The sequence below is a fragment of the Pseudomonas sp. NFACC37-1 genome (assembly GCF_900101575.1).
Lineage (GTDB): Bacteria > Pseudomonadota > Gammaproteobacteria > Pseudomonadales > Pseudomonadaceae > Aquipseudomonas > Aquipseudomonas fluorescens_AA.
In genome coordinates, this window is record NZ_FMUZ01000034.1 from 1 (window position 1) to 55,154 (window position 55,154).

Annotated in this window: 56 protein-coding genes and 2 pseudogenes; 23 read left to right on the top strand and 35 right to left on the bottom strand. The window is 61.8% G+C overall.

Going from position 1 to position 55,154, the window contains the following annotated elements; genetic code table 11:
• Positions 1–138: 138 nt before the first annotated feature.
• Positions 139–522, bottom strand: coding sequence for a DUF6124 family protein (locus BLP82_RS24795; protein ID WP_092174331.1), 384 nt, complete (start codon positions 520–522; stop codon positions 139–141).
• Positions 523–1,057: 535 nt separating this feature from the next.
• On the opposite strand from BLP82_RS24795, the gene BLP82_RS24800 reads away from it, so the two are divergent.
• Entirely contained in the window at positions 1,058–1,441 is a 384-nt protein-coding gene (locus tag BLP82_RS24800) for a helicase (RefSeq protein WP_092174336.1), read from the top strand.
• 185 nt (positions 1,442–1,626) lie between these two features.
• On the opposite strand, the gene BLP82_RS24805 is transcribed toward BLP82_RS24800, so the two are convergent.
• The 6 genes from BLP82_RS24805 to exbB all read right to left on the bottom strand — a co-directional run bounded on the left by BLP82_RS24805 (position 1,627) and on the right by exbB (position 8,600).
• Positions 1,627–3,027, bottom strand: coding sequence for an aminoacyl-tRNA deacylase and HDOD domain-containing protein (locus tag BLP82_RS24805; RefSeq protein ID WP_092174340.1), 1,401 nt, complete (start codon positions 3,025–3,027; stop codon positions 1,627–1,629).
• Between the two features lie 79 nt (positions 3,028–3,106).
• A complete protein-coding gene (gene recG / locus BLP82_RS24810) occupies positions 3,107–5,182 on the bottom strand; it encodes an ATP-dependent DNA helicase RecG (protein ID WP_060740038.1) in 2,076 nt (691 codons plus the stop codon).
• Positions 5,183–5,191: 9 nt separating this feature from the next.
• On the bottom strand, positions 5,192–6,112 hold the full coding sequence (locus BLP82_RS24815; RefSeq protein WP_053126577.1) for a hydrogen peroxide-inducible genes activator: 921 nt from the start codon (positions 6,110–6,112) through the stop codon (positions 5,192–5,194).
• 326 nt (positions 6,113–6,438) lie between these two features.
• Positions 6,439–7,197 carry an energy transducer TonB gene (locus tag BLP82_RS24820; RefSeq protein ID WP_092174344.1) on the bottom strand — a complete coding sequence of 253 codons (759 nt, stop codon included), beginning with the start codon at positions 7,195–7,197 and terminating at the stop codon, positions 6,439–6,441.
• Positions 7,194–7,622 carry a TonB system transport protein ExbD gene (exbD, locus tag BLP82_RS24825; RefSeq protein WP_060740040.1) on the bottom strand — a complete coding sequence of 143 codons (429 nt, stop codon included), beginning with the start codon at positions 7,620–7,622 and terminating at the stop codon, positions 7,194–7,196. The genes BLP82_RS24820 and exbD overlap by 4 nt, the downstream gene beginning before the upstream one ends.
• A 6-nt stretch (positions 7,623–7,628) precedes the next feature.
• On the bottom strand, positions 7,629–8,600 hold the full coding sequence (gene exbB / locus BLP82_RS24830) for a tonB-system energizer ExbB (RefSeq protein ID WP_092174491.1): 972 nt from the start codon (positions 8,598–8,600) through the stop codon (positions 7,629–7,631).
• Positions 8,601–8,787: 187 nt separating this feature from the next.
• Between exbB and BLP82_RS24835 the strand changes: the two genes are divergently transcribed.
• Complete coding sequence (locus BLP82_RS24835) at positions 8,788–9,645, top strand: SDR family oxidoreductase (protein WP_092174347.1); 858 nt, start codon at positions 8,788–8,790, stop codon at positions 9,643–9,645.
• A gap of 142 nt (positions 9,646–9,787) precedes the next feature.
• Here BLP82_RS24835 and argJ read toward each other — a convergent pair whose 3' ends face one another.
• Genes argJ through BLP82_RS24870 form a run of 7 tightly spaced genes read right to left on the bottom strand, consistent with a single transcriptional unit; the run spans position 9,788 to position 17,080 of the window.
• Positions 9,788–10,945 (bottom strand): bifunctional glutamate N-acetyltransferase/amino-acid acetyltransferase ArgJ, encoded by a 1,158-nt coding sequence (argJ, locus tag BLP82_RS24840; RefSeq protein ID WP_092174352.1) that lies wholly within the window; start codon positions 10,943–10,945, stop codon positions 9,788–9,790.
• Positions 10,942–12,399, bottom strand: a complete 1,458-nt coding sequence (locus BLP82_RS24845; protein WP_092174355.1) for a class I adenylate-forming enzyme family protein — start codon at positions 12,397–12,399, stop codon at positions 10,942–10,944. The genes argJ and BLP82_RS24845 overlap by 4 nt, the downstream gene beginning before the upstream one ends.
• 19 nt (positions 12,400–12,418) lie before the next feature.
• Entirely contained in the window at positions 12,419–13,246 is an 828-nt protein-coding gene (locus BLP82_RS24850; RefSeq protein ID WP_092174358.1) for a GNAT family N-acetyltransferase, read from the bottom strand.
• A gap of 15 nt (positions 13,247–13,261) precedes the next feature.
• Complete coding sequence (locus BLP82_RS24855; RefSeq protein ID WP_170842378.1) at positions 13,262–14,005, bottom strand: NRDE family protein; 744 nt, start codon at positions 14,003–14,005, stop codon at positions 13,262–13,264.
• Positions 14,006–14,007: 2 nt separating this feature from the next.
• On the bottom strand, positions 14,008–14,871 hold the full coding sequence (locus BLP82_RS24860; protein ID WP_092174365.1) for a TauD/TfdA dioxygenase family protein: 864 nt from the start codon (positions 14,869–14,871) through the stop codon (positions 14,008–14,010).
• 11 nt (positions 14,872–14,882) lie between these two features.
• The gene (locus BLP82_RS24865; RefSeq protein WP_092174369.1) at positions 14,883–16,271 is read right to left on the bottom strand and encodes an asparagine synthase C-terminal domain-containing protein; all 1,389 of its coding nucleotides are present in this window, start codon (positions 16,269–16,271) and stop codon (positions 14,883–14,885) included.
• Positions 16,268–17,080: an enoyl-CoA hydratase/isomerase family protein gene (locus tag BLP82_RS24870; protein WP_092174372.1), complete on the bottom strand. Its 813-nt coding sequence runs from the start codon at positions 17,078–17,080 to the stop codon at positions 16,268–16,270. The genes BLP82_RS24865 and BLP82_RS24870 overlap by 4 nt, the downstream gene beginning before the upstream one ends.
• Before the next feature lie 220 nt (positions 17,081–17,300).
• Between BLP82_RS24870 and gntB the strand changes: the two genes are divergently transcribed.
• The 3 genes from gntB to BLP82_RS24885 all read left to right on the top strand — a co-directional run bounded on the left by gntB (position 17,301) and on the right by BLP82_RS24885 (position 20,024).
• Positions 17,301–18,275, top strand: coding sequence for a guanitoxin biosynthesis L-arginine gamma (S) hydroxylase (gntB, locus tag BLP82_RS24875; protein WP_092174375.1), 975 nt, complete (start codon positions 17,301–17,303; stop codon positions 18,273–18,275).
• Complete coding sequence (locus tag BLP82_RS24880) at positions 18,265–19,164, top strand: DMT family transporter (RefSeq protein WP_092174378.1); 900 nt, start codon at positions 18,265–18,267, stop codon at positions 19,162–19,164. The genes gntB and BLP82_RS24880 overlap by 11 nt, the downstream gene beginning before the upstream one ends.
• Positions 19,165–19,307: 143 nt before the next feature.
• On the top strand, positions 19,308–20,024 hold the full coding sequence (locus tag BLP82_RS24885; protein WP_170842379.1) for a LuxR family transcriptional regulator: 717 nt from the start codon (positions 19,308–19,310) through the stop codon (positions 20,022–20,024).
• 3 nt (positions 20,025–20,027) lie between these two features.
• Here the strand turns inward: BLP82_RS24885 and BLP82_RS24890 are convergent, their stop codons facing one another.
• Entirely contained in the window at positions 20,028–20,258 is a 231-nt protein-coding gene (locus tag BLP82_RS24890; RefSeq protein ID WP_092174384.1) for a hypothetical protein, read from the bottom strand.
• Positions 20,259–20,394: 136 nt separating this feature from the next.
• Between BLP82_RS24890 and BLP82_RS24895 the strand changes: the two genes are divergently transcribed.
• Positions 20,395–21,003 carry an acyl-homoserine-lactone synthase gene (locus tag BLP82_RS24895; protein WP_092174389.1) on the top strand — a complete coding sequence of 203 codons (609 nt, stop codon included), beginning with the start codon at positions 20,395–20,397 and terminating at the stop codon, positions 21,001–21,003.
• On the opposite strand, the gene BLP82_RS30885 is transcribed toward BLP82_RS24895, so the two are convergent.
• Positions 21,000–21,638 (bottom strand): Nmad2 family putative nucleotide modification protein, encoded by a 639-nt coding sequence (locus BLP82_RS30885; RefSeq protein ID WP_139197937.1) that lies wholly within the window; start codon positions 21,636–21,638, stop codon positions 21,000–21,002. The genes BLP82_RS24895 and BLP82_RS30885 overlap by 4 nt on opposite strands.
• An 81-nt stretch (positions 21,639–21,719) precedes the next feature.
• On the bottom strand, positions 21,720–22,853 hold the full coding sequence (locus BLP82_RS24905) for a hypothetical protein (protein WP_092174397.1): 1,134 nt from the start codon (positions 22,851–22,853) through the stop codon (positions 21,720–21,722).
• Between the two features lie 155 nt (positions 22,854–23,008).
• Here BLP82_RS24905 and BLP82_RS32180 point away from each other — a divergent pair.
• Positions 23,009–23,143: pseudogene (locus tag BLP82_RS32180) on the top strand (hypothetical protein); the annotation flags it as partial.
• Between the two features lie 102 nt (positions 23,144–23,245).
• Here BLP82_RS32180 and BLP82_RS24910 read toward each other — a convergent pair.
• From BLP82_RS24910 to BLP82_RS24935, 6 genes are all read right to left on the bottom strand, one after another.
• Positions 23,246–23,986: a hypothetical protein gene (locus tag BLP82_RS24910; RefSeq protein WP_092174400.1), complete on the bottom strand. Its 741-nt coding sequence runs from the start codon at positions 23,984–23,986 to the stop codon at positions 23,246–23,248.
• Positions 23,987–24,041: 55 nt separating this feature from the next.
• Positions 24,042–24,422 (bottom strand): RidA family protein, encoded by a 381-nt coding sequence (locus tag BLP82_RS24915; RefSeq protein WP_003229509.1) that lies wholly within the window; start codon positions 24,420–24,422, stop codon positions 24,042–24,044.
• 36 nt (positions 24,423–24,458) lie between these two features.
• A complete protein-coding gene (spoT, locus tag BLP82_RS24920) occupies positions 24,459–26,564 on the bottom strand; it encodes a bifunctional GTP diphosphokinase/guanosine-3',5'-bis pyrophosphate 3'-pyrophosphohydrolase (protein WP_053126562.1) in 2,106 nt (701 codons plus the stop codon).
• Positions 26,565–26,624: 60 nt separating this feature from the next.
• Positions 26,625–26,888 (bottom strand): DNA-directed RNA polymerase subunit omega, encoded by a 264-nt coding sequence (gene rpoZ / locus BLP82_RS24925; RefSeq protein WP_003177259.1) that lies wholly within the window; start codon positions 26,886–26,888, stop codon positions 26,625–26,627.
• A gap of 167 nt (positions 26,889–27,055) precedes the next feature.
• Positions 27,056–27,676, bottom strand: a complete 621-nt coding sequence (gmk, locus tag BLP82_RS24930) for a guanylate kinase (protein ID WP_092174404.1) — start codon at positions 27,674–27,676, stop codon at positions 27,056–27,058.
• A gap of 10 nt (positions 27,677–27,686) precedes the next feature.
• Entirely contained in the window at positions 27,687–28,550 is an 864-nt protein-coding gene (locus BLP82_RS24935; RefSeq protein WP_092174407.1) for a YicC/YloC family endoribonuclease, read from the bottom strand.
• A gap of 275 nt (positions 28,551–28,825) precedes the next feature.
• Between BLP82_RS24935 and rph the strand changes: the two genes are divergently transcribed.
• From rph to gltS, 3 genes are all read left to right on the top strand, one after another.
• Positions 28,826–29,548, top strand: a complete 723-nt coding sequence (rph, locus tag BLP82_RS24940) for a ribonuclease PH (protein WP_060740056.1) — start codon at positions 28,826–28,828, stop codon at positions 29,546–29,548.
• Positions 29,549–29,582: 34 nt separating this feature from the next.
• Positions 29,583–29,951, top strand: coding sequence for a DUF4870 domain-containing protein (locus BLP82_RS24945; protein ID WP_060740057.1), 369 nt, complete (start codon positions 29,583–29,585; stop codon positions 29,949–29,951).
• Between the two features lie 362 nt (positions 29,952–30,313).
• The gene (gene gltS, locus BLP82_RS24950) at positions 30,314–31,522 is read left to right on the top strand and encodes a sodium/glutamate symporter (protein WP_092174411.1); all 1,209 of its coding nucleotides are present in this window, start codon (positions 30,314–30,316) and stop codon (positions 31,520–31,522) included.
• Positions 31,523–31,617: 95 nt separating this feature from the next.
• Here the strand turns inward: gltS and BLP82_RS24955 are convergent, their stop codons facing one another.
• Positions 31,618–32,397 carry an exodeoxyribonuclease III gene (locus BLP82_RS24955; RefSeq protein ID WP_013694557.1) on the bottom strand — a complete coding sequence of 260 codons (780 nt, stop codon included), beginning with the start codon at positions 32,395–32,397 and terminating at the stop codon, positions 31,618–31,620.
• An 82-nt stretch (positions 32,398–32,479) separates the two neighbouring features.
• Here BLP82_RS24955 and pyrE point away from each other — a divergent pair, with 82 nt between their 5' ends.
• Positions 32,480–33,124: an orotate phosphoribosyltransferase gene (gene pyrE, locus BLP82_RS24960; protein WP_060740059.1), complete on the top strand. Its 645-nt coding sequence runs from the start codon at positions 32,480–32,482 to the stop codon at positions 33,122–33,124.
• 191 nt (positions 33,125–33,315) lie between these two features.
• Here pyrE and argB read toward each other — a convergent pair whose 3' ends face one another.
• The 4 genes and pseudogenes from argB to coaBC form a co-directional block, all read right to left on the bottom strand.
• A complete protein-coding gene (gene argB / locus BLP82_RS24965; RefSeq protein ID WP_025216133.1) occupies positions 33,316–34,221 on the bottom strand; it encodes an acetylglutamate kinase in 906 nt (301 codons plus the stop codon).
• A 27-nt stretch (positions 34,222–34,248) separates the two neighbouring features.
• A pseudogene (locus tag BLP82_RS24970) lies at positions 34,249–35,652 on the bottom strand (phosphomannomutase/phosphoglucomutase); the annotation flags it as partial.
• Between the two features lie 252 nt (positions 35,653–35,904).
• Positions 35,905–36,360, bottom strand: coding sequence for a dUTP diphosphatase (dut, locus tag BLP82_RS24975; protein WP_053126549.1), 456 nt, complete (start codon positions 36,358–36,360; stop codon positions 35,905–35,907).
• Between the two features lie 5 nt (positions 36,361–36,365).
• Entirely contained in the window at positions 36,366–37,574 is a 1,209-nt protein-coding gene (gene coaBC / locus BLP82_RS24980; RefSeq protein WP_092174419.1) for a bifunctional phosphopantothenoylcysteine decarboxylase/phosphopantothenate--cysteine ligase CoaBC, read from the bottom strand.
• 144 nt (positions 37,575–37,718) lie between these two features.
• Here coaBC and radC point away from each other — a divergent pair, with 144 nt between their 5' ends.
• Positions 37,719–38,393: a RadC family protein gene (gene radC / locus BLP82_RS24985; protein WP_092174422.1), complete on the top strand. Its 675-nt coding sequence runs from the start codon at positions 37,719–37,721 to the stop codon at positions 38,391–38,393.
• 98 nt (positions 38,394–38,491) lie between these two features.
• On the opposite strand, the gene BLP82_RS24990 is transcribed toward radC, so the two are convergent.
• Positions 38,492–40,081, bottom strand: a complete 1,590-nt coding sequence (locus BLP82_RS24990; protein ID WP_092174426.1) for an ABC transporter substrate-binding protein — start codon at positions 40,079–40,081, stop codon at positions 38,492–38,494.
• 436 nt (positions 40,082–40,517) lie between these two features.
• On the opposite strand from BLP82_RS24990, the gene rpmB reads away from it, so the two are divergent.
• Positions 40,518–40,751 carry a 50S ribosomal protein L28 gene (gene rpmB, locus BLP82_RS24995; protein WP_003177273.1) on the top strand — a complete coding sequence of 78 codons (234 nt, stop codon included), beginning with the start codon at positions 40,518–40,520 and terminating at the stop codon, positions 40,749–40,751.
• 11 nt (positions 40,752–40,762) lie between these two features.
• Positions 40,763–40,918, top strand: coding sequence for a 50S ribosomal protein L33 (gene rpmG / locus BLP82_RS25000; RefSeq protein WP_003177274.1), 156 nt, complete (start codon positions 40,763–40,765; stop codon positions 40,916–40,918).
• Positions 40,919–40,993: 75 nt separating this feature from the next.
• Here rpmG and BLP82_RS25005 read toward each other — a convergent pair whose 3' ends face one another.
• Both BLP82_RS25005 and BLP82_RS25010 read right to left on the bottom strand, forming a co-directional pair.
• On the bottom strand, positions 40,994–41,239 hold the full coding sequence (locus BLP82_RS25005) for an I78 family peptidase inhibitor (RefSeq protein ID WP_256574226.1): 246 nt from the start codon (positions 41,237–41,239) through the stop codon (positions 40,994–40,996).
• A gap of 156 nt (positions 41,240–41,395) precedes the next feature.
• Positions 41,396–41,767, bottom strand: a complete 372-nt coding sequence (locus BLP82_RS25010) for a cupin domain-containing protein (RefSeq protein WP_092174431.1) — start codon at positions 41,765–41,767, stop codon at positions 41,396–41,398.
• Between the two features lie 234 nt (positions 41,768–42,001).
• Between BLP82_RS25010 and BLP82_RS25015 the strand changes: the two genes are divergently transcribed.
• Together BLP82_RS25015 and BLP82_RS25020 are read left to right on the top strand one after the other, a co-directional pair.
• Positions 42,002–43,495: an aldehyde dehydrogenase gene (locus BLP82_RS25015; protein WP_092174435.1), complete on the top strand. Its 1,494-nt coding sequence runs from the start codon at positions 42,002–42,004 to the stop codon at positions 43,493–43,495.
• 187 nt (positions 43,496–43,682) lie between these two features.
• On the top strand, positions 43,683–44,825 hold the full coding sequence (locus BLP82_RS25020; protein ID WP_092174439.1) for an MFS transporter: 1,143 nt from the start codon (positions 43,683–43,685) through the stop codon (positions 44,823–44,825).
• A gap of 37 nt (positions 44,826–44,862) precedes the next feature.
• Here BLP82_RS25020 and BLP82_RS25025 read toward each other — a convergent pair whose 3' ends face one another.
• The gene (locus tag BLP82_RS25025) at positions 44,863–46,428 is read right to left on the bottom strand and encodes a phospholipase D family protein (protein WP_092174444.1); all 1,566 of its coding nucleotides are present in this window, start codon (positions 46,426–46,428) and stop codon (positions 44,863–44,865) included.
• A gap of 61 nt (positions 46,429–46,489) precedes the next feature.
• The gene (locus BLP82_RS25030; protein ID WP_092174448.1) at positions 46,490–47,923 is read right to left on the bottom strand and encodes an aminotransferase-like domain-containing protein; all 1,434 of its coding nucleotides are present in this window, start codon (positions 47,921–47,923) and stop codon (positions 46,490–46,492) included.
• Positions 47,924–48,102: 179 nt separating this feature from the next.
• Here BLP82_RS25030 and BLP82_RS25035 point away from each other — a divergent pair, with 179 nt between their 5' ends.
• Positions 48,103–48,348: a DUF1127 domain-containing protein gene (locus BLP82_RS25035; RefSeq protein ID WP_092174453.1), complete on the top strand. Its 246-nt coding sequence runs from the start codon at positions 48,103–48,105 to the stop codon at positions 48,346–48,348.
• Between the two features lie 109 nt (positions 48,349–48,457).
• On the opposite strand, the gene BLP82_RS25040 is transcribed toward BLP82_RS25035, so the two are convergent.
• Positions 48,458–49,771, bottom strand: a complete 1,314-nt coding sequence (locus BLP82_RS25040; protein ID WP_092174456.1) for an NAD(P)/FAD-dependent oxidoreductase — start codon at positions 49,769–49,771, stop codon at positions 48,458–48,460.
• Between the two features lie 145 nt (positions 49,772–49,916).
• Here BLP82_RS25040 and BLP82_RS25045 point away from each other — a divergent pair, with 145 nt between their 5' ends.
• Positions 49,917–50,270, top strand: coding sequence for a YkgJ family cysteine cluster protein (locus tag BLP82_RS25045; RefSeq protein ID WP_072406062.1), 354 nt, complete (start codon positions 49,917–49,919; stop codon positions 50,268–50,270).
• A gap of 39 nt (positions 50,271–50,309) precedes the next feature.
• Here the strand turns inward: BLP82_RS25045 and BLP82_RS25050 are convergent, their stop codons facing one another.
• Positions 50,310–50,798, bottom strand: a complete 489-nt coding sequence (locus BLP82_RS25050; RefSeq protein WP_003206849.1) for an Lrp/AsnC ligand binding domain-containing protein — start codon at positions 50,796–50,798, stop codon at positions 50,310–50,312.
• Between the two features lie 156 nt (positions 50,799–50,954).
• On the opposite strand from BLP82_RS25050, the gene dadA reads away from it, so the two are divergent.
• The 5 genes from dadA (at position 50,955) to BLP82_RS25075 (ending at position 55,026) form a co-directional block, all read left to right on the top strand.
• Positions 50,955–52,259 (top strand): D-amino acid dehydrogenase, encoded by a 1,305-nt coding sequence (gene dadA / locus BLP82_RS25055; RefSeq protein ID WP_092174499.1) that lies wholly within the window; start codon positions 50,955–50,957, stop codon positions 52,257–52,259.
• Positions 52,231–52,584, top strand: coding sequence for a RidA family protein (locus tag BLP82_RS25060; protein WP_092174459.1), 354 nt, complete (start codon positions 52,231–52,233; stop codon positions 52,582–52,584). The genes dadA and BLP82_RS25060 overlap by 29 nt, the downstream gene beginning before the upstream one ends.
• Positions 52,585–52,678: 94 nt before the next feature.
• Positions 52,679–53,752 (top strand): alanine racemase, encoded by a 1,074-nt coding sequence (alr, locus tag BLP82_RS25065; RefSeq protein WP_092174463.1) that lies wholly within the window; start codon positions 52,679–52,681, stop codon positions 53,750–53,752.
• A 128-nt stretch (positions 53,753–53,880) separates the two neighbouring features.
• Positions 53,881–54,429, top strand: coding sequence for a cupin domain-containing protein (locus tag BLP82_RS25070; protein WP_003206841.1), 549 nt, complete (start codon positions 53,881–53,883; stop codon positions 54,427–54,429).
• Positions 54,430–54,612: 183 nt separating this feature from the next.
• A complete protein-coding gene (locus BLP82_RS25075) occupies positions 54,613–55,026 on the top strand; it encodes a c-type cytochrome (RefSeq protein ID WP_092174467.1) in 414 nt (137 codons plus the stop codon).
• Positions 55,027–55,154: the final 128 nt, after the last annotated feature.

The window sequence follows — 55,154 nt, forward strand, 5'->3', positions numbered from 1 at the left end:
ACCCGATCCAATTGTGGGAGCGGGCTTGCCCGCGAAGGCGGCCTAGTAGCCGGCCTATCTCCTGCGGTTGTACCCGATCCAATTGTGGGAGCGAGCTTGCTCGCGATGGCGTCGGCTCAGCCTGCATCAATGCACGCGTTACCCCTTGGCATCAGGCGCCGCCATCTCCTTGGTTTCCAGATGATCCAACGCCCGCTCGACTAACAACTGCACCCCATCGGCCATGCGGCTGATTGCCAGGGCGATGCAGCGGCGTGAGTCATCCACGTCGTCAGCCAGGTCGGCGGCGATGGTGCTGATGGACAGCAGGTCTTCGGAGGCGTTGGCGAGCAGGGTTTCGGTGTCGATGTGAGGAGCAACGATGAAGAGCTGGCTTTTATCGATTTCAGGTGGGTCAGAGGGCTTGGGGTTGAGGTAGTAATCGAGGGCGCGGGTGGCGGCGTCTTCGAGCTTTTTTTCTTCTTGCGCTTCGACGCGGGATTTGTGGCCGTTTTGTGGCGGATTTGGAGTGACCTTGAACATAAATGCATTACCCGATATGTAATTGAATGAAGGCTGACACCTTTCGTTGCACCGAAAGAGGTGGCAGCTACGCGCGGGTGTGCAAGACCGGGCATATCGGACCCCGGCAGACCTCGAGAGTCTCCCGCACGCAGCCGCCATAAACACACCAATACGAGCATGAGCCGTTTGGCGTAGCAGTTGCGCGCCGATATGTACCGGACTTGCACGTCCGTGTCACCGTTTTTTGCGATGACGAACAAAGGTTAGCGGTGCCCCAGAGCCCTGCCTAGTTCACGAACAGCCCGGCGTGTTGAAGGAAATGTCCGAGGGTTGGGCAGGGGAAAGGGATCAAAAAATCGCAGCCTTCGGCGGCTCCTACAGAAACCGATGTAGGAGCTGCCGAAGGCTGCGATCTTTTGATTTTTAGTTTTGTGACTTGGTAGTCATCTTTCGCGAAAACCAGCTTATCTTCCGACAAAGCGATCCGATGATGGCGTTATGCCGAAGAATCGCTAAACTGCCAGCATTGATCTTTTCTCACGAGGCTGTGCCCATGAAATTTCGTTTTCTGCTGTGGATGCTGGGGTTGTTGATGGGCAAGGCCAGCCGGACCAATCCGGCGTTCCAGCAGCAGTTGGGCGACAAGGAGCTGGTGTTCCAGCTGCAGACCCTGGACGGCAAGGTCGCCCGGCATTTCACCGTGAAAAACCAGCGCATCACCAGCCAGTCCGGCGTTTATCCGACCCCGGCCTTCGCCATCGCCTTCAAGGACGCCGCCTATGGCTTCGCCACGATGCAGGCCAGGAACAAGCAACTGGCATTCATGATGGGGATTCAGGACAAGTCGATCCAGATCAAGGGCAACCCGGCGCTGGTGATCTGGTTTCAGGGGCTGACCAAGTACTTGAAGCCGAGGAAGGCGAAAGCGAAGATCTGAGGCGCTGCGGATACTTGTGGCGAGGGGATTTATCCCCGCTGGACTGCGCAGCAGGCCCAAAAAGGTTGACTGTGTTTAGCCTGCATGACTGGGGAGGTTGGTTTTAGGGCCGCTTCGCAGCCCAGCGGGGATAAATCCCCTCGCCACAAGAGCTTCACTCACTTGCACAAGGCAGGTGAATCTATTCAGCCATGGCTGAACTGCGAAGCCAGTTCGCGCAGTAGCGCTTCGGCTTCAAGCACTTTACTGACCACGTCATTGACCTTGTCCCGAGACAGCCCTATGCGCTCGAGCAGAGCATCGGGAATCTCCTCGTCCGGACCGGAGCCGATCCCTCGCGAGCGCAGCAGGCGCACGGCCAGGCACACCAGGTTCGGGTAGGCGGCGTATTCGCCGTCGTAGTGCGGGTCGTGCTGGAAGCGCAGGGCGGTGGCCAGTTCGTCGGGCATGTCCCAGTAGCGCATCAGCCATGAGCCGATCTGTTCGCGACTGATTCCCAGCAGGTGCTGTTCCACGTAGCTGTGGCACAGGTGCGGGTTGACCTCCAGGTGTCGGCAGATCAGCGAGAAGTGCGGTGGGAACACGTGGGCCAGCAGCAGGTAACCGAAGTTGTGCAGCAGGCCGGACAGGTAGGTCAGGCCACCCTCGGGACGCTGGGCGCGCGGCATGGCGCGGGTCAGGCCTTCGATGACGGCGGCGGTGTAGATCGACTGGTGCCAGTACGGCGTGGTGTGTTGCGGGTGGTCTTTGGGCAAGCTCAGGGTCTTGCCCAGGGCCAGGCCCAGTGCCAGGTTGATCACCAGGTCGAAGCCCAGTACCCGCACGATGGCGTCTTCCACTGAACGAATCTTGCCCGGCGACGCGTAGTAGGGCGAGGCGGCCCAGCTCACCACTTGCGCGGCCAGGGCCGGGTCGGTTTCCACCACGCCGGTGATGTCGTCGATGGTGGCGTCGGGGTCGACCCGCAGCTTGATGATTTTCTGGGCGGTTTCGGCCAGGGGCGGAATCTCGATGGTTTCTTCCAGCCGTTGCTGGATACGCCGGGCGGTGAACGCCTGCACAGCCTGGGTGATTTCCGCGCGGTCGTCGTGGGGGCGGTCCAGGTTGGGGGTGATGTTGCTCACGGCTTCGCCGAACGTCGCGGCGCTGGCCTTGGTGAGCATGGTCTTGAACGCTTCGCTGGTCACTTCCAGCAGCAGCCCCGGCTCGCCGGAGTTGATCAGCAGCTTCGGTTCGCGCAGCAGGCTTTCTTCATACAGGCACGGTGAGCTGGTCAGCGCCGGCAGGCCGGGCAGCAGGCTCAGGCTGTGTTTGCCGAGCATGCGCTCCAGGCGTTCGGTCGGCACTGCCGTGAGCTTGCGCCCGGTGAGTTCGGCCAGGCGGTTGAGGTCCAGCAGCTGGCTTTGCGGAAACAGCACCATGAGCGCGCCAACGGCGTCGTGCAGCAACACCGCCTGCACTTTGCGGGCAGGGTTCAGGCCGGGTCGTTCGAGTACTTCGTCATAGCCGATGCCCAATTTCTCGAGCAACAGCCGAATAACAGACGGAGCGTGCGGGGCTTCGGGGACGAGGGCAGCTTCTGTCATGGTCTGTATCCGTTTTCCTACAAGTTGGTCAGTATAACCAGCTTGTCCTGCACGCGGGTCTGGAAAACTGAGCGCGTGCTCACACTTGGCCGTATTGCTGCCCATGACGCAGCCAGCGATCCAGCAGCGGGCTGACGTGGTCGGGCCAGCGTTCCAGCAGGGCCTGGGCGGCGTCGCGTACGGCGGGGAGCAGATCGGCGTCGCGCATCAGGTCGGCTACCTTGAATTGAAGCAGACCTGTCTGGCGTGTGCCGAGCATTTCACCGGGGCCGCGCAACTCGAGGTCTTTTTCGGCGATGACGAAACCGTCGTTGGTTTCGCGCATGATCCCCAGCCGCTGGCGGCCGATCTGCGACAGCGGCGGGTGATAGAGCAAGACGCAATGGCTGGCGGCGCTGCCCCGGCCCACCCGGCCGCGCAGCTGGTGCAATTGCGCCAGGCCCAGGCGCTCGGGGTTTTCGATGATCATCAGGCTGGCATTGGGCACGTCGACGCCCACCTCGATCACGGTGGTGGCGACCAGCAGTTGCAGGGCGCCGGCCTTGAATTCAGCCATCACCGCGGCTTTCTCGGCGGGCTTCATGCGGCCGTGGATCAACCCGACCTTCAACTCGCCGAGGGCGGCGGTGAGGTCCTCGAAGGTGGTTTCGGCCGCCTGGCAGGTCAGTTCTTCCGACTCTTCGATCAGCGTACACACCCAATAGGCCTGCCGGCCCTCGGCACAGGCGCTGCGCACGCGCTCGATCACTTCCACTCGTCGGGTATCGGTGACCAACACGGTATTGACCGGCGTGCGGCCGGGAGGCAGTTCGTCGAGGATCGAGGTGTCGAGGTCGGCGTAGGCGCTCATCGCCAGGGTCCGCGGGATCGGCGTGGCGGTCATGATCAGTTGATGAGGGCACATCCGCCCACCGACGCCTTTCTGCCGCAGGGCCAGGCGCTGTTGCACGCCGAAGCGATGCTGTTCGTCGATGATCACCAGGGCCAGGTTCTTGAACTGCACTTCGTCCTGGAACAGCGCATGGGTGCCGACCACCATCGGTGCGCCCTCGGCGATCTGCGCCAGGGCGGCGGCGCGGTTCTTGCCCTTGAGCTTGCCGGCCAGCCAGGCGACTTCGATGCCCAGCGGTTCGAGCCAGCGCTGGAAGGTGATGAAGTGTTGTTCGGCGAGAATCTCGGTGGGCGCCATCAGCGCCACCTGATAACCCGCCTCCAAGGCCTGCAGCGCGGCGAGGGCGGCGACCACGGTCTTGCCGGCGCCGACATCGCCCTGGATCAGCCGCAGCATTGGCTCGGGCTGGCTCAGGTCGTAGGCGATTTCGTTGCCGACTCGTTGCTGGGCGCCTGTGGGGGTGAAGCCGAGGTTGGCCAGGTAGCGGGCCGGCAGGTCCCTGGCCTTGGGCATGGCCGGCGCGCGCAGGGAGCGCAGGCTTTCGCGCAGGCGTTGCTGGGACAGTTGATGGGTCAGCAGCTCTTCGAACGCCAGGCGATGTTGGGCCCAGTGATGGCCGAGGGCGAGTTCGTCCACGTCGGCGTCGGCGGGTGGATGATGCAAGTAGCGGATCGCGTCGGCCAGCGGCGCCAAGTGGTAATCCCGGGCCAGTTCCGTGGGCAGCCAGTCGGGCAGGCTGCTGGGACCGAGCAACGTCAGGGTTTGCTGGCAGAGCTGGCGCAGGCGTTGCTGGGTCAGGCCTTCGGTGAGCGGATAGACCGGAGTCAGGGTTTCATCCACGGGCGGCGGTTCGTCGCCGGTGATGCTGCGGTATTCCGGGTGGTAGATCTCCAGCCCCGACGCCCCGGGCCGCGCCTCACCGTAGCAGCGCACGCGGGTGCCCCGCTTGAGGCCTTCCTTTTGCGCGTTGCTGAAGTGATAGAAGCGCAGGCTGAGCCCGCCGGTGCCATCCTGCAGGCGCACCACCAGGCTGCGGCGGCGGCCCATGACCACGTCGGCGCCGCTGACGGTGCCTTCGATCACCGCATCCTGCCCCGGACGCAGATGGCCGATGGGCACCACGCGGGTGCGGTCCTGGTAACGCAACGGCAGGTGAAACAGCAGGTCCTGGAGGTTTTCCAGGCCGACCTTGGCCAATTTCTCGGCCATGGCTTCACCGACACCCTTGAGTGTCGTGACCGGCACTTTCGACAGCTCAGTCATGACCGCGGCTTACTTGCCAGCGGGCGGCTTGGCCACGGAGCACAGGCGGATCGAGTCGGCGAGGATTTCGATGGCCTTGGGCCGCGGGAAACTGGCGCGCCAGGCGATGGCGACGGTACGGAACGGCACGGGCGGTGTCAGCGGGCGGACTTCGATCACGCCGGGGGAGTAATGATGGCTGTCCACTGCCGACAGCGGCAGGATCGAGATGCCCAGGCCGGATGCGACCATGTGGCGAATGGTTTCCAGGGAGCTGGATTCCACCGTGGTGTGCTTGGCCCCTTCGCTGCCCTTGGTCAGGGTCGGGCACGCTTCGAGCACCTGGTCGCGGAAGCAATGGCCTTCGCCGAGCAGCAGCAGGCTCTTGTCGTTGAGCAGGGCCGCGTCGATGGTTTTTTTCTGGGTCCAGGGGTGCTCTGCCGGCATCAGGACGTAGAAAGGCTCGTCGTAGAGCGGCAGGGTCAGGACGTCGGCTTCGTTGAACGGCAGGGCGATGATGATCGCGTCCAGCTCGCCGTTGCGCAGCTTGTCGCGCAGCACGTGGGTGAAGTTTTCTTCGATGTACAACGGCATCTGCGGGGCGACCCGGTGCAGTTGTGGAATCAGGTGGGGGAACAGGTATGGGCCGACGGTGTAGATCGCGCCGACTTTCAGCGGGGCGGTCAGTTGGTTCTTGCCGGCCTGGGCCAGTTCGCGAATGCCTTGGGCCTGCTCCAGGACTTTCTGTGCCTGGGCGACGATGCCTTCACCCACCGGGGTCAGGCGCACGGCGCTTTTGCTGCGCTCGAAAATCAGCACACCGAGTTCGTCTTCAAGTTTTTTCACGCCCACCGACAGCGTCGGCTGGCTGACGTGGCAACGCTCGGCCGCATGGCCGAAATGCTGCTCTTGGGCGAGGGTCACGATGTAGCGTAATTCTGTGAGGGTCATGGCGAGCGTCCGTGAAGTTGCGAGCCAAGCATACCGGCTGCAATCGATAGACGCACGTTATCAGACTGGGGGCGCGGTGTGACACTGTCGAATGTCTGTGTGGCGAGGGGATTTATCTGTGGTGAGGGGATTTATCCCCGCTGGGCTGCGCAGCAGCCCTCAAAAACAGTACTGTCGTCGGGAAGTCAGGAAGATGAGGTCATCTATTTTTAGGGGCGCTACGCGCCCCAGCGGGGATAAATCCCCTCGCCACAGATAAATCCCCTACCCGGATAAATCACCACAAAAATAAGAAGCCCCTGTTACAGGGGCTTGCAAATTTGCGATCAGCGCCGGCGCTTGTCGATGGAGTACACAAACGGTGCCGTCAGTTCGATGGTGCCGTTGGTCAGCAACTCCGCCGGTGGCTTGGGCAGCGGTTGGGCGCGGCGGATCATTTCCAGTGTGGCCCGGTCCAGCAACTCCGTGCCGGAACTGCCCACCAATTCGAATGACAGCACGTTGCCGTCGGCATCCACCACGAAACGCAAGCGGTTGGTGCCTTCCTTGTTCATTTGCTGAGCCCTGGGCGGGTACTTCTTGTACTTGCCCAAGTGCGCCAGCAGCGTGCCCTGCCAATTGGCCTTGGCGGCCATTTGCGCCGGTGACGGGCCGGGCGCCGGTTGCGCGGACTTCTCGGTCGGTGCCTGGGTCGGCTGAGTGTCGCTCGGTTTCTGCTCCGACGGCTGTTCCTTCGGCGGCTCCGGCTTTTTCTCGACCACGGGCTTGGGTTTGGGCGGTTGAGGCTTGGGCTTGGGCTTGACCGGCTTGGGCACGGCGATTTCCGGCTTCGGCGCTTCGGCAAGCTTGGGCAGCGGCAGCTCTTCGACCGGCTCGGGCGGTTGCGGCGGTGTGACGATTTTTGGCGGTGCCGGCGGTGGCGGGGCAGGCACTGGCGCCAGTTCGACCATCATCGCCTGGGGCGGCAATTCGATGGGCGCGCGCGAGGTCCAGTTCAGTGCCAGGGCGATGGCGAGCGCATGCACGCCCAATACCACCACCAGGCTACCGCTGTAACGCGTCAGCTTTTGGCGCGTCGTGATCATTTCTTGGGCGCCGTCTCGAGTCCGACCAGGCCGACCTTCAGGTAGCCGGCGCTTCGCAGCGCGTCCATCACGCTCATCAGGTCGCCGTAGTCCACGCCTTTATCGGCCTGGAAGAAGATCGTCGTGTCTTTCTTGCCCTGGGTCTTGGCGTCGAGGGTCGCGCCGAGGGTGTCGGCCTTGACCTCGTCTTCACCCAGGAACAGGCGTTGGTCGGCCTTGACGCTGAGGAACACCGGTTTTTCCGGCCGCGGCGAAGGCTTTGCCGTCGACGCCGGCAGGTCGACCTTGATGTCCACGGTGGCCAGCGGGGCGGCCACCATGAAGATGATCAACAGCACCAGCATCACGTCGATGAACGGCGTGACGTTGATTTCGTGGTTCTCGGCCAGATCGTCGTCTGCGCCTTCTTTCAAATGCAGGCCCATGGCCGATTACCCCACTTTCACCATGTGCGGTTGCGAGCTGCGCTCGGACGGCAGGTGATCGAGGTCACGGCTGACCAGCAGCAGGACTTGCGCCGAAGCGTCGGAGACCTGGGCCTTGTAGCCGGCAATGGAGCGGGCGAAGACGTTGTAGATCACCACGGCTGGAATGGCCGCGACCAGGCCCAGGGCCGTTGCCAGCAGGGCTTCGGCGATGCCTGGGGCGACGACGGCGAGGTTGGTGGTCTGGGTCTTGGCGATGCCGATGAAGCTGTTCATGATGCCCCACACGGTGCCGAACAGGCCGACGAAGGGGGCGGTGGAACCGATGGTGGCGAGCACGCCGGTGCCGCTGCTCATGTTGCGACCGCAGGCGGCAACCAGGCGCTCCAGGCGGAAACTCACGCGTTCCTTGATGCCTTCTTTCTCGCGGCTGTTGGCCGACAGCCGCATCTCTTCGAGCGCGTCGTGCACCAGCAGGTTGGCGAGGGTGCCTTCCTTCGCGGCGGTGGTGCTGGCTTCCTTGAGGGTGGCGGCTTTTTTCAGGGCGGCGATTTCACCGCGCAAGCGACGCTTGGCACCCAGCAGTTCGAAGCCTTTGGCAATCCAGATGGTCCAGGTGATGATCGAGGCGATGGCCAGGCCGATCATCACGATTTTCACGATAATGTCGGCGTTCTTGTACATGCCCCATGGCGACAGGTCGTGGGCCATGCCCAGGGTATTGTCGGCTTCGAGCATTTCAGGTGCCTGGGCCTCGACGGCTTGGGCTGGATCGGTGGCGACCGGCGTCGCAACGGGAGCGGCCGGGTCAGCAGGCGCCTGGGCCGCTGCAGGTGCGGCGGCCGGCGTCGTGGCGGGCGTCTGCGCATCCGCGAGCGCGGCGACAGGTGCCAGCAGCAGGCTGAACAGCAAGGCGGCTACCGTGCCCCAGGCACGAGGTCGGTTGGTTGGCGAAGCGGGGGATAGAGAGCGTTTCATGCTGGCCGGACCTGAGAAAAAAAGAAGGTTGATGTTCTTCCAGGCCTCGTGGGCCGAGAACAAAAGTGGCGGGCATTATTGCAAGTAATTCTTGTTAACAAAAGTAATACAGTTACTTTTTTTGTCCCATGGCTAGCCGCTCGTCCCCCTCGGAGGCTAGTCTGCGGCTTTGCCAGAGGAGTTCTTGATGTCCGCGCCTTCTGTTTTGATCGCCGGCTGCGGTGATATCGGCGGCCGCCTGGCCCGCCAGTTATTGGCCGAACATTGGCAGGTCCATGGCCTGCGGCGTACGGTTTCGAGCCTGCCGGCCGGCGTCATCGGGGTGGCGGGGGATCTGTTCAGCGAGCAATGCCCGGCCGATTGGCCCACCGGTTCGCTGGATTACCTGGTGTACAGCGCCGCGGCCACCGACCATGACGAAGCGGGCTATCGCACGGCGTATGTCGAAGGCTTGCAGCATGTGTTGGGCTGGCTGGAGCAGCACGGGCAGCGGCCCAAGCGTCTGCTGTTTGTGTCCAGCAGCAGTGTGTATGGGCAGCAAGCGGGGGAATGGGTGGATGAAACCTCGCCCACCGTGGCCGGGGGGTATTCCGGCCGGCTGATGCTCGAAGCCGAGCAAGTGGCCTTGGACAGTGGTATCCCCGCCAGCCGCGTGCGCCTGACCGGCATCTATGGCCCGGGCCGCGAATGGCTGCTGAACCAGGTGCGCCAGGGCTACAGCGTGGTGGAAGATCCGCCCCTGTACGCCAACCGCATCCATGCCGACGACGCGGCGGGCCTGCTGGCCTTTCTGCTGGAAGCCGATCGCCAGGGCAAGCCCCTGGAAGACTGCTACATCGGCGTCGACGACACTCCCGCCGCGCTGGCCGACGTGGTGGGCTGGCTGCGCAACTACATGGGTGTCACCCAATGGGCCGAAAACGCCAGCGTCCGCCGCGCCGGTAGCAAGCGCTGCAGCAACGCCCGGGCCAAGGCCCTGGGCTGGTCGCCGCGTTATCCGAGTTTTCGCGAGGGGTATGCGGCGATTCTGGAAGGGCGCTGCTGACACGGCATCAACGATGCCTTTGGGGCCTAGGCTCGCTCGTTGGCCGTGAGCCGCTATTGCTGTGGCCCGCGCAGGCGCCGTGGTGCCCATCGAATGCACGGGCACCATGGATCCACCCTCGAACTCCAGCCCACGCCTGCACTCAGGTCGTGTAGTCGGCGTTGATGCGGATGTAACCCTCCGAAAGATCGCACCCATAGACGGTGAACTGTCCTTGGGCGATGTTCAGGTCTACCGAGATCAGCACTTCCTTGCCCTGCAGGTAACCCTTGACCGCCAGTAGCCCGGCCTCGTCCAACTGGTGCGGATACGCCTCGGTCTCACCGAAAACGATGCGTACCTTGTCCGGGTCGATGTCCTGCTCTGCCTCGCACTTGCCGATTGCCATGGCTACGCGCCCCCAGTTCGGGTCTGCGCCATGGACAGCGGTCTTGACCAGCGGCGAGTTGACGATGGCCTTGGCCACACGCTTGGCCTGCGCATCATCACGCGCCCCCGTGACGTGCACCTCCAGCGCCTTGCTCGCGCCTTCGCCGTCCGAGGCGATCATGCGCACCAGCCCAAGGGCGATGTCATAAAGCGCTTGCTCGAATTCGACCATGTCCACTTCGCCCGCCAGTCCGTTGGCGAGGATCGCCGCGGAGTCGCTGGTGGAGGTATCGGTATCGATGCTCAAGGCATTGAAGGTCTTGTCGATCACCCGACGAAACAGCGCATCCAGCACATCGGGGGCGATGCGGGCATCGGTAAAGAAGAACGTCAGCAGGGTCGCCATGTTCGGCTCGATCATTCCCACGCCCTTGGCGATGCCCACCAGGCTTGCGTTGCCGACCTGGCGTGCTGCGTACTTGGTGTGGGTGTCGGTGGTCATGATCGCCGCCGCGCAGCGTTGGAAGTCGGCGGGTTGCAGGGGCGGTACGTTGCCCAGGAAGGTGCGGATCTTCTCCATCGGATACTGGCGACCGATCACGCCGGTCGAGGCGATCACCAGCGCCTGCGGGTCGACGTCCACAGCCCGGGCCAGCCCCGCGCGAACTTCCTGGGCATTGGCCAAGCCTTCGGGGCCTGTGGCGACGTTGGCGTTGCGCGCGATCACCACCACGCCTTGTGCGGTATCACGCTGGGCGACCTCGCGGGACAGCGTCACACTCGGGCCGGCGAAGCGCGATTGAGTGAACACGGCACTGATGCTGGCCGGCACGTCGGAGATGACGGCCATGAAATCGTCGCGGCTGTCCTTGATGCCCAGGTTGGCGATGATGCTACGAAAGCCTTTTGGCTGAATGTGCGTGGCGCTCATGTCAGGTCCTTCAGATGAATGATTGATTCCATGCCTGTGTGCCTTGTGCCGAGCAGCATGCGCAAGCGCATGCGGTCCGGCTTGCCGGTCGGCGTCAACGGTATCCTTTCGATCGCCGCGATGCCAGCGGCAACGCCCAGTCGCTCCAGCAGCATGACAAGCGTCGAGCGCTTTTGAGCAGCGATGACGGGACTGGCTTGCAGCACCACGTGGGCGCGACGGCGATCCTGTTCGTCGACCAGCACGACCACCCGTTCGAGTACCAGCGACTGTGCAAGACGTCCTTCCAGGGCGGGCGTGAACTGTGTCCCCTGTGCGGTCAGCAGGGCGTCGTTCGTTCGTCCCAAGGGCATCAGGCTGCCATCGTCCAGTCTGCGGGCGACATCCCCGGTGGGATAGGTGTCGTCCTCGACCGGGTTGGCCGGGAGGGGGAAGTAACCGGAGCCCCGATGCGCGGAGCGAGCGACGATTTCGCCGACCTCCGGCTGCGCGGGGTCGAGTACCGCCAGTGTCACCTCGACATCCCCCACCGCACGCATGCCGCAGTTGACCTGTGGGCCGGGGGCGAAATTGGCCAGGATCATGCCGAACTCGGTGGAACCATAGATTCGCTTGATGTGTATGCCCAGACCGCGCTCGGCTTCCAGCACCACCTGATCGTCCAGGTAGGCGCCGCCGCAGAACGGCCGGGTCAGCGCCGGCAACCGGGTGCCGAGCCGTTGCGCGGCTTGCGCCAGCGCCAGGTATTGCGAGGGCAACGCGCTCATCACGCTGATGCGCTTCTCGTCGAGGGTGCGCAGGGTGTCCTCGATTCGGGACGCTTCGCCCAGGTAAAGCGTGGCGCCCGTCAGCAAGGCAGGAAACACATGGAGGTCGACGGCATGGCCGCCATCGAGGGTGTGGATGTTCAGGTAGCGCGCGCTGTCATCGAGGCCGGCGCACTCGACCCAGTGCAGGATCTCCCGAAACAGGCGGTCCTGGCGCCATAGGGCGAGTTTCGGCGTACCCGTGCTGCCGGAGGTTTCCTGCATGCGCATCAGCCCGGTTCGCTCCTGCCAGGCGGGAGCTTCCTGGTTGACGGGGATCGAGGTGTGCAGGGCGAAGCCGGGTACATCGATGCCGTCGGGTACGATGCCCCGTTCATTGACCAGAACGGTGGCACCGACCTGGGCCAGGCGCATCGCCCGGTGCTCGGCACTGCTGGCCAGATTGATCGGGCAATGGACCAGGCCCAGGCTGGCCATGGCGAACAAGAGCGCCACATAGCCGGTGCTGTTGCCAAGTTGGGTCGCCACCACATCGCCTTCTCGCAGGCCCGCAGCCTGCAAGCGGGCGCGCAACAGGTCGATGGCTTGCAGCAGGTCGCCGTAGGTGCTGGACGTGCCGTGGCTGTCGATGACTGCCGGATGGTCTCGATGATGCGCAACCATGCTGAGGAACTGGCGCTGGAACATTCGTTGGTTTCCTTGGTGATCAGCCGAAATACAGCTTCAAATGTTCGCCCACTGTGCGAAAGCCGATCTCACCCAGGCGATGACGCAACGGGCCGCCGCTGCAGGTAAACGTCAGCGGCTTGCGCTGGCGGCGGTGGATGCTGGCACAGACGTCACTCAGCAGCCTGTCCGAAACGCCACGCAGCCGGTGACGGGCCTCGACGAAGATGAAGCCCAGTTGCTCGTGCTGTTCGTCCTGGCTGGTCAGGGCCGTGCAGCCGCCGAGCTGGCCGTCCACCTCGATCACATGCAGCGCCTGGCGCTGGGTGAGCTGGCGGACGGTATGCGTGGCCTGTTCGCTACTGGACACGAGCTTTACGCCGGAGTCTTTCTCCATCTGGATCCGGTAGCCAACCAGGGTGGCTTCGTCCTCAGGCCCGGCCAGGCGGGTGCTGAGTGCCGGCGTCGATTCGACCGGGAAAGGGGCGAACTGCTTGAGCAGCACTTCGTCGCGCCGCCCGATCAGCGGCAGCCAGGCGGGCGGCCAGTGTTCCAGCAAGCGCTCCAGGACGGCCTTGGGACCGATCGCCATCTGCGGGCTGACATGCCCTGCGGCAACGTGTGCCAGCAACGCTGCGTCCGGCTCGCCGGCAACGAGGATGACCGGCACGGCGAACGGCGGCAGGCTGGGCAACAGGGCGACGGCACCGAGCAGGTGGCCGCCCTCCTGACGCACATAGACTTGCAGTCCCTCGGCGCGATTGCTCAGTGCGCCGGCGAGGAACAACTGGGCGTCGGCATCGTTCGACTGGCCGATAAAAGCCAGCAACTGGGGGTATTGATCCGGCGCGAGGGGGTGGATGTTCAAGGCAGCATTCTCGTTCTAATGGGATAAAGGGGACGGCAAGTTGCGCCAACTGGTCGGGTCCAGTGGCGAGGCGCTGAAGTCCAGTCGCGACTGTTGTTTGCCCAGCGCCAGGCAAGCGGCCGATTGAGAGGCCCAGGGACCGCCTTCAACGTCGCGCCGCCACATCAGCGCATCGTCGGCGCTGCTGTACTGGCCGCCATCGGCCAATAGGTGCAGCCAGCGACCCCAGGCTTGCGCTGGGGACGCCGTCGCGAGGGGCCGAGGCAGCGGGCTGGCGGCGAAACGGGGCAGGTGCCGTGCCAGGCGTGGGTGATCCGCGCCGATGCCGCGGTAGCACAGGCCGTGGATACCCTTGCCCAGATGCACCGAGCGCAGGATCCGGGTGTCCCATTGATGGAGCACCAGGCCGTTGGCATCGGCCAGTCCCAGGATGAAGCCGTTGTACTGGCTCAGGCTGTCGGCGTCCCAGCGGTGCGCGGGTGCTTGCAATGCGATGAGCGGCAGCTCGCCACGGCTGCGGGTTTTACCGGCGACGTGCTCTGGGCGGTTGACCAGAAAACTCGCGCGGTGCTGGTGAACGTCAAGCGCCAGCCAGGTGCCGCCGGATTGCAGGTCCAGGCCGCCGATCACCTGTGGATGCTGCTCGGGCCAATGCGCGGCCGGGGCTTGCCATGGGCGTGCGACCGACTCGTCCCGCACCGTGGCCAGCAACACCGGCCACTGGGGTGAAAGGCCGAGCGCGGCAATGATCGTGCACACGCTCAGGCGCTCTCCAGCGCCGCGCCGGGTGCCGAGGCGATGGCCTCGAACGTCACCTGGCCGCGTAGCAGCTTGCGGCAGGTATTGGGCAACAGCCCGCGCCGGCCGTGCAGGGTGCGCTGGTTATCGATGATCAACAGGTCACCCTTGTGCCAGCGATGGCAGTACAGGTACGGGTCGGCTGTCAGGTGCCGTTCCAGTTCCGCGAACCAGGCAGCCGATGCGTCCTCGCTCAGCCCGGGCACGCGGACATCCCAACTGGCCTTGACCTGGCTGTCGAAAGGCAACGCGAGGTTGAGCGAGCGGACACGGCCGTAGTCGCGGAACGTGGATATCGGATACCAGCCCTCGGGCACCGTGGCGAAGTAGCCTCGCTCAAAGGCCAGGTATTCGAGCCGGCCGTCCAGCAGCGGTTGGCGCAACGATTCGGGCATGTCCTTCCAGGCCGCGAGCTGGTCGCACACGACGGTTGCGCCATCTTCGTCGATGTTCGCAACGTCGGCGGCATACAGGATGATGAGGTCGACCTGGGTGCCGAGCAGGATGCCGTCCGTATGCAGCGGCAGGCTGCCACGGCCGGTAATGACCTTTTCCTTATCGTGGGTGCCGTCGAGCTTGAGGATGTCGGCGAAGCCGTAGCCAACGTTGGCGCTGCCCTCGTCGTAGGACACCTTGTCCCCCAGGCTTTCGACGAACTGCCGAAAGCTGTCTTCGTCGAAGTGGACGTTGCGCAGCAGGGTCACGCCATGGTCGAGCACCGCCTGGCGAACGGCCGCCAGCGGTGTTTCGTCCGGCAGATGGACGCCCAGGCCAGAGGCGGTCAGGGTCTGGCCGCGCAGGTCGCGCAAAGAAACGGATGAGTTCATGGGCGGTTCCTTCAGCAGCGGTGAGCGAGTGAGTGCAGGGCGCGGTCGAGTACGTCTTCGGCACACAGCGGCGCCAATGGCGCTCGTACGGCCTGGTCCAGCTGGGTCGCCAGTATCTGGCGGTACAGCGCCGGCGCGCTGGCGGACTGGTGGGTGGTGACGTCGATCAACTGCGACAGCGCCGTGCCCAACCCATTGCCGTGGTGGATGGCGGTCTTCTTGCGCCAGGCGACCTCGGCAGGCAGCCATTGTTCGGCGGCAAGGCGCAGGTGGCCCTTTTCGCGGCCGCGGGTGGTCTTGACCGACGGACACGTGTCCAGCGCGCTACGCAGCACGGGCAGGTCCCAGTAGGGATGAACCAGTTCGCTGCCGCAGGCTTGGGCCGCGATGCCTGTGAGTTCGCTGGAGTAACGGGTCTTGTCGACCTCGACCGCGATGCTGTTGCGGATATCTTCAGCCAGGCCGTCACCCGTGGCCATGCCGGAGTTGATCAGATCCGAGCCATAACCGGTGAAAATCGTCCGGCCTTCTTCCAGCTGCCGACAGAACGCGGTGATTGCCACGCCGATCTCTACGGCCTGGGGCTGCGGATGGCCAAAGGCGCGGATGGTCTGGGGCAGCGCGTGCAGGATCGATTGCGGGTCGAGTTCGACACGGTTCAGTGGGCGTCCGAGTGCGTCGGCCAGTTGCTGGGCGTCATCGAACTCGTTGCCCCAGGGGGTACCGATGCTGAAGGCTTCGAAGTCCGGGCACTGCGCGGCGAGCAGGGCGGCGACCAGCCCGGAGTCGACACCACCGGAAACCAGTGCGGCGACCTTGCCGGGCCGCTGCAGATGGCCGGCGATACTTTCCTGCAACGCCCTGATCTGCGTCTGTCCGGCGAACAGGGCGTCGCCGTAGCGGTCGCTTTGCAGGGCCAGGGTGTCTTGCATTGCGTCACGCCTGACGCGCACCTGGTTGCCCTGCAACACAACCTCAAGGCGGCTGCTGTGCAACAACCGGCCGATGCCATGGATGCTCGAGCGATCGTCCAGGTGCACGCCCGCCTGTTCGCGCACGCCCAACTGGCAATCGGTCAGGCTCATCCAGGCGCTGGCAGCGATCAGCAGGTCGGTTGACAGAACGAAGTTGCCTTGATGGTCGGCGCTCCAGTACAGCGCGCAGGTGTTGCGGCTGCTGGTCGTCACGGTCAGCTGGTCGCCTTGCACCTCGATCAGGTTGTCTCCCCCTATGTGCAGGCGCGTGCAAGGACGGCCAGACGCATCGTGACGGTCGTCGGGCGCGGGGACCGGCCAGGCCGAGGCATAGCCATGGAAAGCCGAGGCGGCCAGCGGCACGTGGGCGGATTCGAAGCGGTCGAGGGGACGGCTGGAAAGCAGCAACCAGGGTTGTACGGTCATGGGGTCGCCTCCAGGCTCGGTTGCACACTGGAGCGGTTGAGGATCGTCTTCATCCGGCCCTGTGCCTCGCCAGCGGCGAAGGCCGCGCGATGCGCCTGTTTGCCGGCGATGCGGGTCTGTTCCAGCCCGGCGATGAAGTCTCGGTTGAGGTAGGTCTTGGTATTGCGGAACGCGGCATCGGTGAACGCGGCGGCGCGGTGGGCCTGTTCCAGGGCGCTGGCGCGCAGTTGTCCGGCATCGGCCACTGCATGCAGCAACCCGTCGGCCATGGCGCGCGGTGCTGGCCACTCGGCACAGGACATCAGCATGTTCTGCATCAGGCTTCGACCGACGATCTTCTCCAGCATGAAGCCGCCGAAGGTGCAGGCGATGCCCAGTTCGAACTCGGGCATCTTCAGCACGCAGCGATCGCTGCCGATCCGGTAGTCGGCGGTCAGGGCTATCTGCAGGCCGATGCCGATGGCGTAGCCATCGATGGCTGCGATCAGCGGACGGTTCAACTGCAGGGCTGCGATGTACAGGTCGGTGACGTGATCGATCCAGACATCGACCTCGTTGCCACCGGTGAATGTCGAGGTTTCGTGGAAGCTGCCGCCGGCACCGAACGATCGGCCCTCGCCGCTGTGCAGCAGCACTGCACCCACCGCGTCATCCTCGTTCAACTGTCTCAGCAGTCGGGTCAGCTGGGCCATCCGTGGCATCGACCACAGGTTGTGCCGGTGCGAGTCGGTGAAGGCCACCAGCGCGACGCTGTTTTCGAAAGTAATGTCGAAATCGTAAGTGAGGTAATCGTTTTCAAGACCTGGCATCGCTAACTTCCCGTGGCGTCCTTGGTGCGAAGTGGTGCTGTCGGGCCCGATAGCGCCCGGCACTGCCTAGTAGATAGGGCGCGCGTACGGCCTGGTACCTCCCGGAACAGGGAGGTTGTTAGCGTCGTGGCAACTCACTAGCTTCTGCGGCCGCTCGAAGGCTGGCGGACGCCCTATCCGCAGGGCCCGAGTCTCCAAGGCGAATGAAACAGGATCATCGATGTTACCCAGACACCGGTTCTCGAAAGAGATCAAGGACCAGATCAAGCAGTTGTACCGCTACGACAATTACCATGGCCCCCTCGCGTTGCTGCAGAACCTGTTCTGGATCAGCCTGGCGATCTATCTGGGCCAGTCCAGTCCCTGGCTGCTGCCGTTGTCCATCCTGCTGATCGGTTCACGACAACGGGCATTGGCCACGCTGCTGCACGAAGCGGCGCATGGTGCGCTGTGTCGCAGTAAACGGCTGGAAAAATTCCTCGGCACCTGGTGCTCGGGTTACCTGATTTTCCAGGGCTGGGCCAGCTACAAGCGCTCCCACACCCTGGATCACCACCACAAGTTGGGTGACCCGGAGCGCGATCCCGACTATCGGTACTATCAGCAGTCCGGGGTGTTCGAGGCGCGTTCGACGGCCAGGTTCGCGCTTGCGCATCTCATCAGGCCGCTGCTATTCCTGGGCGCACCGCAGAGCTTGAAGTATCTGCTGGTCAACCGACTGATCCGCAGCCCCAGCAAGTGTGAGCTGTTTGCGGTGCTCGCCTGCCAGGGCGTGCTCGGCGTGAGCCTGACGATGCTGTTCGGCGCCAAGGGCTATGTCCTCTACTGGCTCTTGCCCTACCTCAGTACCTTCCAGGCCTTGACTTGGTTCATCGAGCTCGCCGAGCATTACCCGATGATCGCCCAAGCCAAGAGCGATCTGCAGGCCACCCGAAACCGCTTCAGCCATCCGCTCGAGCATTTCTTCACGGCCATGCATGGAGAGAACTTTCACCTGATCCACCATCTCTTTCCTGCCATTCCGTACTGGAACCTCAAGAAGGCTCATCGGATCCTGCTCTGCGACGCGGCATACGCCACAACGAATGCGGGGTTTGGCGGGATCTTCATATCCTCCAATTTCGCGCCGTCGATGTGGGCCGACATTTTATCGAACGACCTACCAGCGACAGGGACCGTCATCAATGCAAGCTAGTTTCAGCAAAGGCGTTATCTTTGCACTCTCCGCCGCCGCACTTAACGCCACGATCGGCGTGCTCAGTAAAGTGCTCATGAGCAATGGCTTTACTGCCAGCAGTGTCGCCGTCATAAAGACGGTCCTGGGTTGTCTGCTGCTCTCGGCTTTGCTGCTGTTTCTCAAGCGTCCGGCGACGACAGCCAAATGGACCCAGGCGGCGATCTGTGCGTTCCTCGGTATCTTCGTGCTGTTCCACTTCGAAACATCTGCCTATCGGCATTACGCCGCGGCGGGCGTGGTCGTGATGTTGATGGCCAGCGCATCCATCTCCTCCATCGTGCTCGGCCGCATATTCCTCAAGGACGCCATCACCGCCAACGCCACCGTGGGCGCGGCCCTGGCTATCGCCGGGATCGCGGTGATCTTCGGCGCCGACCTGCGGCAGGGCTTCACGCTCCAAGGCGCTGCGCTGGCTTCCATGGCGGGCTGCGGCTACGGGGCGTTTTCGGTCGCCATGAAGCGGATGGGCGTGTCCGGTGGGTTGCACTTCACCCGTCAACTGCTGTTCTTCGGCAGCCTGTACTTGTTGATGCCGGCCGCGGCCGACGGTTTCGTGATCGGTGAGCTGTCGTCCCTGGCGATTGCCGCGCTGCTGGCGCTGGCTGCGCTGCCGACCATCCTCGGCTTTTTCTGCACCACCAAGGCCATCGAATACCTCAAGCCCTCCCAGGTGCAGGCCTTGGAGCTGACCGAACCGCTGTTCGCCGCCCTGCTGGCGTTTGTGGTGCTCAATGAGGTGCCTCGCGAAAGTCTGTACGCGGGCGCGGCACTGATCATCATCGGCTTGTGTTTTTCCAACGAGCTGATCCGCCTGGGCAGAAAAACGCCTGTCCCGTCTCGCGCGTGAGCCTTTGCCAGAGGGCCTCGCTCGCACATTGATTTCAAAGCGCCATATCTCTATCTTATCGCCCCACTTTTGCGAGGGGGGCGGTTTCCCTCACGTGCTGTCTCAGGATGAGAGCACCGTCGAGCGGTGTCACAAGGAAGGGAATGGCTGTGCTGGCAATGGATGAGCTGATACAACTCAGCGAAACGGAGTGCTTCGAGGATTGGCTGGCAGGGTTGAAGACGCTGACCCGCAAGCTGGGCTACGCGAACTTCCTGTTGGGCCTCAAGCCCGGCCCCGCTGCCATGAACCAGCAGGTGCTGATCCACAGTGACTATCCCGGCGCCTGGCGCAAACGTTACGACGCCCAGGGTTATGTGGCGGTTGACCCGATCGTCCAGCATTGCCTGAACCTGAACCAGCCGTTGCTCTGGAACCGTGAAAATTACCGTCGGCCCACGGAATCGGCGTTCTTTGAAGAGGCTGCCGTGTATGGGCTCCAACGCGGACTGGCGCTGCCCCTGCATGGTCCACGGGGTGAGGCGGGTATGCTCTGTCTCAAGCACTCCGAACACGGTGCCCGAGCCACCCGCGCCATGATCGAAACCTTGCCCCTGGCGACAATGCTGCGTGACTACCTCATCGAGCGGGTCCTCAAGGCCCAGGCTGAACACCATGCGCCGGTGCATGTGACGCAACGGGAGAAAGAGGTGCTGCAATGGAGCGCGGCGGGCAAGACGACTTGGGAGATCGCGATGATCCTCTCTTGTACAACCTCGGCAATCGACTTCCATTTCAAGAACATTCGCCGCAAGTTTCAGGTCAGCTCGCGCCAGATGGCAGTGCTCAAGGCTATCCAGCAGAAATCGATCACGCCTTGAGCGTCACTGCGGACGCTGGGCGAGGTCGCTCTCCTGCAGGCGCCCGCTCAAGTACAGGCGCAACAGAATGTAAACCGGGGCGGGGACCTGGCTGGTGCATTCGATACGACTGGCGCAGGCCTGGCTGATGCCGAACCTTGACCAGAACTCGGTCTGGCTCTGCTTTTGATCCAGGCGCAGGCTGATGGCTTGGCGCGCAACCTCGCGCACGGTCGAGGTCTTGAGTAACTTCATCGGGCTGAGTCCTTCAAAAGGCAAAAACTAGCAAATCCGTCAGGCCCCAACTACCTCCCGGATCGGGGAGGGTCTCATTTATTCATTGCGAATATACGCTGTGCGACATATTTCAATCCGCCGGTATATACCCGTCATGTTTATCTCTATTGGCCGTCGCCACAAGATCAATCCTCAAGCACTGAATAACATGCACAAACTTCGGGCGCGTATCTTCAAGCAAAAGAAGATGTGGGATATACCACTGATCAATGACATGGAAATCGATGGGTACGATGCACTCGATCCTTATTACATGATCATCAATCGAAGCGCGGAGCAGGCATACGTCTGCGGTTGCTGGCGGATCCTTCCTACCACCGGGCCGAATATGTTGGCGCATACATTTCCCGAACTGCTGCACGGACAACCGGCGCCGTGCTGCGATTCGATCTGGGAGTTGAGCCGGTTTGCCATCGAGATGCCCCATGACAACCGCTTCGGCTTCTCCCAAGGCACTGTCCAGGCGATCCACGCCATTGTGAATTTCGCCCTCGGGTGTGGGGTGAAGCAGTTCGTGACAGTTACCACCGTCGGTGTCGAGAAGATGCTCATCCGTCTGGGATTGGACACCAGCCGCTTCGGCCCGGCCTTGCAGGTTGGCGTGGAACGGGCGGTGGCGCTGCGCATCGAGCTGAATGATCGAACCACGGCCGCGCTGGAGCGAGCGATCGAGGTCTATCTTGGAGACGCTGCCGATTTTTAGCATCGCCGTTTTGCTGGCGAAGTTGGCCGAGGCGATACCGGAGGTGAACATGGCCCGTTAGTACTGCAAGACTTGCGGCAATGGGTTGGCTCGACGGTAACCTGCGATTGGGCATTGAGCCAGGTTTCGAGGCGTTGCCACTCGACGTCGTTCAAATCGGCAACCCTTTCCCCGCGTCGGCCAACCATGCGCAGGCCAAATTCCTCCGGCAGAGGTGGACCGAAGCCGCCGAAGCGCCAAGCCTGATTGAACACGAGGACGTTCAGACCGCCGGTGTCGTGTTCCAGAGCTTCGCAATTGTGAACGCAATTGTGCTGCCAGATGAAACCACCCTCTTCGGTAGGTTTATAGAAGTTGTCCGATACCTTGGAGCGGTCAGGTTTCTTCGAGGAAAAACGGGCGTCGTTCCAGTACTCGGCAATGGTCAGGACCTCAGAGACGATGCCTGCCCACACGACGCTGTGGCTTGAAGTGGGATTCACTGCCGAACCTGCAAATGCGAGCACGATGTCGCCCACTTTCGCCTTCTTGCGGATGCGCGGTTTGCAAACGGCAAGCGTTACCGCCGGCGGATCGTAGTTCGGGGCGGAGCCGGCGTCCGTAGCGATCACATACGTGTGGACTCGCAAAGCCATGCCTCCTGCGTAAAGGTTCTAACGAGGGGTGCCGAGGACACCATACTGCGATGTTCGACCCCGGTTCATTTCCCGCGAAAGCTACATCTCGCCTCGGCGCAGTTCCTCAATCGCCTTTTGCAAGCCTTTGGCGTCGACTGCCATTTCCTCCCCGAGCGATTTACCAGGTTCGAGTTTTTTCATCACAGCCATACTTTGATCATCATATAGAAGCAGTTGTGCTCCCGATGGCAACGTTACGGTACGGGCAACTCGGGAGTTCCCTCCGAGCGTAGGCGGTGGCGTCGTATCAACAACCCCCCCACCACCGGGTCGAGTGGGTTGGCCTAGTCGTTGACCTGGCTGTCCTAAGCTTTTCACGTCATAGTTCAGGTCTCTTGCGAAAACAGCCGAGCACCTGTCTCTCAGTATGGCCGGGACATTGTTCTCGCCAATACTTTCATACAGGTCAAGGCACAGATAAAACTGATCATCTACACCGATCACCGAGCCAGCAATTTTCTCGACACTGGCTGCAACCACTGCCATGACGTCCTTATTGATTTCGCTCGTGCTTGCCAAGGTGGAGGCGCTTGATCCAGAAGCCGTAACCAGCGACTTTCTCGCCTCCTTCAGCGCAGCCTCAATGGCGTCAATCGACGCTTTCAACTGCTTGGCTTCATCAGTCACCGGATCCATGCCCTTGTACTTTGCACTCGCCGCGCTCAACTGGGTGGTCAGCTCAAGTACGGTGCCCGCTCTGTCCGCTGTCGCCGAGCCGCTCAGCGTCACACTTGGACCACGAACCACTCCCGTGAGCTGTTCGATCGCCATTAAAGCGACTGTGTTGCGCTGGTTCCTGGTGAGCATCATCCGGTACGCGCTCGGTGTAATGCCGGAGTTACCGTAGGCTTGGCAAATGCTGTAGAGCTGATCCCTCAGCAGCTGAATAGAATGGGTTCGCAGGCCGATACTTGCCCCCGATTCCTGAAACGCTGCCGCCAGTGCAGCCACGTCCTCTTTTTCCAGGGATAACGAACCAGCCAACGTCTTGAGCGCATCCGGGCTGGGCTCGGGGCACAACACTTCGGTGTTCTTGCCAGCCCTATCCACGCGAGTGGAGTAGGTCAGTAAACGCTCGTCGGCCTCAAGAACTCGAGACTTCTGATAAGGCGCACACCCCGTCAGTAAACAGACACTCACAATCAACACGGATGACCAAGTCAAGTTCTTCATGATCTCTTCCCTAAGAATGCGAAGGGGAGGCGGTGCTGCATGCCCAGTCGGAGCGTAGATGGCAAATTGCTGCCTCGCCAATCCCTCGCCATGCATCCTCAGAAAGGCGACGGCGGTCAGAACCGTCCCACGCTGAAAGCCTTTCGCTCACGCATTTGAAGCATTCCTTCGGGACGCTCAAACAATGGATGGGTGCGACGTACTTCCTGACACTAAAGCTTGCAGGGGTGAGTACCGAGATGAGCTTGAACGTGCTCGCCTACAACCTGAAGCGGGTCGTGAAAGTCATGCACACAGGGAGGGCTCAAGGGCCAGGCTTGCTCGCGATGGCGGCGCTGCTTCACCGCGCTATCGCGAGCAGAGGATTTCGGTCTGAAGGGCTCAGATCCGACTTACTGCTTTTCCAACACCCACTGCCGGTTGCCCGGCGTGAACGACGGCATTTCATCGGCCAGCGCTGCATTCACGGTCTGGAAAATTTCCAGCGTCTTGCCATTGCGGGCAAAGATCCAGGTGTTGCCCTGGCCGTTCTGTTGCAGCCAGATGTTGTCGTTGCCGCCGCTCATGGAGGCGCAATCGCCGGCCAGGCACAGGGCGTAACGGTCGGCGCCCGGCAGGCCGCTGACCTGGCCGTCGGGTTGGAACTGCACGGTGGCGCCCTGGCCGGGGCCGTTGGCGATGTTCCAGGTACCGCCCAGGTAGGCGGCATACAGCGCGCGTTCGAAACTGGCGCCGATGGGTGCGCCCTCCGGTACCTGAACTTTCGCACGGTCGAACACCTGCTGCGGCTCGTTCTCGGTGGCGGCCTGGCTCAACTGATCGCCGTCGCGCTTGAGCTCGCTGGCGGAGCTGCCGTAGAAGTCGACTTTCCAGGTGCCGTCTTCTTCGCCCAGCAACTTGCCTTCGACGTTTTCAAAGCCGTTGGTATAGCGCGCCTGGCCGGCCCGGGTGTTGACGTCCCATTCCAGGTTCGGGCCATAGCCTTGCAGCGCTCCGCGCAGCGGGCCGCCCTTGGCGGCAGCGTCGATGGCCGCCTGGTTGATCCAGGTGCCGCTGATGTCACGGTCGGCAGGGTCGCTGGCGCAACCGCCCAGAAAAAGGGCGAGCAGCGAGAAAGCAAGCGCTTTGCGCATGGTGGAATCCTTTCAAGACGAAAACGGCGCAGCGGGGGAGGCTGCGCCGACCTTATTACTCGATGACCAGGATGGCATCCATCTCAACCTGCGAGCCCTTTGGCAGGGCAGCCACGCCAATGGCGGCGCGGGCAGGGTAAGGCTGGTCGAAGTACTTGCCCATGATCTCGTTGACCTTGGCGAAGTGACTCAGGTCGGTGAGGAAGATGTTGAGCTTGACGATGTCCTTGAAGGAACCACCGGCGGCCTCGGCCACGGCCTTGAGGTTTTCGAACACCTGCACGGTCTGGGCTTCGAAGCCTTCCACCAGCTCCATGGTCTTCGGGTCCAGCGGGATCTGGCCCGACATGTACACGGTGTTGCCGGCCTTGATCGCCTGGGAATAGGTGCCGATGGCGGCTGGGGCCTTGTCGCTGGTGATAACGGTCTTGGTCATTGATGACTCCTTGTAAGGAATAGGGCTATTGAGGCGCTATGCGCGCATGCGGGTGATGCGGATAACGCCGGTCAGGGCGCGCAGTTTCTTGATCACGCGGGCCAGGTGCACACGGTCGTGCACGCTGACCACCAATTGGACGACGCTGATGCGGCCATCGCGCTCATCCATGCTGATTTTTTCGATATTGCCGTCGGCGGCGTTGACGCTGCTGGCCAGCAGCGCGATCAGGCCGCGCTGGTGCTCCAGCTCGACCCGCAGCTCGACGTTGAATTCTCCGGTGACATCCTTGGCCCAGGAGAGCTGGATGCATTTTTCCGGGTTGTGGCGGATTTCGCTGATGTTACGGCAGTTGTCCAGGTGCACCACCATCCCCTTGCCGGCGGACAGGTGGCCGACAATCGGGTCGCCCGGGATCGGCGTGCAACACTTGGCATAGCTGAGCACCAGGCCTTCGGTGCCGCGAATCGCCAGCGGGCCTTCGGGGCTTGGCAGTTGTTCGCCTTCGCCGAGCAGGCGACGGGCGACGACATAGGCCATGCGATTGCCCAGGCCGATGTCTTCGAGCAGGTCTTCGATCAATTCGAGGCGGTATTCGTGGAGCATCACCTGCACGCGCTCGCCCGGGATCTTGTCCAGGGAGCTGTCGAAACCGTTCAGGACCTTGTTCAGCAGGCGTTCGCCGAGGCTGATGGATTCGGAGCGGCGTTGCAGTTTCAACGCATGCCGGATGTGCGTACGGGCCTTGCCGGTGACCACGAAGTTGAGCCATGCCGGGTTGGGCCGTGCGCCGGGGGCGCTGACGATTTCCACCGTGGAGCCGCTTTGCAGCGGCTCGGACAACGGTGCCAGGCGACGGTTGATGCGGCACGCGATGCAGCTGTTGCCGACATCGGTGTGCACCGCATAGGCAAAATCCACGGCCGTGGAGCCTTTGGGCAGCTCCATGATCCGGCCTTTGGGGGTGAAGACATAGACCTCGTCCGGGAACAGGTCGATCTTCACGCTCTCGATGAATTCCAGGGAGTTGCCGGCGCGCTGCTGCATTTCCAGCACACCCTTGACCCACTGCCGGGCCCGGGCGTGGGTGCTCTTGGGTTGTTCGTCACCGCTGGATTTGTAGAGCCAGTGGGCGGCGATGCCGTTGTTGGCCATCTCTTCCATTTCACGGGTGCGGATCTGGATTTCGATCGGGACGCCGTGCATGCCGAACAACGTGGTGTGCAGCGACTGGTAGCCGTTGGCCTTGGGGATCGCGATGTAATCCTTGAAGCGCCCCGGTAACGGTTTGTACAGATTATGTACAGCACCCAGCACGCGGTAGCAGGTGTCGACCTTGTCGACGATGATCCGGAACGCGTAGACGTCCATGATCTCGTTGAAGGCCCGACGCTTGCCGCGCATTTTCTTGTAGATGCCGTAGAGGTGTTTCTGCCGGCCGCTGACTTCGCCTTCGATGCCGTCGATGGCCAGGCAGTGGCTCAGGGACTCTTCGATCTTGTTGACGATTTCCTTGCGGTTGCCCCGGGCGCGCTTGACGGCCTGGTTGATCCGCGCCGAACGCATCGGGTGCATGGCCTTGAAGCCGAGGTCTTCGAACTCGATGCGGATCGCGTGCATGCCCAGGCGATTGGCGATGGGGGCGTAGATTTCCAGGGTTTCCTTGGCGATGCGCCGGCGTTTTTCGCCGGACAGCACTTCCAGGGTGCGCATGTTGTGCAGGCGGTCGGCGAGCTTGACCAGGATCACGCGGATGTCGCGCGCCATGGCCATGGCCATTTTCTGGAAGTTCTCGGCCTGGGCCTCGGCCTTGGTCTCGAAGTTCATCTGGGTCAGCTTGCTGACCCCGTCGACCAGTTCGGCCACGGTTTCGCCGAACTGCGCTTGCAGCGCTTCCTTGGCAATGCCAGTGTCTTCGATCACGTCATGCAGCATCGCCGCCATCAGGCTCTGATGGTCCATGTGCATGTCGGCAAGAATATTCGCCACGGCAAGCGGGTGCGTGACGTACGCCTCGCCGCTGCGGCGGCGTTGGCCGTCGTGGGCTTGTTCGGCGTAGAAATAGGCTCGGCGGACCAGGTTGACCTGGTCCGTGCCGAGGTAGGCCGATAAGCGATCGGCGAGGGCGTCTATGCTCGGCATGATGATGACTCCTGCCGTTTGCTGTGACCCCGCGCCGTGCTACGTCGACCAGGCATAGGCTTAGACCGCCTCGTTGGACTCGTCCTCGAACGCTGCGAACAGCGGTTCGTCTTCGACGATTTCAGCGTTGGCGATGAACTCGTAGCTCATCAGGCCCTCGGCGATTTCACGCAGCGCTACCACGGTAGGCTTGTCGTTTTCCCACTGGACCAATGGCTCTTTGCCGCCGGTGGCCAGTTGACGGGCACGCTTGGTAGAGAGCATGACCAGCTCAAAGCGGTTTTCCACGTGTTCTAGGCAGTCTTCAACGGTTACGCGGGCCATGGTATTCCTCGGAGCGAATGCAATATGCGCGCTGCCCGGTTGGGCGAGCGGACTCGACAGTTTAAAAAAACACCAGCGTTTAGGGAAGCGCTGATTTTTTAACCAAACCCCTCGGCGCGCTGCGAGTACCAATGTAAAGCCGTCGCAGCGGTTTTGGGAAGGGCTGTTCAGCCCAGCAGTTCGGCCAATAATTTACCGAAACGTTGCTGCTGGCGTTTCTGCTGCAGCTGGCTGGCGCGGAAAATCGCCTTGAGATCATCCAGCGCGTGGGCGAAATCGTCGTTGATGATCAGGTAATCGTAGTCGACGTAGTGGCTCATTTCGCTGACCGCTTCACGCATCCGGCCTTCGATGATCTCGTCGCTGTCCTGGCCGCGATTGGTCAGGCGCTGGCGCAACGCCTGCTGGCTCGGCGGCAGGATGAAGATCGAACGGGCCTGGGGCATCAGCTTGCGTACCTGCTCGGCGCCTTGCCAGTCGATTTCCAGGATCAGGTCATGGCCTTCGTCGAGGGTCTGCTGCAGATAGCTTTGCGAGGTGCCGTAGAGGTTGCCGAAGACTTCGGCGCGCTCCAGGAAGTCGCCGTGTTCGGCCATCTTCACGAATTCTTCGCGGTCGACGAAGTGATAGTTCACGCCGTTCGCTTCGCCCGGGCGCATGGCACGGGTGGTGTGCGAGACCGAGACGCGGATCTGCGGCTCGGCGTCGATCAGGGCCTTGACCAGGCTGGTCTTGCCGGCGCCCGAGGGCGCGGAAATGATGTAGAGGGTGCCGGTGCTGTGGGTCATGTTGTTAGCCTTACTCAATGTTCTGCACTTGTTCGCGCATTTGCTCGATCAACACCTTGAGGTTGACCGCCGCCTGGGTGCTGCGCGGGTCGAAGGCCTTGGAGCCCAGTGTATTGGCTTCGCGGTTGAGCTCCTGCATCAGGAAGTCGAGGCGGCGACCGGCCGCGCCGCCGGACTTGAGCACCCGGCGAACTTCGATGATATGAGTGCTCAGGCGATCCAGTTCTTCGGCCACGTCGCTCTTTTGCGCGAGCATGACCATTTCCTGTTCCAGCCGTTGCGGGTCCAGCTCGGCCTTCATGTCGGTGAAGCGGTCGAGGACTTTCTGGCGCTGGGTGGCGAGCATCTGCGGGACCAGCTCGCGCAGCGTGGTGACGTCTTCTTCGATGGAGCTCAGGCGCTCGTTGATCAGCCGGGCCAGCTCCGCGCCTTCACGCTCGCGACCGGCCTTGAGTTCGTGCAAGCCTTGGTTGAACAGCGCCAACGCTTCGGCGTTCAGCGCTTGCGGGTCGCTCGCGTCACCCACCAGCACGCCGGGCCAGGCCAGGACTTCCAGCGGGTTCAGGGCGGCGGGGTTCTTGATCAGGCTGGCGACGGTTTCGGCGGCGGCCACCAGTTGCGCGGCGCGCTCGCGGTCCACTTGCAGGGCTTTGCCGGTGCTTTCTTCGGTGAAACGCAGGGTGCATTCCAGCTTGCCCCGGGACAGGCCTTGGCGCAGCGCTTCGCGCACACCGCCTTCCAGGTCGCGGAAGGACTCGGGCAGGCGCAGGTGCGGCTCCAGGTAACGGCTGTTGACCGAGCGCAGTTCCCAGCTCAGCGTGCCTTGGGCCCCGGCTTTTTCGACGCGGGCGAAGGCGGTCATGCTGTGCACCATGGAGGTTCCTCGCAATGCAGGCCGGCACGACGGTGGTCGTGGGCCTGGGATCTGTAGATAAAAGCCCGAGGGCAGCAAAGGCGCAGGATTGTAGCGCAGTGGGACGCAAGCGCCCAAACAGCTCCGGTAACAAAGCGCCGCAGCCCGTCGGCCGGGGCTTTGAGGGCACCCACTCGCGCCCGCTTTTTAGCGCTGTGCGACGTTTTAACTGCCCTCTGACGGTTCACGGCTCTATAATGCCAGGCAGTTTTCCGTCCTCTGTACAGGTGTTCCCTATGAAACGTCCAAGTGGTCGCGCTGCCGATCAGCTTCGCTCGATCCGCATTACCCGCAACTACACCAAACACGCCGAGGGATCTGTACTGGTCGAATTCGGTGATACCAAGGTCATCTGCACCGTCAGCGTCGAAAACGGCGTGCCACGGTTCCTCAAGGGCCAGGGCCAGGGCTGGCTGACCGCCGAATACGGCATGCTGCCGCGCGCCACCGGTGAGCGGAACCAGCGTGAGGCCAGCCGTGGCAAGCAGGGTGGTCGTACCCTGGAAATCCAACGGCTGATCGGCCGTTCGCTGCGCGCTGCGCTGGACATGTCCAAGCTGGGCGACGTGACGCTGTATGTCGATTGCGACGTGATCCAGGCCGATGGCGGCACCCGTACGGCCTCCATCACCGGGGCCATGGTTGCGCTGGTCGATGCCTTGAAAGTGATCAAGAAGCGCGGTGGCCTCAAGGGCGGCGACCCGCTCAAGCAAATGATCGCCGCTGTGTCCGTGGGCATGTACCAAGGCGAGCCGGTGCTGGACCTGGATTACCTGGAAGACTCCGCCGCCGAGACCGACCTGAACGTGGTCATGACCAGCGCCGGCGGCTTCATCGAAGTCCAGGGTACCGCTGAAGGCGCGCCGTTCCAGCCGGAAGATTTGAACGCTATGCTGGAGTTGGCGAAGAAAGGCATGAACGAGATCTTCGAATTGCAAAAAGCCGCGTTGGCTGACTGATCGATTCCTGCTTCAAGACAACAAGGAGAGCGTCATGAGTGATGAACAAATCCTGCTGCCCCAGCCGAGCAAAGAGGCGCGTCAATGGGCAATGTTTTGTCACCTGTCCGCCTTGTTGGGGATCTGGATTCCGTTTGGCACGCTGATCGGACCGTTGGTGCTCTGGCAGCTCAAGCGTGAATCCGACCCGTTCATCGATGCCCAGGGCAAGGAAGCGCTGAACTTCCAGATCACCGTGGCGATTGCTTCGGCGATCTGCCTGCTGCTGATGATCGTGGTGATTGGCTTCTTCCTGTTCGGCCTGGTGGCCATCGGTGCGCTGGTGCTGACCATCATAGGTGGCGTGAAGGCCAATGAAGGGCAGCCGTATCGGTATCCGTTCACCTGGCGATTGGTCAAATAACGATCAATGCTGTGATTCATAAGAATGCCCCGATTTATCGGGGCATTCTTTTTTAAATAAAATGTCTCTATCCCTGTAGGGCATCCAATTGCCTGGCGCGTTATCGTGCGGATCCATGTAGCGCTCTTAAATTTTTAGTCACAACTCACGAAGTTTCAAGGTGGTCTATGTCCTTGGCAATAACACGCGTCGATTGATAGAGTTGCCCCAAGTTATATTCCTTTAGAAATATTTCGATATATTCAGACCATTGAAGGTCCTTGAATTCAAAGCCAATCAGTGTTGAGGCAATCAACCTGTTCAAGCGGCGTGCCCAGGTAAAAAGTTCGCCCTGAATAGATATATTCAAAGAATAAACACTTATGTTTCAGCTCGACTTCTACGGAACCCTTGTCGCCGCCTCTTTAGTGCTTTTGCTGGGGCGCGGCCTTGTTAAACGTGTCGGTTTTCTACGCGCCTACAATATTCCCGAGCCCGTGGCGGGAGGGTTGGTAGTTGCCCTGCTGCTCCTGGCGTTACGGGGGCTTGAAGTTGAAGTGCGTTTTGATACTTCATTGCAAACACCCTTGATGCTGGCGTTTTTTGCCACGATTGGCTTGAGTGCGGATTTCGCCAGCCTGAAGAAAGGTGGCCGCGTGGTGGGGATTTTCCTGTTGGCGGTCACCGGCCTGTTGGTGGTCCAGAATGCCATGGGCATCGGACTCGCAAAAGCACTGGGGCTCGATCCGTTGATGGGATTGCTGACCGGCTCGATTACCTTGGCGGGCGGTCACGGCACTGGTGCGGCGTGGGGAACGGTGTTCAGCGAGAAGTTCGGTCTGGCGTCCGCCTCCGAGCTTGCGATGGCTTCTGCGACGTTTGGCTTGGTGTTGGGTGGCTTGATCGGTGGGCCGGTTGCGCGCCTGCTCATCAAGCGTGTCCAGTCGCCCGGCGGCCTTGAGCCAGAAAAGCCCCGCGTACCCAAGGGCTTCGAACAGCCAAACAAAGAGCGCTCGATTACGCCATTTTCGTTTATCGAGACGCTCGCCCTGATCGCGGTCAGCCTGTTGGCCGGCACGCTCCTGAATGGACAGCTCCACGACACCGCATTCGAGTTGCCGACGTTCGTTTGTGTCCTTTTCGTGGGCGTGATCCTACGCAACGGGCTTTCGGCACTTGGCCTGTATCAAGTATTCGAGCGAGAAGTGTCCGTGCTCGGCAATGTCAGCTTGTCACTGTTCCTGGCGATTGCCTTGATGTCACTCAAGTTGTGGGACCTGGCATCACTGGCCTTGCCGATCTTCATCATTCTGGCGGCCCAGACATTGGTCATGGCCCTGTTTGCGATTTTCGTGACGTTCAGGCTCATGGGCAGTCACTACGATGCCGCAGTATTGGCGGCAGGGCATTGCGGTTTTGGACTGGGCGCCACGCCAACGGCCATCGCCAACATGCAAGCCGTGACGCAGCGCTACGGACCTTCGCAGATAGCGTTTCTGGTGGTGCCGATGGTAGGGGCGTTCTTCATCGACATCATTAACGTCATCGTCATCAAGTTGTACCTGGCCCTGCCGTTTTTTGCCGTGGCTTGATGATCGAGGCACTAGCGCGCTCCATGAAAAATGCCCGTATCTTGCAATACGGGCATTTTTCGGGGCGGTCGGCCTGAAGGCTGTCGCCGATACGCTTAGATGGTCAGCGTCCAGTCGTAATCCACGATCAGCGGCGCATGCTGCGAGAACCGTGGCTGGCGCGGCAGGCGGGCGCTGCGTACGAAGCGGCGCAGCCCGGGCGTCAGCAACTGGTAGTCGAAACGCCAACCGAGGTTGAGCATCTCGGCCTGCTCGTTGTCCGGCCACCAGCTGTACTGGTCGCCTTCGCGGCTGACTTCACGCAGGGCATCGACATAGCCCATGTTGCCAATGATTTCGTCCATCCAGGCCCGTTCCGGCGCCAGGAAACCAGGAGATTGTTGGCTGTCGCGCCAGTTCTTGATATCCAGCTTCTGTTGCGCCACGTACAGCGAGCCACAATAGATGTACTCGCGACGTTTGCGCCGCTGTTTATCCAGGTAACGAGCGAAGTCGTCCATCAACTTGAATTTCTGATTCAAATCTTCATCGCCGTTCTGCCCCGAAGGGAGCAGTAAGGTCGCGATGCTGACCTTGTCGAAATCGGCTTGCAGGTAGCGCCCGTAGCGGTCCGCCGTCTCGAAACCGAGACCGTTGATGACAGCCTTCGGTTGCAGCCGCGAGTACAAAGCCACGCCACCCTGGGCGGGGACTTCGGCATCGCAGGCATAAAGGAAGTAACCATCCAGTTGGAAGGCTGCATCGTCCAGTTCAAAGGCGGAGGCGCGGGTGTCCTGCAGGCAGATGACGTCGGCATTCTGTGCTTGCAGCCAACTGAGCAAACCACGCTCCACTGCAGCCTGAATACCATTGACGTTCACACTGATGATCCGCATAAATGGCCCCAAAAATCACGTGCGTGTATGATACACGCCGTGTACCTATTTAGCTAAATCCGCGGTATTTGAGGCTTTTTTCATGCAGGCGTATCAGCGCGATTTCATTCGCTTTGCCATCGATCGCGGGGTTTTGCGCTTCGGTGAATTCACCCTCAAGTCCGGGCGTACCAGCCCGTACTTCTTCAATGCAGGCCTGTTCAACAGCGGAACCGCCCTGGCGCAGTTGGGTCGTTTCTATGCGGCGGCCATCGTCGAGAGCGGCATCCCGTTCGACGTATTGTTCGGCCCGGCTTACAAAGGCATCCCCCTGGCCGCCACCACCGCCGTCGCCCTGGCCGAACACCATGGCCGCGACCTGCCTTGGTGTTTCAACCGCAAGGAAGCCAAGGCCCACGGCGAAGGCGGCAGCCTGGTCGGTGCGCCGCTGACCGGCGATGTGTTGATTATCGATGACGTGATCACTGCCGGCACCGCCATTCGCGAGGTGATGCAGATCATCGCTTCCCAGGAAGGCGCTAAGGCGGCCGGCGTGCTGATCGCCCTGAACCGTCAGGAGCGCGGCAACGGTGAGCTGTCGGCGATCCAGGAAGTGGAGCGCGATTTCGGCATTCCGGTGATCAGCATCGTGTCGCTGAACCAGGTGCTGGAGTTTTTGGCCGACGACCCGCAGCTCAAGCAGCATTTGCCGGCGGTTGAGGCTTATCGGGCGCAGTTTGGCGTTTGATTGGCTTGCGCTAAACCCCTGTGGGAGCGGGCTTGCTCGCGAATGCGGCGGCACATCCGACATTGTGTTTGTCTGACCCACCGCTTTCGCGAGCAAGCCCGCTCCCACATAAGTCTGCCTTCACTAGTAATCAGTGCCAAAAAAAGACCCCGCTCAACCAGGTTGAGCGGGGTCTTTTTTACCGGTATCGCTTAAGGACGCTTGCGATTGCTGATCAACGTACCCACACCCGTATCGGTGAAGATCTCCAGCAGAATCGCATTCGGCACCCGGCCGTCGATGATCAGCGAGCTGCCGACGCCGCCCTGAACCGCTTCCAGCGCGCAACGAATCTTCGGCAGCATGCCGCCGTAGATGGTGCCATCGGCGATCAGGTCATCTACCTGCTGGGTCGACAACCCGGTCAGGACCTTGCCGGTCTTGTCCATCAGGCCGGCGATGTTGGTCAGCAGCATCAGCTTTTCAGCTTTCAGTGCCTCGGCAACCTTGCCCGCCACCAGGTCGGCGTTGATGTTGTACGACTCACCGTTGGCGCCCACGCCGATAGGCGCGATCACCGGGATAAAGTCGCCCTTGACCAGCAGGTTCAACAGGTCGGTGTTGATGCCGACCACTTCGCCCACATGACCGATGTCGATGATTTCCGGCTGGGTCATCTCCGGCGTCTGGCGGGTGACGGTGAGTTTCTTCGCCCGGATCAGCTCGGCGTCCTTGCCCGTCAGGCCAATGGCGCTGCCGCCATGGCGGTTGATCAGGTTGACGATGTCCTTGTTGACCTGGCCGCCGAGGACCATTTCCACCACATCCATGGTCTGCGCGTCAGTCACGCGCATGCCGTCGATGAAGTGGCTCTCGATGGACAGGCGCTTGAGCAGGTCGCCGATTTGCGGGCCGCCGCCGTGGACCACCACCGGGTTGATGCCCACGGCCTTCATCAGCACGATGTCGCGGGCGAAGCCGGTTTTCAGCTCCTCGCTTTCCATCGCGTTGCCGCCGTATTTGATCACCAGGGTCTTGCCGACGTAGCGTCGGATATAAGGCAACGCTTCGGACAGGACCTTGGCGGTGTTGGCGGCGGCTTCGCGTTCGAGGGTCATTCAGGGCTCCGGTAGTGCTTCAAAAAATCAAAACGGTAGTTGGAGATCAGGTGCAACACGTTTGAGTTGGGTGTGGAACACGTCCTTGATGCGCTGCAGTTCGGCCTCGTTGTCGGCCTCGAAACGCAGCACCAGCACCGGGGTGGTGTTGGAAGCGCGGACCAGGCCCCAGCCTTGTGGGTAGTCGACCCGTACACCGTCGATGGTGGTCAGTTCGGCGCCTTCGCCCCACTGGGCGTCGTGCAGTGCATCAATGATGCTGAATTTGCTCTCTTCGGTCACATGGATATTGATTTCCGGCGTAGAAATATCGTTCGGGAAGGTCGCGAACAGTGCTTCGGCCGTGGATTTTTCCTTGCTGAGGATCTCCAGCAAGCGCGCGGCGCTGTAGATACCGTCGTCGAAACCGAACCAGCGCTCCTTGAAGAAGATGTGGCCACTCATTTCACCGGCCAGCAGGGCGCCGCTCTGTTTCATTTTCTTCTTGATCAACGAATGACCGGTTTTCCACATCAGCGGGCGACCGCCATATTCCTTGATCAGCGGGACCAGGCGACGGGTGCACTTAACGTCGAAGATGATTTCGGCGTTCGGATTGCGCGCCACCACGTCGCGAGCGAACAGCATCAACAGGCGATCGGGGAACACCACGCTGCCGGTATTGGTCACCACGCCGACGCGGTCGCCGTCGCCGTCGAAGGCCAGGCCCAGGTCGGCGTTGGTTTCCTTGACCTTGGCGATCAGGTCTTGCAGGTTTTCCAGTTTGCCCGGGTCCGGGTGGTGGTTGGGGAAGTTGCCGTCCACGTCGCAGAACAGCGGGATGACTTCGCAGTTCAGGGCTTCGATCAGTTGCGGAGCGATCACGCCGGCCGCACCGTTGCCGCAGTCGACCACCACTTTCAGGCGTCGGGCGAGCTTCACGTCCTTGACGATCTCGTCGTTGTAGCGCTCAAGGATGTCGACCTTGGTCACGCTGCCCTGGCCGCTGCTCAGGTCGTTGGTCTTGAGGCGGGTGTGCAGGGCCTGGATCTGCTCGTTGGCGAGGGTGTCGCCGGCGATGACGATCTTGAAGCCGTTGTAGTTCGACGGGTTGTGGCTGCCGGTGAGCATGACCCCGGACTTGCCGGCCAGCACGTTGGCGGCGTAGTACAGCGCTGGCGTGGGCACCAGGCCCACGTCACTGACGTGACAGCCGCTGTCGGCAACGCCTTTGATCAATTGTTCGACCAGCTCGGGGCCCGACAAGCGGCCGTCGCGGCCGACGCACACGTTCGGTTCACCCTGGGCCAGGCTTTGGGAGCCAATGGCGCGACCGATCCAGTAGGCGGTTTCGGCGGTGAGGGTTTCCGGTACCACGCCACGGATGTCGTAGGCGCGGAAGATGCTATCAGGGAAGATCGGGGCGATTGCGGCTGGGGTGTTCATGGGCGGGGCGCTCTATCAGGAAAGTGACTGGACAGGCCGACACGGGGCGTCGGCAGGCTCAAGCTGAAGGGTATGACGGCGTTTTTGACAGAGAGTTCGTGGTGGGAAATTGCCATGAGACAGCGTTACCCCGGCCTCGCTCGCCTAATACATTGATTCCGGATGGGAAACCTAGCAGAAAGCCATTGCGCATTTTTTGTCCTGAAACAGAAGCTTCACAAACGGGCCGGGCAGGACGCCCGGCCCGGAACCGCACGGTCAATGGCTGCCGGAGTGCCCGAAACCACCGGCGCCGCGCTGGCTCTCGTCGAATTCCTCGACCAGTTCGAAGTGAGCCTGGACCACCGGCACCAGCACCAACTGCGCGATGCGCTCGCCCACGGCGATGTTGAAGGCCGTTTGGCCGCGATTCCAGCACGACACCATCAATTCGCCCTGGTAGTCGGAATCGATCAGGCCCACCAGGTTGCCCAGCACGATGCCGTGCTTGTGGCCCAGGCCCGAGCGCGGCAGGATCAGCGCGGCCAGGCCCGGGTCGCCGATGTACACCGACAGGCCGGTAGGAATCAGCAGGGTCTGGCCTGGTTCCAGGATCGTGTCCTGCTTGAGCATCGCCCGCAGGTCGAGGCCGGCGGAGCCCGGTGTGGCGTATTGCGGCAGTGGGAATTCGCTACCGATGCGTGGATCGAGAATCTTGGCTTGTAAGGCGTGCATGAAAATTAAACCTGGTTCAGACGTTCGGCGATAAAAGTGATCAGCTGGCGGGCAATCTTGCTCTTGCTAGTCTGGGCGAAAAGCGTGGCGTGCAACTGGCGGTCGATCACGCTGCAGGCGTTTTCTTCGCTGTTGAAGCCGATGCTCGGATTGGCGACGTCGTTGGCGACGATCAAGTCGAGATTCTTGTCCTTGAGCTTGCGGGCGGCGTAATCGAGCAGGTGTTCGGTCTCGGCGGCGAAGCCGACACTGAACGGACGGTCGGGGCGGGTGGCGATGCTGGCCAGGATGTCCGGGTTGCGCACCATTTGTAGTAGCAGGCCGTCGCCGCTTGTAGGGTCTTTCTTCAATTTTTGCGGGGCAACGACTTCGGGGCGGTAGTCCGCTACCGCCGCCGAGGCGATGAACAGGTCGCAGGGAATGGCCGCTTCACAGGCCGCGAGCATGTCCCGGGCACTGACCACGTCGATGCGCGTGACCCGGTCCGGGGTTGGCAAGTGCACGGGGCCGGTGATCAGCGTCACCCGGGCACCGGCCTCCACAGCGGCTTCGGCCAGGGCGAAGCCCATTTTCCCGGAGCTGTGGTTGGTGATGTAGCGCACCGGGTCGATGTTTTCCTGGGTCGGCCCGGCGGTGATCAGCACGTGCTTGCCGGTCAGGGCCTGGCGCTGGAAGCAGTCGGCGGCGCACTGGGCCAGGTCCGAGGCTTCGAGCATGCGCCCCATGCCGACATCGCCGCAGGCCTGGCTGCCAGAGGCTGGGCCAAAGACTTTCAGGGCGCGGCTTTCCAGCAGTTGCAGGTTGGCCTGGGTGGCCGGGTCGCGCCACATGGCCTGGTTCATGGCGGGTGCGACGGCGACCACGGCGTCGGTGGCGAGCACCAGGGTGGTCAGCAAATCATCGGCAATACCCTGGGCCAGGCGGGCGATCAAGTCAGCCGTGGCCGGGGCGATCAGCACCAGGTCGGCCCACTTGGCCAGTTCGATATGGCCCATGGCGGCTTCGGCCGCCGGGTCGAGCAAGTCCAGGTGGACCGGGTGCCCCGACAGGGCTTGCATGGTCAGTGGGGTAATGAACTCGCTGCCGCCACGGGTCATGACGACCCGTACTTCCGCGCCCTGGTCGATGAGTCGGCGAACCAGCTCGGCGCTCTTGTAGGCGGCAATGCCGCCGCCGACGCCCAGAACGATGCGTTTCCGATACAGCCGCTGCATAGGCCTGCCTTTCGATTTCAGTGGTCAGTGCAAGGCGAACCCCTTGGCAGCAGCTGCCAGGGTGCAAATCGCCTGCAAAAAAGATGGGCTACGATATCACAGCGACCGCTACGGAACAGCGGCGCCCACAATCAGGGAGATGCCATGAGTATTCGCGATTGGCCTGTGGCCGAGCGGCCGCGGGAGAGGTTACTGGCGCTGGGGGCGGGGAGTCTTTCGGACGCCGAGCTGCTGGCGATTTTTTTACGAACCGGCGTGTCCGGCAAAAGCGCGGTGGATCTGGCGCGACAACTGTTGATTCAATTTGGCAGCCTGCGCGCGCTGCTTGAAGCGGATCAGATCACATTCAGTAATCACATGGGGCTCGGGCCAGCGAAGTTTGCCCAGCTGCAGGCGGCTCAGGAAATGAGTCGGCGGCATCTGGCTGAACGGGCGCGGGAAAAGACCATGCTGGAAAGCCCGTTGGCGGTTCGTGAATACCTGAAGTCCATGCTGCGCCACGAACCCCACGAGGTGTTCGGTTGCCTGTTTCTCAATTCCAAGCATCAAGTACTGACCTTCGAGGCGCTGTTCCGCGGATCTATCGACAGCGCCAGTGTCCATCCCCGGCAGGTGGTCAAGCGCGCACTGGCCCACAACGCCGCTGCGTTGATCCTGTGCCACAACCATCCCTCCGGCAGCACCGAGCCCAGCCAGGCCGACCGGGTGCTCACCGAACGGCTCCAGGAGGCCCTGGAGCTGATCGACGTGCGGGTGCTCGACCACTTCATTGTTGGCGATGGGGAGCCGCTGTCGATGGCGGAGTATGGGTGGATGTGAGGCAGCGGCAAGCTGTCAGCTTCAAGCCGCAAGTTCAGAGCCGGGTGTGATCTGCTCTTGAGCTTGCAGCTTGCAGCTTGCAGCTTGCAGCTTGCAGCTTACGGCTTGAGCCTGACCTTCGAGTAATCCTGCCGCCCAAACGGGCTCACCGCATAACCCTGCACATCCTTGCGGGTGAGTGCGAAGGCGGTGGGGTGCGCCAGGGGCAGCCACAGGGCCTGCTGCTGGATCTGGGCCTGGGCCTGCTCGTAGAGCTTGGCACGCACGCCTTGTTCGCCGGTGGTCTTGCCGGCGCTGATCAGTTTGTCCAGGTCCGGGTTGCAGTAGCGGGCGAAGTTGGTGCCGGACTTGAGTGCCGCGCAGGAAAACTGCGGAGTGAGGAAGTTGTCCGGGTCGCCGTTGTCACCGGCCCAGCCCATGAACAGCAGGTCATGTTCGCCGGCCTTGGCGCGGCGGATCAGTTCGCCCCATTCGATCACGCGGATTTCCGCCTGGATGCCGATCTGCGCCAGGTCGGATTGCAACAGCTGTGCGCCAACGCTGGGGTTGGGGTTGAGCAGGCTGCCGGAGGGGCGGGTCCAGATGGTGGTCTGGAAACCTTCCTTCAAGCCGGCCTTGGCCAGCAGGTCACGGGCCTTGGCCGGGTCGTGGGCGTAGCCGGGCAGGCTCTTGGCATAGCTCCAGGTGTTGGGCGGGTAGGGGCCGTTGGCGGCTTCGGCGGTGCCTTCGAAGACGGTCTTGAGGTAGCTGGCCTTGTCGAAGGCCAAGTTGATGGCTTGTCGCACCTCAGGCTTGTCCAGTGGCGGATGCTGGCTGTTGATCGCCACGAACGCGGTCATGAAGGCGTCGGTCTGGGCCACGCTCAGGGTCGGTTCCTGCCGGGCGGCCTGCACGTCCAGCGGCTTGGGCGACAAGGCGATCTGGCATTCGTTGCGGCGCAGTTTCTGCAAGCGCACATTGGCATCCGGCGTGATGGCGAAGACCAGCGGGTCCACTTTGGGCTTGCCGCCGAAATAGGCGTCGTTGGCCTTGTAGCGGATCGAGGCGTCCTTCTGGAATCGGCTGAAGATGAACGGGCCGGTGCCGATCGGCTGGTTGTTGAGTTTTTCTGGCGTGCCGGCCTGCATCAGTTGATCGGCGTATTCGGCCGAATAGATGGAGGCAAAGCCCATGCTCAACGTTGCCAGGAAGGTCGAATCGGCGTGATCGAGGGTGAAACGCACGGTCAGCGGGTCCAGGGCGTCGATTTTCTTGATCAGCGCCGGCAATTGCATGGACTGGGCGTGGGGAAAACCGCTTTGCGCAACCTTGTGCCACGGGTTCGCCGGGTCGAGCATGCGCTCGAAGCTGAACTTCACGTCCTCGGCGGTCAGGTCGCGGCGCGGCGTGAAGTACTCGGTGTGATGGAACTTGACCTGTGGCCGCAGCTTGAACACGTAGGTCAGGCCATCGGTAGAGACTTCCCAGCGCTCGGCCAGGCTGGGGGCCACTTTGCCGCTGGCGGTATCGAAATCCACCAGGCGGTTCATCAGCACATCGGCGGAGGCGTTGGTGGTGGTCAGGGAGTTGTATTGGACGACATCGAACCCCTCCGGGCTGGCTTCGGTGCAGACGCTCAGGGCGGCGGCCAAGGCCTGGGGGGGGATCAGCAGAGGGGCGAGCAAAAACGGTAGGGCAGCGAGGCGCATGGTCGGTTTCCTGTGCAAGTCGGAGGCCCATCTGCGAGTGCAGTCTGGAAAAGGCCTACCCTAGTGGGCTCGCTGGCAAATGACTATCCCCTTTTTGCATTTTCCGGCACTCTGCGGCGACGGTATGGGTGGCCAGAACCTGCCGCACGTGAAAAAACCTGCGTGCAGCGACGAGCGGTCAGGGGCCGTGCCAGCCTCTGCCCCAGCCGTCCGGGGCGGTGAGCCGAGGTTTTTCCAGGAAGACAAATCACATCGACTGTTGTTGCTCTGTGGTCTTTCTGGTATAAAGCAGCGCTCTTTTCTAGGGGCCCGGTTCCTTCACTGTAGGTGTAGCCGGTAAGACCCTTAAAGAAACGCGGCGCCTGGCGCCAAATGACTGAGAGATTAAGCGGCCAACCCATGCCGGGTTGGGCATGTGGTTTTAGAGGGCTGAGGCATGTCGAGAGTCTGTCAAGTTACCGGTAAGGGTCCGGTGACTGGGAATAACATTTCCCACGCAAACAACAAAACCCGTCGTCGTTTCCTGCCGAACCTGCAGCATCACCGCTTCTGGGTTGAAGAAGAGAAACGTTTTGTGCGTCTGCGCGTATCTGCCAAGGGCATGCGTATCATCGACAAGCGTGGCATCAGTGTCGTGCTGGCCGAACTTCGTCGCGATGGCAAGGTTTAAGGGAGCTAATCATGCGTGAATTGATTCGTTTGATCTCGAGCGCCGGTACTGGTCACTTCTACACTACCGACAAGAACAAGCGTACTACCCCGGACAAAATCGAGATCAAGAAATATGATCCGGTTGTTCGCAAGCACGTGATCTACAAGGAAGGCAAAATCAAGTAATTGATTTTTCCCTCTTACGAAAAAGGCCCGTATCGCGAGATACGGGCCTTTTTTGTTGCGTTTGGGGTTTGTGGATCAACCGCATTTAATGCCGACGATAATCCCGTCGGCATCAGTTACAAGATTGATGCGTCGCGGGCTCAGATCGTAGGTTATAGGGTGCTTTGGGCCTGCGGGGCGAACCTGGGCCCCGTTAGCCAGGGCGCGAACCTCTTCACGCAGCTCGCGGGTATATTTTTGGCCAATGGTGTACTGGGCGATAGCGATATCGCACTGATCGTGGGGCATCGGCACGACAACGGTGTCGTTTTGACTAGGCATTTTTAGCTTCCTTGCTGAGTTTTAAAAAGTTGAGGCACTCACCGGTCGGGTTGGTCGCGCATCCTGCGCGTCCCCCGCGACGATAATTTGTGCGTGCCTGCGACAGGTTTTAATCGTCACCGCGGCCATTGACCAATGATTAAGTGTCACTGTCTTTTACGGTTTGGCTGTGGCCTCCTCAAACACCACATAGATCTTGCGGCACGGTTCCAGTACTTCCCAGGTGCCCTTGAACCCGGCCGGGATCACGAAGCGGTCGCCGGCCCGCAGGGTCTTGGCGTTGCCATCGTTGTCCCGCAGCACGGAAACGCCCTGGACGATCTCGCAGTATTCATGTTCGGTGTAGTTGACCGTCCATTGACCGACGGCGCCTTCCCATACGCCAGCGTTCATTTGCCCACAAGGGCTGCTGTAGTGGTTGAACACGGCTTGCTCGGGATCGCCCTTGAACACCTTGGCCGGGTCCGGGCGATAACGTTCGGCGGTGGTATTGGCCTGGCTGAAGTCGACGATGTCCTGAATGCTCATGCGGGTGATCCCCAGTGATCGCTTGGAAGGCCTCGAGTCTATGTTTATTAAAACGAACATCGCAAGGTCGTTTGCCGCCGTTGTGTCAAATATATTGAAACATGACCGGCCGCTGGTTTAGGGTGGCGGGTGCCCTATGCCGAAAACAGCGCCGAAAACAGGCTGGCCGGGCAGAATTCTTTTGAGCGCTGCGCATTGCGCGGCGTTCGTACTCAATAAGAGGAGGACACACGCATGACCACCCTGACTCGTACCGATTGGGAACAACGCGCCCGCGACCTGAAGATCGAAGGCCGCGCCTTCATCAACGGTGAGTACACCGATGCGGTGTCCGGTGAAACGTTCGATTGCCTCAGCCCGGTCGATGGCCGCCTGCTGGGCAAGATCGCCAGCTGCGACGTGGCCGACGCCCAGCGTGCCGTCGAAAATGCCCGCGCCACCTTCAACTCCGGCGTCTGGTCGCGTCTGGCGCCAAGCAAGCGCAAAACCACCATGATCCGTTTCGCCGGCTTGCTCAAGCAGCATGCCGAGGAACTGGCGCTGCTGGAAACCCTGGACATGGGCAAGCCGATCAGCGATTCGCTGAACATCGACGTGCCCGGCGCGGCCCAGGCGTTGAGCTGGAGCGGTGAAGCCATCGACAAGCTCTACGACGAAGTGGCGGCCACCCCGCACGACCAACTGGGCCTGGTGACCCGTGAGCCGGTGGGTGTCGTGGGGGCTATCGTGCCCTGGAACTTCCCGTTGATGATGGCCTGCTGGAAGCTCGGCCCGGCGCTGTCCACCGGTAACTCGGTGGTACTCAAACCGTCGGAAAAATCCCCGCTGACCGCCATCCGTATCGCTGCGCTGGCGATCGAGGCCGGCATTCCGAAAGGCGTGCTGAACGTGTTGCCAGGCTACGGCCACACCGTCGGCAAGGCCCTGGCCCTGCATATGGACGTCGATACGCTGGTGTTCACCGGCTCCACCAAGATCGCCAAGCAACTGATGATCTATTCCGGCGAATCCAACATGAAGCGCATCTGGCTGGAAGCCGGTGGCAAGAGCCCGAACATCGTGTTCGCCGATGCCCCGGACCTGCAAGCCGCCGCCGAATCCGCTGCCAGCGCCATCGCCTTCAACCAGGGCGAAGTCTGCACCGCCGGCTCGCGGCTGTTGGTGGAGCGCTCCATCAAGGACACGTTCCTGCCGCTGGTGATCGAAGCCCTCAAGGGCTGGAAGCCGGGCAATCCCCTGGACCCGGCCACCAACGTCGGCGCCCTGGTCGATACCCAGCAGATGAACACTGTGCTGTCCTACATCGAGGCGGGCCATAGCGACGGCGCCAAACTGGTGGCCGGTGGCAAGCGCATCCTTGAGGAAACCGGCGGCACGTACGTCGAACCGACGATTTTCGACGGCGTGAGCAACGCCATGAGAATCGCCCAGGAAGAGATTTTCGGCCCGGTGTTGTCGGTCATCGCCTTCGACACCGCCGAACAGGCCATCGAGATTGCCAACGACACGCCGTATGGCCTGGCCGCGGCGGTATGGACCAAGGACATCTCCAAGGCGCACCTGACCGCCAAGGCCCTGCGTGCCGGCAGCGTATGGGTCAATCAGTACGACGGCGGCGACATGACCGCACCGTTCGGTGGCTTCAAGCAGTCGGGCAACGGTCGCGACAAGTCGCTGCATGCGTTCGACAAATACACCGAGCTGAAGTCGACCTGGATCAAGCTCTGACAGTGACGGCCCCGGATCCTGTCCGGGGCTTTCATGTCACACAGGTCATTTGTGGGAGCGGGCTTGCTCGCGAAGGCGGGGTGTCAGTCAACTTAGCTGTTGAATGTGAAACCGCCTTCGCGAGCAAGCCCGCTCCCACATTTGTTTTGCGCAAGACTGAAAGATAACTGTCCACAGGAGCGTGGAAATGCGTTGGGCAACCTATTTCGCCGTGCTGGCGTCTGTCCTGAGCGTCGGCCTGGCCCTGGGCGTGAGCATGCCGTTGGTGTCGCTGCGCCTGGAGGGCTGGGGTTATGGTTCGTTCGCCATTGGTGTGATGGCGGCCATGCCGGCCGTGGGGGTGTTGCTCGGGGCCAAGGTGTCAAGCCGGCTGGCGGCGCGGTTCGGCACGGCGGCGTTGATGCGCCTGTGCCTGTGGGGCGGAGCGGTGTCCATCGGGTTGCTGGCGCTGCTGCCCAGCTATCCGGTCTGGTTGCTGCTGCGCCTGATGATTGGCGTGGTCCTGACCTTGGTGTTCATTCTAGGTGAAAGCTGGATCAACCAACTGGTCATCGAAAAATGGCGTGGACGGTTGGTGGCGCTGTACGGCAGCAGCTACGCCCTGAGCCAGTTGTCCGGCCCGCTGCTGCTGGGCGCTCTGGGGACCGATCATGACTACGGGTTCTGGGTGGGCGTCGGCCTGCTGGTGATCGCACCCTTGCTGTTGCTGGGCCGTAGCGGTGCGCCGAGCAGCGAGGCCGGCAGCGTCACGTTCGGCGATTTGTGGACGTTTTGCCGTGGCTTGCCGGCGATTGCCTGGGCGGTCTCGTTGTTTGCTGCGTTCGAGGCGATGATCCTGACGTTGTTGCCGGTGTATTGCCTGCGCCAGGGTTTCACGGCCGACATTGCGCTGGCGATGGTCAGCACCGTGGTGGTCGGGGATGCCTTGCTGCAGTTGCCCATCGGCGCCCTGGCCGATCGCGTGTCGCGCCGTGCCCTGTTGACGGGGTGCGCGGTGGCGTTGATGTTATCGAGCCTGGCGGTTCCGCTGTTGATCGATACCCTGTTGATCTGGCCGCTGTGGGTGCTGTTCGGTGCCAGCGCGGGCGGTTTGTTCACGTTGTCGCTGATCCTGATCGGCGAGCGTTACCGCGACGATGCGCTGGTACGGGCCAACGCCCATGTCGCGCAGCTGTGGGGGCTGGGTTGCCTGATTGGCCCCCTGGTGGCGGGGGCGGGCAGCCAATGGGTCAGCGGACATGCGCTGCCTTTGTTCATGGCGGCCGGGGCGTTCGGGCTGGTGATCCTGCTGTTGCGCCAAGGGGCGTTCGGGGCAACCCAAACGGCCTGAGCACACCCAAATCCCTTGTCACAAAAGCGCGCTGCCTCTAAAGCATCCGCTCCAACCCGACAGTCGTGGCGAACCAGGCATTGAACCGGCGCCACCAACTGCCCGGTTCGCGGTCCAGGTCGTGGATCTTGCCGTTGTCTTCGGTGGTCCATACAAGCGTTCCATCTTCCAGCCTGGCCTGATAACTCAGGGCCGGCGCCATGCCTTGCAAGGCCAGCTCACGCACTTGGCCGGCGAGTTCCGGGCTGTCCACCAGCACGCCGACTTCGGTGTTCCACAGCACGGAGCGCGGGTCGAAATTGAACGAGCCAATGAAGGATTTCTGCTGGTCGAAGATGATCGCCTTGCTGTGCAGGCTGGAGTCCGATTCGCCGTAGGATTTGCTGTAGAACAGATGCGGGCTGCCGCCGGTGTCGCCCGGTTGTCGTCGCAGTTCGAACAGGCGCACGCCATGTTGCAGCAGGGCCTTGCGGTACGGTGCATAGCCGCCGTGCACGGCGGGCACGTCGGTGGCTTCCAGGGAGTTGGTCAGCAGGCTCACCGACACGCCGGCATCGGCGCGACTGGTCAGGTACACCAAGCCTGGCTGGCCGGGGACGAAGTAGGCGGAAATCATGATCAGTTCTTTGCTGACGCCCGTCAGCTCGGGGGCCAGTTGGGTGGTCAGCAACAACTGAGGGTCCGGTTCGTCCTTGGCCAGCACTTTACTGGGCGCGTCCCACAGCGCCTGGTTCCAGGCCCAGATCAACTGGTCGCGCCAGGTGTCCAGGCGCGGTTGGGTCTTGTAGGCAGTCAACTGCTGGTAGAGCGCGTGGTTTTCCTTGTGGGTCTGCTCCAGGGACTCTTGCAGGCGCAGGCGGCTGTTGGCCAGGTCCTTGGGGGTGGGGCGATGGGACAGGAACTGTTCGATGGGTTTGCTCAGGGCGCTGTTCCAGTACTGGTCGAAGCTGTGGCCCAATTGTTCGGCCACCGGTCCGACACTGAGCAGGTCAATGTCGGTGAAGTTCAGGTTGGGTTCGGCGTCGAAGTACTCATCGCCCAGGTTGCGGCCGCCGACGATGGCCATGCTGTTGTCCGCCAGCCACAGCTTGTTGTGCATCCGGCGGTGTTGCAACGACAGGTTGAACAGGCGTCCGAGGCTGCGAGTCACGCCGGTGGCGCGTCCCAGGTGCAGCGGATTGAACAGGCGGATCTGGATTTGCGGATGGGCGGCGAGGGTGGCGATGATCTGATCCTGGCCATCGCTGGTGGTGTCGTCCAGCAGGATCCGCACGCGCACGCCCCGGTCGGCGGCCTTGAGCAGTTCATCCACCAGCATCCGCGTGCTGATGCCGTCATGGACGATGTAGTACTGCAAATCCAGGCTGCCTTGGGCATGGCGAATCAGCTCGGCCCGGGCGGTGAAGGCCTCGGTGCTGTCCGACAGCAGCCGAAAGCCCGAACGCCCTTCATGGGCGGCGGCCTGGGCCTGGACCGAGCGGCCGAACGAGGATTCGGTGGCCGGCAGGGCCTGGGACGGCTCGCGGGTGATATCAAGACCGGCGCAGCCGCTCAGCAGTGAGGCGACTAACAGTAGCGCAGGCAGGATCGGTCTGGATCTCACGTAGGATCGTTCCGCTTGTTCTCGTTGATCGGCTATTGGGTGCTGCTTCCCTGGGTAAAGTTCAGACGACGTCGCGTTGGGTTTCGTTCAACAGCGCGATAGCGGCGGCCCCGACCTTGCGCACGGCCTCTTCGATCTGGGCCGTTGGCTTGGCAGCGTAGTTCATTCGCAGGCAGTTGCGGTACTTGCCCGATGCCGAAAAAATACTGCCGACGGCGACCTGCACGCCTTGGTCCAGCAGCGCCCGATTGAGCTTCAGTGTGTCGAAGCCGTCGGGCAATTCGATCCACAGCATGAAACTGCCCCGTGGGCGACTGGCACGGGTGCCCGCTGGAAAATAGCGGCTGACCCAGTCGATCATCACGTCGCGATTGCGCTGGTATTGCATGCGCATCCGCCGCAAATGGGGTTCGAAATGCCCGCCCTTGAGAAATTCGGCAATGGCGATCTGCGGCTGTGGCGCGGTAGAGCCGGTGCTGATGTATTTCATGTGCAGCACCCGCTCCAGATACCGGCCAGGCGCGACCCAGCCGATGCGCAGGCCAGGCGCCAGGGTCTTGGAAAACGAACTGCAGAGCAGGACGCGACCGTCTTCATCGAAGGACTTGATGGTGCGTGGGCGGGGGTATGTGTAGGCCAATTCCCCATACACATCATCTTCGATGATCGCCACGTCGAAGCGCTGTGCCAGGTTCAGCAGCGCGCGTTTATTGGCGTCGGGCATGATGTAGCCCAGCGGGTTATTGCAGCTGGGGGTCAACTGTATGGCCTTGATGGGCCATTGCTCCAGGGCCAGCTCCAGTGCATCCAGGCTGATGCCGGTGAGCGGGTCGGTGGGGATTTCCAAGGCCTTCATGCCCAGGCCCTTGAGGGTTTGCATGGCCCCGTGAAAGCTGGGTGAATCCACTGCGACGATATCGCCTTGTTCGCAGGTGGCGCGAATGCTGACCGACAGGGCTTCATGACAGCCAGTGGTGACGATCAGGTCGTTGGGGCCCAGTTGGCAGCCGGAGTCCAACGACAGTCGGGCGATCTGTTCACGCAACGCGAGGTTGCCGTAGATGTTGTCGTAATACAGGCCGGGCATGTCTTGCCGACGGCTGATCTGCGCCAGGCTGCGCAGCAGCGGTTTCATGGTCGGCGAGTTGATGTCCGGCATGCCGCGTCCCAGTTGCACCACATCCGGGCGCGGTACGGCGCGTATCAACTCCAGCACCTGGTCCCACTGGGAAATATCCACGGGGCGCTGGGCCGGACGGCCTACTGCCGGCAGGTCCGGCAATTCGCGACCCACGGGTACGAAGTAACCGGATTTGGGTCTCGGCATCGCCAGCCCACTGTCCTCCAGCACGCGATAGGCCTGCTGCACCGTACTCAAGCTGACCCCATGTTCCGTGCTCAATGCCCGCACAGACGGCAGCCGGTCGCCGGGGCGGTAGAAGCCCTGTTCGATGCGGGTGCCGAGCAGTTCGGCGAGGTTCACGTAGAGGGTCATGGTGCACTCCCGATGAGTTGGACAACTGCGACCAATACAGTTGGGTTGGAAAATGACAATTCAGTGGCAGAAATACCGCATCTGTATGCTCATAAAAGAAATAGGCTGAATCTGTATTGCTTTTGGCCGTCCGCGCATCATGAAACCTCTGGCTACCCAAGTAAACAGGAGCGATCAAAATGAACGGCTTGAGCGATGTGCGGCTGATGTTACACAGTCAGGAACTGGCGGCAGGGCAGGAGAAGGGGCTGCGCAGCGCGACATTGCGCAATTCGCCGTCCGGCCTGAGCCGCTGGGCCCTGTTCTGGCATCGTCTGCATACACGCAAGGCCTTGTTGGAACTTACACCCGAACAGTTGCGTGACGTCGGGCTGAGTCGTGAGCAGGCGTTGGAGGAGGGGCTCAGGCCGTTCTGGCGGCTTTGAAGTGGTGCCGGCCCTGAGGCGGCTATCGCGGGCAAGCCTTGCTCCCACAGATTGAAATGGCCTGTGGGAGCAAGGCTTGCGCGCGATAGCGTCGTCGTGGTGAAGCTCTTTAAACCAACTCTTTCAACCGATGCCACAACATCCCCAACGCCAACAGCGGCGAGCGCAAATGCTTGCCTCCCGGGAAGGTCATATGCGGGACCTGGGCGAACAGGTCGAAACCGCTGCTGTGCTGCCCGCTGATGGCCTCGGCCAACAGTTTGCCGGCCAGGTGCGTGGCATTCACGCCATGGCCGGAATAGGCCTGGGCGTAATACACATTGGGTTGATCCTTGAGCCGACCGATCTGCGGTAAGCGGTTGGCACCAATGCCAATCATCCCGCCCCATTGATAATCGATTTTCACATCCGCCAATTGCGGGAACACCTTGAGCATTTTCGGACGCATATAGGCGCCAATGTCCTGCGGGTCGCGGCCGGAATAGTGACAAGCCCCGCCGAACAGCAAGCGGCGATCCGCCGAAAGCCGGTAGTAATCCAGTGCCACCCGTTGATCACAGACGGCCATGTTCTGCGGCAACAGCGCCTGTGCCTGGGCCTGGCTCAAGGGCTCGGTGGCGATGATGTAGCTGCCGGCCGGCAGGACTTTGCCGCCGAGTTGCGGATTGAGTCCATTGAGGTAGGCATTGCAGCCCAGCACCAGTGTCTTGGCACGGACCGAGCCCTGTTGGGTGTGCACGTTCACCTCTGGGCCGTAGTCGATGCGCGTGACCGCCGATTGTTCGAACAGCCGGACCCCCAATTGTTGCGCGGCGTCGGCTTCGCCCAGGGCCAGGTTCAACGGATGCAAATGGCCCGAACCCATGTCGATCAGTCCGCCGACGTAGCGATCCGAACCCACGACGCTGTGCATTTCGTCGGCTTGCAACAGTCGGGTCGGGTGGCGATAACCCAGGCTGCGCAATTCTTCGGCGTCTTCGGCGAAGCCTTCCAGGTCGCTGGGTTTGTTGGCGAGGTCGCAGTAGCCCCAGGTAAGGTCGCAGGGGATTTGAAAGCGCTCGACGCGCTGTCGGACGATTTCCACGGCCTCAAGCCCCATGAGCTTCATCTGGCGCACGCCGTCGGTGCCGATGATCGGCGTGAACTGGTCGAGGCCATGACCGACGCCACGAATCAATTGGCCTCCGTTGCGCCCGCTGGCTCCCCAGCCGATCCGGTGCGCTTCCAGCAGCACCACGCTCATGCCGCGTTCGGCCAGTTCGATCGCCGTGTTCAACCCAGAGAACCCGCCGCCGACCACGCAGACATCCGCCCGCAACTCACCCTGCAGTAGCGGATGGTCCGGTTGCGGCAGGCTGCTGGCGGCGTAATAAGAGGCGGCGTGCGCGTGGTTCGGGACAGGTTGCTGAACACGGGCGTTCATGTGCGTAATCCTGATTGTTGTGTTTGAGAAATTTTACGGAGCATAAGCCGGGGCTTCCTTCCTGGGCAACACCGGTCGGTTGGCGCTGTCTGGCGCGCGGTCTTTAAGGCAGAATCCCGGTTTGTCCCTCTCGGTAACCGCCTCGATGAGCTGCAACAGTCAAAAAATCCGCACGCTACGCCAGCAGATTCCCTCGTTCGAGTGCGTACCGGGCTGCCATGACTGCTGCGGTCCGGTCACCACCTCGCCCGAGGAAATGGCCCGCTTGCCCCGCAAGACCCGGGCCGAACAGGACGCGGCCATGGACGCCTTGAATTGCGTGCACCTGGGGCCCGACGGTTGCACCGTCTACGACGAGCGACCGCTGATCTGCCGGCTGTTCGGCACCACGGCGACCTTGCCGTGTCCCAATGGCCGGCGGCCGGTGGAACTGATTCATCCGCGGGTCGAGAAACAGATTCATGAGTACATGGCCAGCACCCGGCAGGTGTTGGTCTAGCCGCCAGGGAGACCGAGTGGCGTCCTTCGCGAGCCAGGCTCAATCAGGAATCGGCAGGTTCAAGCTCTCCTTTACTTCTTCCATCACGATGTAGCTCTTGGATTCGCGCACGTGGGGCAGCTTGAGCAGGATGTCCCCCAGCAACTTGCGGTACGAAGCCATCTCGGAAATCCGTGCTTTCACCAGATAGTCGAAATCCCCTGACACCAGATGACATTCCAGCACGTGAGGCAGTTTCAGCACGGCGCGTCGGAACTCTTCGAAGGTGTCGCCGGATTTGTAGTCGAGGCTGATCTCGACAAATACCAGCAGGCTGCCTTTCAAGTGCTGCGGATTGAGCCGGGCGTTGTAGCCCATGATGATGCCCTCGCGCTCCAGGCGCCGGACCCGCTCGGTGCAGGGCGTGGTGGACAGGCCGACCTTTTCCCCCAGCTCGGTGAAGGAGATCCGTCCGTCCGCCTGGAGAATGCGCAGGATGTTGCGGTCGATCTTGTCCAGCTCGCGTTTGGTCTGAGTGTTGGTACGCACAGGTGATGCGCCTCCATGAAAAGGGGTTTTGCCGAGAATTCTCGCCAAATATAGGTGTTTATATAGTGAAAAGCACTGGCTGATCTTTTTTACACTGCGCCCATCAAAGCTATGTACAACAAACGTCAGCGGTTCATCCGCGATGAGGGCATCAACATGCGCGTTCTGGTCTTGGGTAGCGGCGTCATCGGTACCGTCAGTGCTTATTATCTGGCTCGTGCCGGGTTTGAGGTGGTGGTGGTCGACCGTCAGCCAGCGCCTGCCATGGAAACCAGTTTCGCCAACGCCGGCCAAGTGTCGCCGGGTTATGCCTCGCCATGGGCCGCGCCGGGCGTGCCGCTCAAGGCCATCAAGTGGCTGCTGCAACGGCATGCGCCGCTGGCGATCAAGGCCACGGCCGACATTGACCAATACCTGTGGATGGCGCAGATGTTGCGCAACTGCACCGCCAGCCGCTATGCCATCAACAAGGAACGCATGGTGCGTCTGTCCGAGTACAGCCGTGATTGCCTCGACGAGCTGCGCGCCGAAACCGGCATTGCCTACGAAGGCCGTAGCCTGGGGACTACACAGCTGTTCCGCACCCAGGCCCAGCTCGATGGCGCGGCAAAAGACATTGCCGTGCTGAAAGAGTCTGGCGTACCGTTCGAAGTGCTCGACCGCGAAGGCATCGCCCGGGTCGAGCCGGCCCTGGCCAATGTCACCGACATCCTGGCCGGTGCCTTGCGCCTGCCTAACGACCAGACCGGCGACTGCCAGATGTTTACCACGCGCCTGGCGGAAATGGCGGTGAAGCTGGGTGTGCAATTCCGCTTCGGCCAGGATATCCAGCGCCTGGACTTCGCTGGCGACCGCATCAACGGTGTCTGGATCGACGGCAAGCTGGAAACCGCCGACCGCTATGTGCTCGCCCTGGGCAGCTATTCGCCGCAATTGCTCAAGCCCCTCGGGATCCGTGCGCCGGTGTATCCGCTCAAGGGGTACTCCCTGACCGTGCCGATCACCAACCCGGCGATGGCCCCGACCTCGACCATTCTCGACGAAACCTACAAGGTCGCGATCACCCGCTTCGACAATCGCATTCGGGTGGGCGGCATGGCGGAGATCGCCGGTTTTGACCTGTCCCTGAACCCGCGTCGGCGTGAAACCCTGGAGATGATCGTCAACGATCTTTATCCTCAGGGCGGCAATCTGACCGAGGCAAGTTTCTGGACCGGCTTGCGTCCGACCACCCCGGACGGCACGCCCATCGTTGGTGCCACGCCCTTCAAGAATCTGTTCCTGAACACTGGCCACGGTACCCTCGGATGGACCATGGCCTGTGGTTCCGGTCGCCTGTTGGCAGACCTGATGGCGAAGAAGAAGCCGCAGATCAGCGCCGAAGGCCTCGATATTTCCCGTTATGGCAACAAACATCAGGAGTCTGCAGAACATGTCAATCCAGCGCCAGCTCACCAATGACCGCATGAGCCAGGTTGTCGTGCACAACGGCACCGTTTACCTGGCCGGGCAGGTCGGCGACGACATGAACGCCGGTATTGAACAGCAGACCCGCGAATGCCTGGCCAATATCGAGCGTTTGCTGGACTTGTCGGGGACCGACAAAACGCGGCTCCTATCGGTGACGATCTACCTGAAGGACATTGAGGCTCATTTCGCAGGCATGAACGCCGTCTGGGATAAGTGGCTGCCCAAAGGTGTCGCCCCGGCCCGGGCCACGGTCGAGGCCAAGCTGTGTGAACCGCAGATCCTGGTGGAGCTGTCCGTCGTGGCTGCGCTGCCTTAGTACCTGCCCAAACGATCCCTCTCCCGGCGCTGGGTGGTTCACCCTGCCAACCTGCGCCGGTTTTTTATTCATGACCGCCTAGAAGCCTGCCGCCATGCGTCCTGCCCGTGCCCTGATCGATCTCCAAGCCCTGCGTCACAACTACCAATTGGCCCGTGAGGTCACGGGGGCCAAGGCCCTTGCGGTGATCAAGGCCGACGCCTACGGGCACGGTGCCGTGCGGTGCGCCGAGGCGCTACAGGGCACGGCGGACGGGTTCGCCGTGGCCTGCATCGAAGAAGCCCTGGAGCTGCGGGCCGGTGGGATCCGTGGGCCGATCCTGCTGTTGGAGGGGTTTTTCGAAGCCGATGAGTTGCCGTTGATCGTCGAGCATGATTTCTGGTGCGTGGTGCATTCGTTGTGGCAGCTCGAAGCGATTGAAAAAGCCGCGTTGAGCCAGCCGATCACGGTCTGGCTCAAGCTCGATTCCGGCATGCACCGGGTCGGCCTGCATCCGGCGGATTACCAGGCGGCCTACCGTCGCCTGCTCGCCAGCGGCAAAGTGGCGAAGATTGTCCTGATGAGCCACTTCGCCCGTGCCGATGAACTGCACGATCCCAGCAGCACCGAGCAACTGGCCGTGTTCGAGGCGGCCCGTCAGGGGCTGGCGGCAGAGATCAGCCTGCGCAACTCCCCTGCGGTGCTGGGCTGGCCGCAGATGCCGAGCGACTGGGTGCGGCCGGGCATCATGCTCTACGGCGCGACCCCCTTCGACGAACCCAACACTGTCGCCTCGCGCCTGCAACCGGTGATGACCTTGGAATCGAAGATCATCTGTGTGCGTGAATTGCCCGCCGGTGAGCCGGTGGGCTACGGTGCTCGCTTCGTGACCACGCAACCGACTCGGGTTGGCGTGGTCGCCATGGGCTATGCCGACGGCTACCCACGCCAGGCGCCGAACGGCACGCCGGTGCTGGTGGATGGGCAGCGCAGCCAGCTGGTCGGGCGGGTGTCGATGGACATGCTGTGTGTCGACTTGACCCATGTCCCCCAGGCCGGGCTCGGCTCGACCGTGGAGTTGTGGGGCAAGAACATCCTCGCCAGTGATGTCGCCAAGGCCGCCGACACGATTCCTTATCAGATTTTTTGCAACCTGCGGCGGGTGCCACGGCTCTATTCCGGGGGCTGAGACGAAGCGCCACCTACCGAAAGTCGCTTCGCCGCACAGGATTCGGGTCAAAGTGTTGTAAATACTGAACGCTGTCGCCATGATAACGCTCACTTTCCTCACAACCTGATTCCCTGGAGGCTCCAGCATTGGACGTCGGTGAACGACTGCAATCCATTCGTAAACTCAAAGGCCTTTCCCAGCGTGAACTCGCCAAGCGCGCGGGCGTCACCAACAGCACTATTTCGATGATCGAGAAGAACAGCGTCAGCCCCTCGATCAGCTCGCTGCGTAAGGTCCTTGGCGGGATTCCCATGTCCATGGTCGAGTTTTTCTCCGAAGAGATCCTTCAGGAAAAACCGACCCAGATCGTCTACAAAGCCAACGAATTGATCGACATCTCCGATGGTGCCGTGACCATGAAGCTGGTGGGCCGGGCGCATCCGAGCCGGGCGATTGCCTTTCTCAACGAGATCTATCCGCCGGGTGCCGATACCGGCGAAGAGATGCTCACCCATGAGGGTGAGGAGACCGGGATCCTGGTGGAAGGGCGGCTGGAATTGGTGGTCGGTGTCGAAACCTTCGTGCTCGAGGCTGGCGACAGCTACTATTTTGAGAGTACCAAGCCCCACCGTTTCCGTAATCCGTTCGACGTGCCGGCGCGACTGATCAGCGCAGCCACGCCGGCCAATTTCTAGACCAAGAGGCGCCAGGCCCGCGTGGCAAAGGCGCCCACCTGTTGGGCTGTCATGACAAACAAGACCCTTGCGACTTTGGGGTTGTTTCGGAGTGACAGGCTTACCGCTATACTTGCGCCCGCCTGCAAACCGTGGCCGCAGGCGTGACTAGCCACCATTGAGGGTGTACGCGTGAACCTAATTATGAAAATGCTGGCTGCACCAGCAACCGTATTGGCCCTATGGGCTGCGACCGCTCAAGCGGCGCCGAACGACGAAATCGCCAAGCGCCTTGAACCCGTCGGCCAGGTCTGCGTCCAGGGCAAGGAATGCAAGGGTATGGAAGTCGTGGCCTCGGCCGGCGGCGCCGGCGGTGCCAAGGCGCCGAAAGACGTAATTGCAAAGCATTGCAACGCTTGCCACGGCACGGGCCTGCTGGGCGCGCCGAAAATTGGTGACAAGGCTGCGTGGAAAGAACGCGCCGATCACCAGGGCGGTCTCGACGGCATCCTGGCCAAGGCCATTACCGGCATCAACGCCATGCCACCTAAAGGCACCTGCGCCGATTGCTCGGATGACGACCTCAAGGGTGCTATCAAAGAGATGTCCGGTCTGTAATACGTCGGCATCCTTCACAAAAAAGCCGCTTACGAGCGGCTTTTTTGCGCCTCGGATTTTTCGGGACTGTTCATCGCAACCAAGACCCGGCAAGCTCGGTCCAACCCACATTCATGGAATGTCCTGGA

Coding starts and splice junctions, on each gene's coding strand:
- BLP82_RS24795 (WP_092174331.1), bottom strand. CDS start 522: ATGTTCAAGGTCACTCCAAATCCGCCACAAAACGGCCACAAATCCCGC.
- BLP82_RS24800 (WP_092174336.1), top strand. CDS start 1,058: ATGAAATTTCGTTTTCTGCTGTGGATGCTGGGGTTGTTGATGGGCAAG.
- BLP82_RS24805 (WP_092174340.1), bottom strand. CDS start 3,027: ATGACAGAAGCTGCCCTCGTCCCCGAAGCCCCGCACGCTCCGTCTGTT.
- recG (WP_060740038.1), bottom strand. CDS start 5,182: ATGACTGAGCTGTCGAAAGTGCCGGTCACGACACTCAAGGGTGTCGGT.
- BLP82_RS24815 (WP_053126577.1), bottom strand. CDS start 6,112: ATGACCCTCACAGAATTACGCTACATCGTGACCCTCGCCCAAGAGCAG.
- BLP82_RS24820 (WP_092174344.1), bottom strand. CDS start 7,197: ATGATCACGACGCGCCAAAAGCTGACGCGTTACAGCGGTAGCCTGGTG.
- exbD (WP_060740040.1), bottom strand. CDS start 7,622: ATGGGCCTGCATTTGAAAGAAGGCGCAGACGACGATCTGGCCGAGAAC.
- exbB (WP_092174491.1), bottom strand. CDS start 8,600: ATGAAACGCTCTCTATCCCCCGCTTCGCCAACCAACCGACCTCGTGCC.
- BLP82_RS24835 (WP_092174347.1), top strand. CDS start 8,788: ATGTCCGCGCCTTCTGTTTTGATCGCCGGCTGCGGTGATATCGGCGGC.
- argJ (WP_092174352.1), bottom strand. CDS start 10,945: ATGAGCGCCACGCACATTCAGCCAAAAGGCTTTCGTAGCATCATCGCC.
- BLP82_RS24845 (WP_092174355.1), bottom strand. CDS start 12,399: ATGTTCCAGCGCCAGTTCCTCAGCATGGTTGCGCATCATCGAGACCAT.
- BLP82_RS24860 (WP_092174365.1), bottom strand. CDS start 14,871: ATGAACTCATCCGTTTCTTTGCGCGACCTGCGCGGCCAGACCCTGACC.
- BLP82_RS24865 (WP_092174369.1), bottom strand. CDS start 16,271: ATGACCGTACAACCCTGGTTGCTGCTTTCCAGCCGTCCCCTCGACCGC.
- BLP82_RS24870 (WP_092174372.1), bottom strand. CDS start 17,080: ATGCCAGGTCTTGAAAACGATTACCTCACTTACGATTTCGACATTACT.
- gntB (WP_092174375.1), top strand. CDS start 17,301: ATGTTACCCAGACACCGGTTCTCGAAAGAGATCAAGGACCAGATCAAG.
- BLP82_RS24880 (WP_092174378.1), top strand. CDS start 18,265: ATGCAAGCTAGTTTCAGCAAAGGCGTTATCTTTGCACTCTCCGCCGCC.
- BLP82_RS24885 (WP_170842379.1), top strand. CDS start 19,308: ATGGCTGTGCTGGCAATGGATGAGCTGATACAACTCAGCGAAACGGAG.
- BLP82_RS24890 (WP_092174384.1), bottom strand. CDS start 20,258: ATGAAGTTACTCAAGACCTCGACCGTGCGCGAGGTTGCGCGCCAAGCC.
- BLP82_RS24895 (WP_092174389.1), top strand. CDS start 20,395: ATGTTTATCTCTATTGGCCGTCGCCACAAGATCAATCCTCAAGCACTG.
- BLP82_RS30885 (WP_139197937.1), bottom strand. CDS start 21,638: ATGGCTTTGCGAGTCCACACGTATGTGATCGCTACGGACGCCGGCTCC.
- BLP82_RS24905 (WP_092174397.1), bottom strand. CDS start 22,853: ATGAAGAACTTGACTTGGTCATCCGTGTTGATTGTGAGTGTCTGTTTA.
- BLP82_RS24910 (WP_092174400.1), bottom strand. CDS start 23,986: ATGCGCAAAGCGCTTGCTTTCTCGCTGCTCGCCCTTTTTCTGGGCGGT.
- BLP82_RS24915 (WP_003229509.1), bottom strand. CDS start 24,422: ATGACCAAGACCGTTATCACCAGCGACAAGGCCCCAGCCGCCATCGGC.
- spoT (WP_053126562.1), bottom strand. CDS start 26,564: ATGCCGAGCATAGACGCCCTCGCCGATCGCTTATCGGCCTACCTCGGC.
- rpoZ (WP_003177259.1), bottom strand. CDS start 26,888: ATGGCCCGCGTAACCGTTGAAGACTGCCTAGAACACGTGGAAAACCGC.
- gmk (WP_092174404.1), bottom strand. CDS start 27,676: ATGACCCACAGCACCGGCACCCTCTACATCATTTCCGCGCCCTCGGGC.
- BLP82_RS24935 (WP_092174407.1), bottom strand. CDS start 28,550: ATGGTGCACAGCATGACCGCCTTCGCCCGCGTCGAAAAAGCCGGGGCC.
- rph (WP_060740056.1), top strand. CDS start 28,826: ATGAAACGTCCAAGTGGTCGCGCTGCCGATCAGCTTCGCTCGATCCGC.
- BLP82_RS24945 (WP_060740057.1), top strand. CDS start 29,583: ATGAGTGATGAACAAATCCTGCTGCCCCAGCCGAGCAAAGAGGCGCGT.
- gltS (WP_092174411.1), top strand. CDS start 30,314: ATGTTTCAGCTCGACTTCTACGGAACCCTTGTCGCCGCCTCTTTAGTG.
- BLP82_RS24955 (WP_013694557.1), bottom strand. CDS start 32,397: ATGCGGATCATCAGTGTGAACGTCAATGGTATTCAGGCTGCAGTGGAG.
- pyrE (WP_060740059.1), top strand. CDS start 32,480: ATGCAGGCGTATCAGCGCGATTTCATTCGCTTTGCCATCGATCGCGGG.
- argB (WP_025216133.1), bottom strand. CDS start 34,221: ATGACCCTCGAACGCGAAGCCGCCGCCAACACCGCCAAGGTCCTGTCC.
- dut (WP_053126549.1), bottom strand. CDS start 36,360: ATGCACGCCTTACAAGCCAAGATTCTCGATCCACGCATCGGTAGCGAA.
- coaBC (WP_092174419.1), bottom strand. CDS start 37,574: ATGCAGCGGCTGTATCGGAAACGCATCGTTCTGGGCGTCGGCGGCGGC.
- radC (WP_092174422.1), top strand. CDS start 37,719: ATGAGTATTCGCGATTGGCCTGTGGCCGAGCGGCCGCGGGAGAGGTTA.
- BLP82_RS24990 (WP_092174426.1), bottom strand. CDS start 40,081: ATGCGCCTCGCTGCCCTACCGTTTTTGCTCGCCCCTCTGCTGATCCCC.
- rpmB (WP_003177273.1), top strand. CDS start 40,518: ATGTCGAGAGTCTGTCAAGTTACCGGTAAGGGTCCGGTGACTGGGAAT.
- rpmG (WP_003177274.1), top strand. CDS start 40,763: ATGCGTGAATTGATTCGTTTGATCTCGAGCGCCGGTACTGGTCACTTC.
- BLP82_RS25005 (WP_256574226.1), bottom strand. CDS start 41,239: ATGCCTAGTCAAAACGACACCGTTGTCGTGCCGATGCCCCACGATCAG.
- BLP82_RS25010 (WP_092174431.1), bottom strand. CDS start 41,767: ATGAGCATTCAGGACATCGTCGACTTCAGCCAGGCCAATACCACCGCC.
- BLP82_RS25015 (WP_092174435.1), top strand. CDS start 42,002: ATGACCACCCTGACTCGTACCGATTGGGAACAACGCGCCCGCGACCTG.
- BLP82_RS25020 (WP_092174439.1), top strand. CDS start 43,683: ATGCGTTGGGCAACCTATTTCGCCGTGCTGGCGTCTGTCCTGAGCGTC.
- BLP82_RS25030 (WP_092174448.1), bottom strand. CDS start 47,923: ATGACCCTCTACGTGAACCTCGCCGAACTGCTCGGCACCCGCATCGAA.
- BLP82_RS25035 (WP_092174453.1), top strand. CDS start 48,103: ATGAACGGCTTGAGCGATGTGCGGCTGATGTTACACAGTCAGGAACTG.
- BLP82_RS25040 (WP_092174456.1), bottom strand. CDS start 49,771: ATGAACGCCCGTGTTCAGCAACCTGTCCCGAACCACGCGCACGCCGCC.
- BLP82_RS25045 (WP_072406062.1), top strand. CDS start 49,917: ATGAGCTGCAACAGTCAAAAAATCCGCACGCTACGCCAGCAGATTCCC.
- dadA (WP_092174499.1), top strand. CDS start 50,955: ATGCGCGTTCTGGTCTTGGGTAGCGGCGTCATCGGTACCGTCAGTGCT.
- BLP82_RS25060 (WP_092174459.1), top strand. CDS start 52,231: ATGTCAATCCAGCGCCAGCTCACCAATGACCGCATGAGCCAGGTTGTC.
- alr (WP_092174463.1), top strand. CDS start 52,679: ATGCGTCCTGCCCGTGCCCTGATCGATCTCCAAGCCCTGCGTCACAAC.
- BLP82_RS25075 (WP_092174467.1), top strand. CDS start 54,613: ATGAAAATGCTGGCTGCACCAGCAACCGTATTGGCCCTATGGGCTGCG.